The organism is Streptomyces sp. NPDC127177 (assembly GCF_042672475.1).
Classification (GTDB): domain Bacteria; phylum Actinomycetota; class Actinomycetes; order Streptomycetales; family Streptomycetaceae; genus Streptomyces.
Genome location: NZ_JBHXUW010000005.1, coordinates 57,672 through 114,274, shown reverse-complemented (window position 1 = coordinate 114,274; position 56,603 = coordinate 57,672). Strand labels below are relative to the sequence as shown.

General features: G+C 69.6%; 51 protein-coding genes and 2 pseudogenes (2 of these 53 cut by a window edge). 30 read left to right on the top strand and 23 right to left on the bottom strand.

Features of this window, described 5'->3' with window-relative positions:
* Positions 1-643: the 3' end of a trehalase family glycosidase gene (locus tag ACFVJX_RS05865; RefSeq protein ID WP_384126922.1), read on the top strand. 1,565 nt of this gene lie to the left of the window's left edge; 643 of the gene's 2,208 nt are visible here — the last part of the coding sequence; its start codon lies beyond the left edge, outside the window; its stop codon occupies positions 641-643.
* Positions 644-821: 178 nt separating this feature from the next.
* Here ACFVJX_RS05865 and ACFVJX_RS05860 read toward each other — a convergent pair whose 3' ends face one another.
* Positions 822-1,409 (bottom strand): molybdopterin-dependent oxidoreductase, encoded by a 588-nt coding sequence (locus tag ACFVJX_RS05860; RefSeq protein ID WP_384126921.1) that lies wholly within the window; start codon positions 1,407-1,409, stop codon positions 822-824.
* A 414-nt stretch (positions 1,410-1,823) separates the two neighbouring features.
* On the opposite strand from ACFVJX_RS05860, the gene ACFVJX_RS05855 reads away from it, so the two are divergent.
* The gene (locus tag ACFVJX_RS05855; RefSeq protein ID WP_384126919.1) at positions 1,824-3,596 is read left to right on the top strand and encodes a cytochrome c biogenesis protein CcdA; all 1,773 of its coding nucleotides are present in this window, start codon (positions 1,824-1,826) and stop codon (positions 3,594-3,596) included.
* Between the two features lie 73 nt (positions 3,597-3,669).
* Here ACFVJX_RS05855 and ACFVJX_RS05850 read toward each other — a convergent pair whose 3' ends face one another.
* Entirely contained in the window at positions 3,670-4,602 is a 933-nt protein-coding gene (locus ACFVJX_RS05850; RefSeq protein WP_384126918.1) for an alpha/beta fold hydrolase, read from the bottom strand.
* A gap of 323 nt (positions 4,603-4,925) precedes the next feature.
* Here ACFVJX_RS05850 and ACFVJX_RS05845 point away from each other — a divergent pair, with 323 nt between their 5' ends.
* From ACFVJX_RS05845 to ACFVJX_RS05835, 3 genes are all read left to right on the top strand, one after another.
* The gene (locus ACFVJX_RS05845; protein WP_384126917.1) at positions 4,926-5,516 is read left to right on the top strand and encodes a TetR/AcrR family transcriptional regulator; all 591 of its coding nucleotides are present in this window, start codon (positions 4,926-4,928) and stop codon (positions 5,514-5,516) included.
* 209 nt (positions 5,517-5,725) lie between these two features.
* Complete coding sequence (locus tag ACFVJX_RS05840; protein WP_384126915.1) at positions 5,726-8,134, top strand: PQQ-binding-like beta-propeller repeat protein; 2,409 nt, start codon at positions 5,726-5,728, stop codon at positions 8,132-8,134.
* Positions 8,135-8,373: 239 nt separating this feature from the next.
* The gene (locus ACFVJX_RS05835) at positions 8,374-9,927 is read left to right on the top strand and encodes an alpha/beta hydrolase (protein ID WP_384126914.1); all 1,554 of its coding nucleotides are present in this window, start codon (positions 8,374-8,376) and stop codon (positions 9,925-9,927) included.
* 210 nt (positions 9,928-10,137) lie between these two features.
* On the opposite strand, the gene ACFVJX_RS05830 is transcribed toward ACFVJX_RS05835, so the two are convergent.
* Positions 10,138-12,126, bottom strand: coding sequence for an ABC transporter ATP-binding protein (locus tag ACFVJX_RS05830; protein ID WP_384126912.1), 1,989 nt, complete (start codon positions 12,124-12,126; stop codon positions 10,138-10,140).
* A gap of 683 nt (positions 12,127-12,809) precedes the next feature.
* Positions 12,810-13,349 carry a GNAT family N-acetyltransferase gene (locus ACFVJX_RS05825; protein WP_384126910.1) on the bottom strand — a complete coding sequence of 180 codons (540 nt, stop codon included), beginning with the start codon at positions 13,347-13,349 and terminating at the stop codon, positions 12,810-12,812.
* 218 nt (positions 13,350-13,567) lie between these two features.
* Here ACFVJX_RS05825 and ACFVJX_RS05820 point away from each other — a divergent pair, with 218 nt between their 5' ends.
* The 3 genes from ACFVJX_RS05820 to ACFVJX_RS05810 all read left to right on the top strand — a co-directional run bounded on the left by ACFVJX_RS05820 (position 13,568) and on the right by ACFVJX_RS05810 (position 15,624).
* A complete protein-coding gene (locus tag ACFVJX_RS05820) occupies positions 13,568-13,777 on the top strand; it encodes a hypothetical protein (RefSeq protein ID WP_384126908.1) in 210 nt (69 codons plus the stop codon).
* Between the two features lie 21 nt (positions 13,778-13,798).
* A complete protein-coding gene (locus tag ACFVJX_RS05815) occupies positions 13,799-14,530 on the top strand; it encodes a restriction endonuclease (RefSeq protein WP_384126906.1) in 732 nt (243 codons plus the stop codon).
* Between the two features lie 251 nt (positions 14,531-14,781).
* Positions 14,782-15,624 (top strand): IS5 family transposase, encoded by an 843-nt coding sequence (locus ACFVJX_RS05810; protein WP_384126905.1) that lies wholly within the window; start codon positions 14,782-14,784, stop codon positions 15,622-15,624.
* A gap of 34 nt (positions 15,625-15,658) precedes the next feature.
* On the opposite strand, the gene ACFVJX_RS05805 is transcribed toward ACFVJX_RS05810, so the two are convergent.
* Complete coding sequence (locus ACFVJX_RS05805) at positions 15,659-16,555, bottom strand: alpha/beta hydrolase fold domain-containing protein (protein ID WP_384126903.1); 897 nt, start codon at positions 16,553-16,555, stop codon at positions 15,659-15,661.
* Positions 16,556-16,606: 51 nt separating this feature from the next.
* Positions 16,607-17,353 (bottom strand): SDR family oxidoreductase, encoded by a 747-nt coding sequence (locus ACFVJX_RS05800; protein ID WP_384126901.1) that lies wholly within the window; start codon positions 17,351-17,353, stop codon positions 16,607-16,609.
* A 90-nt stretch (positions 17,354-17,443) separates the two neighbouring features.
* Here ACFVJX_RS05800 and ACFVJX_RS05795 point away from each other — a divergent pair, with 90 nt between their 5' ends.
* From ACFVJX_RS05795 to ACFVJX_RS05785, 3 genes are all read left to right on the top strand, one after another.
* A complete protein-coding gene (locus tag ACFVJX_RS05795) occupies positions 17,444-18,043 on the top strand; it encodes a TetR/AcrR family transcriptional regulator C-terminal ligand-binding domain-containing protein (protein WP_384126900.1) in 600 nt (199 codons plus the stop codon).
* 188 nt (positions 18,044-18,231) lie between these two features.
* Positions 18,232-18,687, top strand: a complete 456-nt coding sequence (locus ACFVJX_RS05790) for a hypothetical protein (RefSeq protein WP_384126898.1) — start codon at positions 18,232-18,234, stop codon at positions 18,685-18,687.
* A gap of 260 nt (positions 18,688-18,947) precedes the next feature.
* On the top strand, positions 18,948-19,769 hold the full coding sequence (locus tag ACFVJX_RS05785) for a phosphotransferase (protein ID WP_384126897.1): 822 nt from the start codon (positions 18,948-18,950) through the stop codon (positions 19,767-19,769).
* Between the two features lie 103 nt (positions 19,770-19,872).
* On the opposite strand, the gene ACFVJX_RS05780 is transcribed toward ACFVJX_RS05785, so the two are convergent.
* Positions 19,873-20,286, bottom strand: a complete 414-nt coding sequence (locus ACFVJX_RS05780) for a DUF6069 family protein (RefSeq protein ID WP_384126895.1) — start codon at positions 20,284-20,286, stop codon at positions 19,873-19,875.
* Positions 20,283-20,894 carry a TetR/AcrR family transcriptional regulator gene (locus ACFVJX_RS05775; RefSeq protein WP_384126894.1) on the bottom strand — a complete coding sequence of 204 codons (612 nt, stop codon included), beginning with the start codon at positions 20,892-20,894 and terminating at the stop codon, positions 20,283-20,285. Before ACFVJX_RS05775 ends, ACFVJX_RS05780 begins: the two co-directional genes overlap by 4 nt.
* 454 nt (positions 20,895-21,348) lie before the next feature.
* Between ACFVJX_RS05775 and ACFVJX_RS05770 the strand changes: the two genes are divergently transcribed.
* Together ACFVJX_RS05770 and ACFVJX_RS05765 are read left to right on the top strand one after the other, a co-directional pair.
* Positions 21,349-22,689 (top strand): FG-GAP repeat domain-containing protein, encoded by a 1,341-nt coding sequence (locus tag ACFVJX_RS05770; protein WP_384126893.1) that lies wholly within the window; start codon positions 21,349-21,351, stop codon positions 22,687-22,689.
* A gap of 92 nt (positions 22,690-22,781) precedes the next feature.
* Positions 22,782-23,171 carry a hypothetical protein gene (locus tag ACFVJX_RS05765; protein ID WP_384126892.1) on the top strand — a complete coding sequence of 130 codons (390 nt, stop codon included), beginning with the start codon at positions 22,782-22,784 and terminating at the stop codon, positions 23,169-23,171.
* Positions 23,172-23,299: 128 nt separating this feature from the next.
* On the opposite strand, the gene ACFVJX_RS05760 is transcribed toward ACFVJX_RS05765, so the two are convergent.
* The 7 genes and pseudogenes from ACFVJX_RS05760 to ACFVJX_RS05730 all read right to left on the bottom strand — a co-directional run bounded on the left by ACFVJX_RS05760 (position 23,300) and on the right by ACFVJX_RS05730 (position 32,591).
* Positions 23,300-23,980, bottom strand: coding sequence for a response regulator (locus ACFVJX_RS05760; protein WP_384126890.1), 681 nt, complete (start codon positions 23,978-23,980; stop codon positions 23,300-23,302).
* Positions 23,977-25,245, bottom strand: a complete 1,269-nt coding sequence (locus tag ACFVJX_RS05755) for a sensor histidine kinase (protein ID WP_384126889.1) — start codon at positions 25,243-25,245, stop codon at positions 23,977-23,979. Before ACFVJX_RS05755 ends, ACFVJX_RS05760 begins: the two co-directional genes overlap by 4 nt.
* A gap of 111 nt (positions 25,246-25,356) precedes the next feature.
* A complete protein-coding gene (locus ACFVJX_RS05750; protein ID WP_384126887.1) occupies positions 25,357-27,576 on the bottom strand; it encodes an MMPL family transporter in 2,220 nt (739 codons plus the stop codon).
* A 423-nt stretch (positions 27,577-27,999) separates the two neighbouring features.
* Positions 28,000-29,232: an FAD-dependent monooxygenase gene (locus ACFVJX_RS05745; RefSeq protein ID WP_384126885.1), complete on the bottom strand. Its 1,233-nt coding sequence runs from the start codon at positions 29,230-29,232 to the stop codon at positions 28,000-28,002.
* Positions 29,229-30,626, bottom strand: a complete 1,398-nt coding sequence (locus tag ACFVJX_RS05740; RefSeq protein ID WP_384126884.1) for an MFS transporter — start codon at positions 30,624-30,626, stop codon at positions 29,229-29,231. The genes ACFVJX_RS05745 and ACFVJX_RS05740 overlap by 4 nt, the downstream gene beginning before the upstream one ends.
* A gap of 247 nt (positions 30,627-30,873) precedes the next feature.
* Positions 30,874-31,140 (bottom strand): annotated as a pseudogene (locus ACFVJX_RS05735) (DUF3500 domain-containing protein); the annotation flags it as partial.
* 815 nt (positions 31,141-31,955) lie between these two features.
* Entirely contained in the window at positions 31,956-32,591 is a 636-nt protein-coding gene (locus tag ACFVJX_RS05730; protein WP_384126882.1) for a TetR/AcrR family transcriptional regulator, read from the bottom strand.
* 144 nt (positions 32,592-32,735) lie between these two features.
* Here ACFVJX_RS05730 and ACFVJX_RS05725 point away from each other — a divergent pair, with 144 nt between their 5' ends.
* Entirely contained in the window at positions 32,736-33,494 is a 759-nt protein-coding gene (locus ACFVJX_RS05725; RefSeq protein ID WP_384126961.1) for an SDR family NAD(P)-dependent oxidoreductase, read from the top strand.
* Positions 33,495-33,997: 503 nt separating this feature from the next.
* On the opposite strand, the gene ACFVJX_RS05720 is transcribed toward ACFVJX_RS05725, so the two are convergent.
* Complete coding sequence (locus ACFVJX_RS05720; protein ID WP_384126880.1) at positions 33,998-34,636, bottom strand: TetR/AcrR family transcriptional regulator; 639 nt, start codon at positions 34,634-34,636, stop codon at positions 33,998-34,000.
* A 92-nt stretch (positions 34,637-34,728) separates the two neighbouring features.
* Between ACFVJX_RS05720 and ACFVJX_RS05715 the strand changes: the two genes are divergently transcribed.
* Entirely contained in the window at positions 34,729-35,913 is a 1,185-nt protein-coding gene (locus tag ACFVJX_RS05715) for an FAD-dependent oxidoreductase (RefSeq protein WP_384126879.1), read from the top strand.
* Positions 35,914-36,494: 581 nt separating this feature from the next.
* Here the strand turns inward: ACFVJX_RS05715 and ACFVJX_RS05710 are convergent.
* Together ACFVJX_RS05710 and ACFVJX_RS05705 are read right to left on the bottom strand one after the other, a co-directional pair.
* Positions 36,495-36,629, bottom strand: coding sequence for a hypothetical protein (locus ACFVJX_RS05710; protein WP_384126877.1), 135 nt, complete (start codon positions 36,627-36,629; stop codon positions 36,495-36,497).
* A 20-nt stretch (positions 36,630-36,649) separates the two neighbouring features.
* On the bottom strand, positions 36,650-37,540 hold the full coding sequence (locus tag ACFVJX_RS05705) for an NAD(P)H-binding protein (RefSeq protein ID WP_384126876.1): 891 nt from the start codon (positions 37,538-37,540) through the stop codon (positions 36,650-36,652).
* Between the two features lie 65 nt (positions 37,541-37,605).
* Here ACFVJX_RS05705 and ACFVJX_RS05700 point away from each other — a divergent pair, with 65 nt between their 5' ends.
* The 4 genes and pseudogenes from ACFVJX_RS05700 (at position 37,606) to ACFVJX_RS05685 (ending at position 41,255) form a co-directional block, all read left to right on the top strand.
* Positions 37,606-38,244, top strand: a complete 639-nt coding sequence (locus tag ACFVJX_RS05700) for a TetR/AcrR family transcriptional regulator (protein WP_384126875.1) — start codon at positions 37,606-37,608, stop codon at positions 38,242-38,244.
* Between the two features lie 119 nt (positions 38,245-38,363).
* A complete protein-coding gene (locus ACFVJX_RS05695) occupies positions 38,364-39,362 on the top strand; it encodes a protein kinase (RefSeq protein ID WP_384126873.1) in 999 nt (332 codons plus the stop codon).
* A gap of 635 nt (positions 39,363-39,997) precedes the next feature.
* A complete protein-coding gene (locus tag ACFVJX_RS05690) occupies positions 39,998-40,888 on the top strand; it encodes an aminoglycoside phosphotransferase family protein (protein WP_384126871.1) in 891 nt (296 codons plus the stop codon).
* A pseudogene (locus tag ACFVJX_RS05685) lies at positions 40,888-41,255 on the top strand (GNAT family N-acetyltransferase). The gene ACFVJX_RS05690 and the pseudogene ACFVJX_RS05685 overlap by 1 nt, the downstream one beginning before the upstream one ends.
* A 44-nt stretch (positions 41,256-41,299) precedes the next feature.
* Here the strand turns inward: ACFVJX_RS05685 and ACFVJX_RS05680 are convergent.
* A complete protein-coding gene (locus ACFVJX_RS05680; protein ID WP_384126870.1) occupies positions 41,300-41,605 on the bottom strand; it encodes a hypothetical protein in 306 nt (101 codons plus the stop codon).
* Positions 41,606-42,436: 831 nt separating this feature from the next.
* On the opposite strand from ACFVJX_RS05680, the gene ACFVJX_RS05675 reads away from it, so the two are divergent.
* Positions 42,437-43,048, top strand: coding sequence for a hypothetical protein (locus tag ACFVJX_RS05675; protein ID WP_384126868.1), 612 nt, complete (start codon positions 42,437-42,439; stop codon positions 43,046-43,048).
* 110 nt (positions 43,049-43,158) lie between these two features.
* On the opposite strand, the gene ACFVJX_RS05670 is transcribed toward ACFVJX_RS05675, so the two are convergent.
* Positions 43,159-44,586 (bottom strand): serine hydrolase domain-containing protein, encoded by a 1,428-nt coding sequence (locus ACFVJX_RS05670; protein WP_384126866.1) that lies wholly within the window; start codon positions 44,584-44,586, stop codon positions 43,159-43,161.
* Between the two features lie 355 nt (positions 44,587-44,941).
* Between ACFVJX_RS05670 and ACFVJX_RS05665 the strand changes: the two genes are divergently transcribed.
* The 4 genes from ACFVJX_RS05665 (at position 44,942) to ACFVJX_RS05650 (ending at position 48,491) form a co-directional block, all read left to right on the top strand.
* The gene (locus ACFVJX_RS05665; protein WP_384126864.1) at positions 44,942-45,295 is read left to right on the top strand and encodes a VOC family protein; all 354 of its coding nucleotides are present in this window, start codon (positions 44,942-44,944) and stop codon (positions 45,293-45,295) included.
* Between the two features lie 414 nt (positions 45,296-45,709).
* Positions 45,710-46,987 (top strand): alpha/beta fold hydrolase, encoded by a 1,278-nt coding sequence (locus ACFVJX_RS05660; RefSeq protein WP_384126862.1) that lies wholly within the window; start codon positions 45,710-45,712, stop codon positions 46,985-46,987.
* A gap of 22 nt (positions 46,988-47,009) precedes the next feature.
* Positions 47,010-47,663, top strand: a complete 654-nt coding sequence (locus ACFVJX_RS05655; RefSeq protein WP_384126960.1) for an MBL fold metallo-hydrolase — start codon at positions 47,010-47,012, stop codon at positions 47,661-47,663.
* Positions 47,664-47,711: 48 nt separating this feature from the next.
* Positions 47,712-48,491, top strand: a complete 780-nt coding sequence (locus ACFVJX_RS05650; protein WP_384126860.1) for an exodeoxyribonuclease III — start codon at positions 47,712-47,714, stop codon at positions 48,489-48,491.
* Here ACFVJX_RS05650 and ACFVJX_RS05645 read toward each other — a convergent pair.
* Positions 48,394-49,626 (bottom strand): Cmx/CmrA family chloramphenicol efflux MFS transporter, encoded by a 1,233-nt coding sequence (locus tag ACFVJX_RS05645; RefSeq protein ID WP_384126859.1) that lies wholly within the window; start codon positions 49,624-49,626, stop codon positions 48,394-48,396. The two genes, ACFVJX_RS05650 and ACFVJX_RS05645, sit on opposite strands and share 98 nt — an antisense overlap.
* A gap of 470 nt (positions 49,627-50,096) precedes the next feature.
* On the opposite strand from ACFVJX_RS05645, the gene ACFVJX_RS05640 reads away from it, so the two are divergent.
* The 5 genes from ACFVJX_RS05640 to ACFVJX_RS05620 all read left to right on the top strand — a co-directional run bounded on the left by ACFVJX_RS05640 (position 50,097) and on the right by ACFVJX_RS05620 (position 53,893).
* Complete coding sequence (locus ACFVJX_RS05640) at positions 50,097-50,537, top strand: DUF6278 family protein (protein ID WP_250966753.1); 441 nt, start codon at positions 50,097-50,099, stop codon at positions 50,535-50,537.
* Between the two features lie 156 nt (positions 50,538-50,693).
* The gene (locus ACFVJX_RS05635; RefSeq protein WP_384126857.1) at positions 50,694-51,437 is read left to right on the top strand and encodes an amino acid ABC transporter ATP-binding protein; all 744 of its coding nucleotides are present in this window, start codon (positions 50,694-50,696) and stop codon (positions 51,435-51,437) included.
* Positions 51,438-51,451: 14 nt separating this feature from the next.
* The gene (locus ACFVJX_RS05630; RefSeq protein WP_384126855.1) at positions 51,452-52,363 is read left to right on the top strand and encodes a glutamate ABC transporter substrate-binding protein; all 912 of its coding nucleotides are present in this window, start codon (positions 51,452-51,454) and stop codon (positions 52,361-52,363) included.
* A gap of 16 nt (positions 52,364-52,379) precedes the next feature.
* Positions 52,380-53,024, top strand: a complete 645-nt coding sequence (locus ACFVJX_RS05625; protein ID WP_384126853.1) for an amino acid ABC transporter permease — start codon at positions 52,380-52,382, stop codon at positions 53,022-53,024.
* Complete coding sequence (locus ACFVJX_RS05620) at positions 53,021-53,893, top strand: amino acid ABC transporter permease (RefSeq protein ID WP_384126852.1); 873 nt, start codon at positions 53,021-53,023, stop codon at positions 53,891-53,893. The genes ACFVJX_RS05625 and ACFVJX_RS05620 overlap by 4 nt, the downstream gene beginning before the upstream one ends.
* 58 nt (positions 53,894-53,951) lie before the next feature.
* Here the strand turns inward: ACFVJX_RS05620 and ACFVJX_RS05615 are convergent, their stop codons facing one another.
* A complete protein-coding gene (locus ACFVJX_RS05615) occupies positions 53,952-54,158 on the bottom strand; it encodes a hypothetical protein (RefSeq protein WP_385743844.1) in 207 nt (68 codons plus the stop codon).
* A 211-nt stretch (positions 54,159-54,369) separates the two neighbouring features.
* On the opposite strand from ACFVJX_RS05615, the gene murJ reads away from it, so the two are divergent.
* Positions 54,370-56,061 carry a murein biosynthesis integral membrane protein MurJ gene (gene murJ / locus ACFVJX_RS05610; protein ID WP_384126959.1) on the top strand — a complete coding sequence of 564 codons (1,692 nt, stop codon included), beginning with the start codon at positions 54,370-54,372 and terminating at the stop codon, positions 56,059-56,061.
* A gap of 144 nt (positions 56,062-56,205) precedes the next feature.
* Here murJ and ACFVJX_RS05605 read toward each other — a convergent pair whose 3' ends face one another.
* A protein-coding gene (locus ACFVJX_RS05605; protein ID WP_384126850.1) for an MFS transporter crosses the window boundary here: on the bottom strand, positions 56,206-56,603 show its 3' portion. Its footprint extends 877 nt past the window's final position; only the last 398 of its 1,275 coding nucleotides appear in the window; the start codon falls outside the window, past its right edge — the gene reads right to left on this strand; its stop codon occupies positions 56,206-56,208.

Sequence of the window (56,603 nt, the reverse complement as noted above, 5' to 3'; positions counted from 1 at the left end):
CATCGGCTACAGCCTCACCCAGGCGTCGGTGGACCTCAACTCCTACCTCTACGCGGAGAAGCGCGCCCTGGCCCGGATCTCCGGGGCCCTCGGAAGGCACCGGGAGGCAACTGCCTTCGACCGGGAAGCGGACCGCGTGCGCGAGGACGTCCGCACCCGTATGTACGACCCGGCCACCGGCTGGTTCTACGACCTGGGCCCCGAGGGGCGTCCGGTCACGTCGGCCGGCAAGGGCATAGAGGGCGTGATCCCGCTGTGGACGGGATTGGCCTCGGCCCGCCAGGCGGCCGGAGTACGCGCCGCGCTGACGGACCCGGACCAGTTCGCCACGCCCCTCCCGCTGCCGACGGTGTCACGGCAGAGCCCGGACTTCGACCCCACGGAACCGGCCTACTGGCGCGGCCCGGTCTGGTTCGACCAGTTCCTGTTCGCGGTCAGCGGGCTGCGGGCCTACGGCTACCACCGGGACGCCGCAGCACTCACGGAGACCGCGCTGGAGCACGCCGAGGGGCTGCTCGGGGACGCCCCGATCCGGGAGAACTACAACCCACTGACCGGAGCCGGTCAGAAGACCACCAACTTCACGTGGTCCGCGACGGCCCTGCTCGAACTGTTGCGGGGCGGCATCACCCGTAACGACTGACCGGGACGACGGGCCCGCCGTCTCCGCGGCCGGGCCCGTGCGGCTCGGCCGTGCCCGGGTCGGGCGCGGCACCCCGGCTTCTGATGTGCCGGGTCAGCGGGGGTGCTCTCCGTGCGAGCGGAAGGGAGTCGTACGAGGTGCCGGGGGCGATGCCCGGAATGACGTGTTCTCCGCCCGGTCACCGACTGTCGGCCTCCTGATACGAGTGCCGTCGGCCTGTGCTGGGGTCGGCGATGTTGTGGAAGCCGCGCTCCTCCCAGAAGCCGCGCCGGTCCTGGGTCATGTATTCAATCGCCCGAAGCCATTTGGGCCCCTTGTAGCCGTAGAGGTGCGGAACGACCAGGCGCAGCGGAAAGCCGTGTTCGGCGGTGAGGGGCTCGCCGTTGTGGTGGGTAGCCATGAGGGTCGAGTCGGAAGTGAAGTCGGCCAGGCGGAGATTCGCGCTGTATCCGTATTCGGCCCACGCCATGACATGCGATACGTCGGCCGCGGGCGGGGCGAGGTCCAGGAGTACGGATGCGGGCACGCCGAAGAACTCGTGGCCGATGGTGCTGGTTCCCGAGGCGCAGTGCAGGTCCGCGAGCACGGTGACTCTCGGCAGGGCAGCGAGATCTTCGTAGGTCCAGGAGTACTTCTCTCCGCTCCTGGTGGCGCCGAAGACCTGGAGTGTCCAACGGTCCGGGCGGAAGCGGGGTACGGGCCCGTAGTGCGAGACGGGCCAGCCCTTCGCCAGACGCTGGCCCGGCGGCAGCATGCCTTGCTCCATCACGCAGCTCTCTATCTCGCTATATGCAGATGCAAGGCGAAACTCTACGACAGGCTCATAGAAGGGCCTCGAACCAGCGGTGCGGGCTCGCATGCACCATCGCCGGGCGGCCTCTGCCGCCCTTCCCCGCGTCCCCGCGTCCCACCGACCGGTGCCGTTCGCACACCTCCTCGGGGCCGGAGCCCGGAGGCCGGAGGCCGCTCCGGCCCCGGGCCGGCCTTCGACGTCATGACGCACCCGGCGTCGTCCTGATGCGCCACGGACCAGCGGGAGGCGCAGAAGCAAGCCGAGCGGCGTCAATGGCCTGGCAGAAGTGAAGGTTCTTCACCGAGGAGACCAATCCCGCAAGCCCGCTCCAACGAATCACCTGCATGGAGAGCGGGTGGCCCGGTCTCCTCACCGGAAGGCGTCCCCATGCTCACCTTGACTCTGATCGGCCTGCTCGGAGGGCTGATCACGGCTGTCTCGCCGTGCATCCTGCCCGTCCTGCCGGTCGTGTTCCTGGCCGGCGGGCCGGGCACCGAGAGGCAGCCGCAGCCGACCGCGGAGTCCCGGCGGCAGGAGGCGCCGACTTCCGGCGACGTCCTCACCGCGCCCGCTCCTGCCGGTACTCCGCCGAGCCGCAACAGGCGACCGTACGCCGTGGTGGCCGGTCTGGTCCTGAGCTTCAGCTTCTTCACGCTCCTGGGCGTGACACTGCTGACCGCGCTGGGGCTTCCGCAGGACATCCTGCGGTACATCGGTCTGACCCTGCTGGTGCTGATCGGCCTAGGCCTGATCTTCCCGCCGATCGAACGGCTGCTGGAAAAGCCCTTCGCAGGGATCCCGCAGCGGCAGGTCAACAAGGAAGGTGGCGCCTTCGTCCTGGGTCTGGGACTGGGGCTGCTGTACGTGCCGTGTGCGGGCCCGGTCCTCGCCGCGATCACGGTGGCCGGCGCACGCGGGCACATCAACGCCGACATCGTCGCCCTGACGGTGTCCTTCGCCGTCGGCACCGCGATCCCGCTGCTGATCTTCGCGCTGGCCGGACGCCGGGTGGCCGAGCGGGTGGCGGCGTTCCGCACCCGGGCACGCAAGCTGCGCATCGCCGCCGGGCTGCTGATGGTCGTCCTGGCCTTCGCACTGGCCTTCAACATCACCGACACCATCCAGCGGGCCCTGCCCGACTACACATCGGCGGCCCAGAAGAAGATCGAGGACAGCGACACCGCCCGCCAGCAACTGTCGGGCCTCTACGACAACTCCAACAAGGAACTCTCGCGCTGCGAGGACGGCGTGGACGAACTGCGCTCCTGCGGCAGGGCCCCCGCCATCGACGGCATCGCCAAGTGGCTCAACACCCCCGGCGGCGCACCCGTCGACCTGGCACAGCAGCACGGGAAGGTCGTGCTGATCGATTTCTGGACGTACTCCTGTATCAACTGCCAGCGGAGTCTGCCGCACATCGAGACGTGGAACGCCGCGTACAAGGCGGCGGGACTCGAAGTGATCGGCGTGCACTCGCCGGAGTTCCCCTTCGAGAAGAACGCGGGAAACGTGGCCGACCAGGCGAAGAAGCTCGGCGTGAGCTATCCGGTCGCCCTGGACAACGATCTGACGACCTGGGACAACTACCGCAACCGGTTCTGGCCCGCCAAGTACCTCATCGACGCACACGGCACGGTGCGGTACTTCAAGTTCGGCGAGGGGCAGTACGACCGGACCGAGGACCTCATCCGGACCCTCCTCAAGCAGGCGAACCCGAAGGTCGAGCTCCCGCCCAGGACCGGTCAGAAGGCCGATGACCTGACCGCTGACCGCACCCCGGAGACCTACCTCAGCAATCTCCGCATCCGTAACTACGTGGGCACCCCCCTCGTCGACGACAAGGCGACCGACTACCGTTTCCCGGCGGACATCCCTCGCAACTCCCTCTCGCTGGAAGGTACCTGGACCGCGGGCTACGACCACTTCACCGCTGGCGAGGACGCCAGGCTGGCCTTCACCTACCACGCGAAGAACGTCAACCTCGTCCTGTCCGGGGAGGGACCCGTAACGGTCCTGGTCAACGGCAGGGTCACCAAGACCGTCCAGGTGCACGGCACACCCTCCCTCTACTCCCTGGTCGACACCCCGAAGGCCGCTGACGCGAAACTCGAACTCCGCGTCGCTCCCGGGATCGAGGGCTATTCCTTCACCTTCGGATAGGTGGATCACCGGCGGGGGAGGGGAAGGACCCGGTCGACCATGCCCGGGTCACGACACGTGCTCCCGCCCGCTCTCAACCGTCTTCCGAGATGAAGCCGGCCAGCGCGGCGGCGACGGCATCGGGCTGTTCATCGGGGATGAAGTGTCCTGCATCCGGCACGACGATCCCCGTGGCGTGGGCGGCCCAAGGCCTGATGGAAGCTGCCATGTCGGGGATGGAGCCGTGACTGCTGGAGATCCCGAGGACCGGGACCGTCAGGTGCTGCTGCTCCAGCGCCTCGTGGTTCTTCCGCGCCGACTCGGCGGCGTCCCGGTAGTAGGCCAGGGAGGCACGCAGACCGCCTCCGGCGGCCACGGACGCGGCGTAATACTCGATTTCGGCGTCGTCGAAGGTGTCGGAGGAGAGGGTCTTGACCTTCAGGAACCAGCCGACGTACTCCCGTTCGCGGCCGGTGAGCAGTGTCTCGGGCAGACCGGGCACGAGATGGAAGGCGAAGTGCCAGGTCTTCCACGCCTGTTCGGGGTCGGTCGGGACGGCGTCAGGGAGTGTGATGCCCGGGATGCCCGCGTCGAGCAGTGCCAGGCCACGCAACTGGCTCCGGTACTTCAGGGCGAGGGAGAAGGCGACCCACGCGCCGATGTCGTGGGCGACCAGCCAGTACGTCGGGACTCCGAGCGCCTTGACCGCGGCGTGGACGTGCCCGGCGACCGTGTGCGTGTCGTAGCTGATGTCAGGGCGTTCGGAGTGTCCCTGGCCCGGCAGGTCGATCGCGATGACTCGGAACCGGTCGGCCAGGGTCGGCATCACCCTGCGCCATGCCCACCAGGTCTGCGGGAACCCGGCGAGCAGCACGACGGCTGGACCGTCGGGCCGGCCGCCCTCGACCGCGTGAAGCCGGACGCCGCCCGCGTCGGTCCATCGGTGGGTGAATCCGGTCAGGTCGGGCAGCGGCAGGTCGCGGACCGGGTTGCCCGGGACGCGGGGGGCGCTTGCGAGGTCATTCATGGTTCCCCTCCACTGGTGTGCGGTGTGTCGACGGTCCGCTGAAGGCCGTCCCGGTGGGTGATCGGCGCCGTGAGAGCACGTATGCGGGATCGTCGGTGCTCCGCCGGCCATGGCGACGACGGAGACGGCGACGACGACGGCGAGGGCGGCGTGGGTGAACGCCATGGCGCCGACGCGAGCACGCGGTGTGCGTGGCGTTGCGCGGTGAGGTCTGCGAGGTATCCGGCCATGACCACGTCTTCACCCTAACCCATCTTGAACTGATTGGTTCATGATGAGATGATGGCCTTCACGGCGAAGGCGGAGCAGGAGGGAGGTGCGGTATGGCGGGCAGGAAGCAGTTCGACATCGCCACGGCGCTCGATGCCGCGATGATCCAGTTCTGGCGGGCCGGCTACGCGGACACCTCGGTGGACGACCTGTCCCGGGCCACCGGGCTCAACCGCAGCTCCATCTACTCCTCCTTCGGCGACAAGGACAGGCTCTTCCTGCGCTGTCTGGAGCGCTACACCACGCGCTACGGAGACAAGTACGACGCCGCGTTGTCCTGCGCGGCCGACCGGCCCCTGGCAGCCGCGCGGGCGTTCTTCGACGTCACCCTGGAACGCATCGCGGACCCAGGTCTGCCCGACGGGTGCCTGGTCGCCCAAACCGTCATGGCGACCCCGGTGCTGAGCGCGAGCGTCGCCTCGCGTGCACGCGAGGCGATCGGGTTCCAGCACACCCGGCTACGCGCCGCGCTGAAGGCCGGCCGACTGCACGACGAGGCGGCCGAGTCCTTCGCCACCCACCTTGCGGCCGTGAACCAGTCCCTCGCCGTCATGAGCAGAGCCGGAACGGACGCGGTGCAACTGCGCGCCATCGTCGACGTGACCCTCGACGCACTTGCGCGGACTCTCGGCGCGAACGACTGAACGGGGCGTTCCACCGGTACGACGGACGCCGGCGAAGTTGCCGGTCCCGCCGTCGCCGGATTCATGTCCCGCCTTGCTCCTCATCTCGTCGAAGTGGAGTGGAGCGGAGGGGGAGCGGGGTGGGGCCGGCGCAATCGGATTTTGACGGCCGCGCCCGCCACCCACTAGTTTCCGCCCGGAACACCAGGGGGAATCGGGGGATGCCACACATGGCACGTCTTACGCGTACGCGCATTCAAGCGGCCACCGCGACGGCTGTGCTCTGCACGCTGTTCGCGGGGAGCGCCTGTACCAACGGGGGCGCCCAGGACGACGGCAGGTCGCGTCCGGCCGGGCAGCCGGCGAAACTGACGAAGGTCTGGGAGGCGCCCTCCCTGCTGGGCCCGGACGGCAGCGGGACCGTCTGGACCGGCCAAGGCGTCCTTGTCCTGCGGGACGGGAGCGACCTGCGCGGATATGACGCGCGCTCGGGCAGGAAGCGGTGGACGCTGAAGGCGCCGAAGGGAACGAGCGGCGTCTGCGGAATGTCGGACCGGCCCAACGCGGCCGGGCTCGGCGGGCTGTTCTTCACCGCCGGGACGAAGGGCGGCTGCACGTACGCGGGCGCGGTGAACCTCGCGGACGGCGAGGTCAGGTGGGCCGAGCCCGTCGGCAAGCCGCAGGGCACGTCCGGATCGAACGACCTCAGTATCGGGGACGAGGCGCTCACCGTCACGCTCCACTGCTACGAGGTGAAGCAGTTCCGTCCGAGCGACGGCAAGCCGCTGGGGACACGGCTCAGGAGCGACGAGGCGTGCGCGCACGACGTGGACCACAACGGCACCCATCTCGCCGTTCGAGAGGCCCCGGCGGGGACCGCGAAGGAGCGAGTGCCGGGCTGGGTACCCGCCGACGACGGTGCCCCTGCCCACTTCGCGCTGTACCAGGGAGCGGACAGCAAGCCGGTATGGCGCACGAAGGCGGAGCGCGTCGGCGACCAGCTGAACGGGATCGTCTCCGACGACCCGCTGGCTCTGGATGTCACCCGGGAGGGTCATGACCTCATCCAGACGTACGACTCCGACGGCACGCCCGTGCACACCATCGGCAAGCAGTTCAAGCCCACCGCCTCTGACGGCCGGGCGAAGGTCGGCCCGTTCACCCAGGGGGACACACTGGTCGTGGGCTACGGGCGGGATCCCGCGCTGTACGCGTACGACCTGAGCACCGGAAAGGTGCGATGGAAGAAGCGCCAGGACGAGGCGGACGTCCTCGGCGTCTGGAAGGACAAGCTGCTGGCCGTACGGCAGATGCCCGACTCCGCAGGGCACAGTGTCCAGTGGCTCGTGACGTACGGGATGCGGGACGGCAAGGAGCGCACGATCGGCCGGATCGCGGAGGCCGGTGTGGAGACGCAGACGTTCGCGGCCTGGGACGACGAACGGATATATCTGAGCCGCCCGGACCGGTCGGGCAAGGCCGGCATCATCGCGTATCCGCTGCCGAGCTCGGGCGGTGACACCCGGCAGTACGCTCCCGAGCCGGAGGCGGGCGACACCGCCGGCCACGGCTGGCGCGAGGGCGACCTGCGTCCCGACGAGGTCGTGAACGCGTGCGAGGCCGTGTCGCCCACGGCGCGGAAGGCGATGCGCGTGTACCGCGAGGGCATGCCGCCTCCCGTCGACTGCGCCTGGGAGGAACGGGACGCACCCCGGCACGCGAACCGGGAACTGGAGGTGGCGGTTACCGCGTACGAGCCGGACCGGGGCGGAGCGTCCGGCTCCGATTCGTCGTCCGGGAGTTCGCACGAGCCGACGCCCGCGGTCACGGTGGCCGCCAAGGCGTACCGCGAGGCCGGACAAGGGAAAACCAGGAACGAGGACGACGACGACAAGGTTCTCGCCGCGGGCCACCCGCTGAAGGGCCTGGGCGACGAGGCGAAGTCGAGCGCGTCCGGCTCGGTGCGGGGCAGCGCGTCCAGCGCCGACATCCTGGTCCGCTACCGCAACGTGACCGTGCGGGTGAAGGCCCGGACGGAGGCGCTGTCGCCCGCCTTGAGCGGTGAGGTGCCGCCGCGACACGAGGTGGAGACAGCGGCGCGGGTGGCGGCCGCCGATGTGCTGGAGCGGCTCGGCGCCGATGTGCCCGCGTCCGTGAGGCGTCCCGCGAAACCCGCCGGGGGCGGGACCACCGTGGTCAAGCCGGTCTGTGCCCGGCTGGGTTCCGAGGCGGCCGGGCTGGTACCCGGCGCCGTCGCGCTGGACACCACACCCGGGGGCGGGGCCGACGGTCGCGTCACCGGCTGCGACTGGGAGCCGCGGGAGGACCTGTCGCCGAGCCTGACCGTACGGGTCGAGGCAGTGCCCGAATCCCCGCTGACCGGGGACGGTGCGACGGAACTGGCCCGAGCGGAGATCGCATCGGTGGACGGCGCCGAGGTTTCCGGCATCGGGGACGAGGCCCGCATCGAGCGGGACACCTACCGGAGCCGGGACGCGATGAACCGCGATCACACGTTGACCGTCCGCAAGGGCAACCTGGTGGTGTTCGTCGACTACCAGCGCTGGCAGGAACAGTCCGGTTCCCGGCTCGACGCGGACGTCCAGCGGGTGGCGCGGCGGGTGCTGAGCGAGTACTGACCAAGTGCCCTCATCCGGAAGCCCCGGAAGACGCGGTGGCCTGCCCCCTCTCCACCCGGACGTCCGACTGCGTGAGCGGGCAGGGTGCGGGAGCGGGCCGGTGCCACCGGCCACAGCCCGCCGTGACGGCCCGCTGTCGGAGGCGGCTTGTACCCTGCACTCATTCGACGATCGGACGATCACGGGTACGGGCGTGCGGGCACGGGGCAGGCGTCCAGGGGCGGGAACGCGGGGCTTCGATGAGTGACACACGTCCGATACGCAGCCGCAGACCGGGCCTCCCGGCCGGTGTGTACGTCATCGTCGGGATCGTCCTCGCCGCGATCGGGGCCGTCGGCGCCTGGCTCCAGCACGACGCTCCCGGCCGGAGCGCGGAGCCGCGCACGGAGTTCACCGCGAACAACCCGCCCGTCGGCCTGCCCACCGCGCTCACCACCGGCCAGCACCTCCACTGGTCCCGCTGCACCGCGCCGCCCACCGCGCGCACGGGCTACGACTGCGCCACCATGAAGGTCCCCCTCAACTACCGGAAAGCGGACGGCAGAACGATCGACGTCGCTCTGATCCGCCGCAAGGCCACCGGCCCGAACGCCCGGCGCATCGGCTCGCTCGTCCTCAACTTCGGCGGCCCCGGCGTCTCCGGCGTGAGCGGACTGCCCGGACTCCTCAACCAGTACAAGCCGCTCCTCGACCGCTACGACCTGGTCTCCTTCGACCCGCGCGGCGTTGGCGCGACCATCCCCGTGCGCTGCGGGAAGACTGCCGACGACACCGGCTACGACGGGGCCGACGCCTGCGCCGAGCACTCCGGGGCACTCCTGCCGTACATCGGCACCTCGCACACCGCCCGCGACCTTGAGCTGATGCGCTACCTCCTCGGCGACGAGCGGCTGCACTACTTCGGCGTGTCGTACGGAACGGCGCTCGGCGCGGCCTACGCCCACCTGTACCCGTCGCACGTCGGACGGCTCGTCCTCGAAGCGTCCGTCGACCCGACCGAGGACCGCGACGAGAAGCAGGTGTCGCAGGTCAAGGCGGTCCAGGCGGCGTTCGACCGGTTCGCTGTGCACTGCGCGGCCCGTATCCGCCACTGCCCGACCGGCGACGGGCCGGAGGAGGCCGCGCGACGCATGGCGCGGCTGGCCGACCGCCTGGAGAAGAAGCCCGCCCCGGCAGGCGGCGGGCGGAACCTCGACGCCGACGACCTCGCGTACGCCGTCAGTGACCATCTCGACCTCGGCACGGACGGCTGGTCGCCGCTCGCCAAGGCCCTCACCGCGCTGATCGACCACAACGACGCCCGTCCCCTGAGCAAGGTCGCCGACGACAGCGGCTCCGCCGACCGCGAGGCGCCCCCGCGAGACAGCAGCCGCGCCGCCCTGGTCGCGATCACCTGCGCGGACTCCAGCCTGCGCCCCGGCTTCGGACGCCTCGACAGGGACGAGGCCCGCATCAAAGCCGCCTCACCCGTCTTCGGTGCGGCCTGGTCCATCGGCGTCTACCTCTGCTACGACTGGCCGTTCGACGGCGAGCGCGCCACGCCCCAGGTGGACGCCGACGGCGCGGCGCCCGTTCTGGTGGTCGGCGGCACCGGCGACCCGACCACCCCTTACCCAGGCGCCCGCCACATGGCCCGAGCCCTGGGCGACGGTGTCGGCGTGCTCCTGACGGCCGAGGAGGAGGGCCACGGCACATACCCGCAGAACCGCTGCGTCATGGAGACGGTCGACCGATACCTCCGCACGGGCCGTACCCCGGCCCCGGGGACGGTGTGCCGGGGCAGCATGTCCTGAGGCCGTACGGATCCGCCGGCCGGACCGTCAGCACACCGGTTCGTCCGCAGGGGCCCGCCGTGCATGGTCCCGGCGCACCTCCACACCGCATGACGGGTTGCGACGTACCGCGCTGCCGACGGCGCGGACGGGCCGGGGCAGCCCGTGCCGTCGGAGGGCGAGAGGAGGACGACGAGCGCATCGACACGGCCCTGGCCTTCGCCGGGGCGGTCACGCCTTGTCAACGACCTTGGGCGGAGAGGGCTTCGGGACGATGGGGGCCGGGGCGTACTGGGCGGCCTGTGTGTCGAACATGGCCGCATACCGGCCACGTGCGGCCATGAGGGCGTCGTGCGTGCCGTGTTCGGCGAGGCGCCCTTGGCTGAGGACGTAGATGTGGTCGGCGTGCCGGACGCCGGACATGCGGTGGGTGACCAGGACGACGGCACGATGCGGGGCGGCGAGTCGGCGGATGCGGTCGAAGGCGGCGATCTCCGCTTCGGGGTCCAGGGCGGAGGTCGGTTCGTCGACGATGAGGACGCTGTCCTCCGACGATGTCGAGCTACGCCAGTGCGTGCGGGCCAGACCCACCTTCTGCCACTCCCCGCCGGAGAGTTCGATGGCTCCGCGGAACATGCGGCCGAGCATGCTGTCCAGGCCGTTGGGGAGTCTGGCGGTGACGGAACCGGCCCCGGCGTAGTCGACGGAGGCCTGCAGGTCGTGGACCGAGGCGTCGTGGCCGGGACGGCCGATGCGGACGTTCATCGCGGCCGTGACGGGCCAGCGCTGGAAGTCCTGGGTGAGAAGCGAGACCCGGTCGAAGACCTGGGAGCGCTCCAGCCCGGAGACATCGGCCTCACCCCACTTCACCGAGCCGTCGTGCGGCATCAGCAGACCGGAGAGGATCTTCATCAAGGTGCTCTTGCCGGAGCCGTTCTCGCCCACGACGGCGGTGACCGACCCCATCGGGAAGGTGAGCGTCACATCGTCCAGGGCCGGTGCGTCGCGGTCGGGATAGCGGTAGGTGACGTGTTCCAGAGAGACCTTCCCGACCTGTTCGGGGACGGGGCCGCCGGTCTGCGGGATGGCCCGTTGGGCGGCTTCGACGAGGAACTGTCCGTGGTCCCGGACGTAGAGCGACTCTTCGTGCAGCTGGTTGATGTTCATCACCAGGGCGCCCAGGCTCGCCGACCCGGTCCGTACCGCGATCACGGCAGTGCCGGCGACGGCGAGGCTCATGTGCCCGGCCATGACCAGCCAGATCATGCTGCCGTAGGTGGCGGCCATCGCCAGCCCGGACAGCGCGGATGCGACCCATTCGGTGATGGCCTTGCTCGATGCCAGACGTTCCTGTTCCGACTCCGCGCTCGCGGCCATGCGCCGGTACCGGTCGAGGAGGAAGGGACCGACGGCGTGGATACGTACCTCCTGGGCAGCCGTTCGCTCGGTGAGAAGGCTCCCGATGAGACGACTGGCCCGCACGTGCTCGATCCAGCTCATCATCGACACGTAGCGCTCCTGCGCCACCCGCATGGCGCCCCAGGCACGGGGAGCGGCGATGACCAGCAGCATCGGCAGCAGCGCCGGATGCAGGACGGTGAGGACACCCGCCGTCGCGATCAGCGAGATGCTGCTGTTCAGCGCGGAGACACAGGCACCGATCATGCGGCGCGCAGCGGCGGGCCCGTACTGGGCAATGTCGATCAGGCGGCGGAAGTCCGGATCGTCGATGGCTTCGAGTTCGACCGAGGTCGCGGCGGCCAGATACTGCGTGGTGGCGATCCGTTCCACCACCGGTTCGAGACGTCCCGCCCGCGATGTCGACCAACCGGCCAAGCCGGAGTTCACCACGGCGACGCCGGCGGCGGCGAGCAGGCCCGGTAACAGGGCGTGCAGCCGCTCGACAGCACCTCCGGCGCCCAGAAGGGCGTGCATGACCGCGTTGACGGCGAGCAGGCCGACGGCTGCGGCGATGCCCTGGCCGATTTCGCTGACCGCCACGGCCACGAGCGCGCGGCGATCCGCGTTCCAGGCCATCCGCAGGGTGGCCATGATGAGTCCGGGCATCTGGCGCAGCGCGGAGCGCATGGTCAGGTCCAGCCCCGCATGCTCGTGCTGGGACCAGCCCATGTCATAGCGCAGAGGCCCGCCGAAGAGTTCCTGTTCGGCGTCGGACACCTGCGGCTCCGCCATTTTCACCGGGCCGAAGAACCTTTTCACAGGGTGCCTCCTGAACCCGGCCGGTCCAGTGCTCCGTACGAGGGGCCTTCGGCGAGCAGCTGGAGGACGTCGGCGGTATGAGGGCGACAGCCGGACGAAGCGTGATGGTGGACGAAGCCGCAGGATTCCTGGCGACGTTGACGTGGTTGATGCGTCAGGTACCTCGTATCCGGTCGGGACCGGGTGGTGAGGAATCCGGCGCAGCCATCGACGCGGCGGGCGCACGCACCCGAGGACGCGGCGGAGCCTTCGAACACAGGATGAACAAGTGTGGGATGGGGCAGACGATGCATGGGCGCTCCCCTGGGCGTGATGCGGACAGGTGATCGGTTAACGGGGTCTTTCCTGTCGCCGTCACGGGTACGCAGGGGCGAAATCTAGAACCTGATTTCGAATAGCCGGTCGATCCTTGATGTGGCTTGGAGCGCTGTGTCGTGATCCTGCGTTCGACCACTCCTGTGGGTGTGGGTACCGCTTATGGGGGATTGCGGAGCACGGCCGGCCGCCAAGACCGCTCTCCAGGACGGCGAGTTCATCCGGGCCGGCTGAGGGAGTGGCAGGGGGAGCCGTGCCCGACCCACGGCCGGCTCTCCGCCCCCGCGGTGAGCGACCGATCCCGTGCTCAGGCATCCGAGGCCGACAGGCTTTCCTCCTCGGCCCGGCGAGCGACCGAATGGAGAGCGTCAGACCCTCGCACCACGCGCGATTCGGAACAGGACGTTCGGACGTAGTGGCCCTTCGGGCGCGGTGGGGTCATCGAAATCACCGGCCGCGTCACGGGTCATACCGATGCGGCGCATCACCGCTTGGGAACGGATGTTGGTAGCAGTCGTCACCGCAAGGATCTCTGGGAGTTCAAGAGTTTCGAAGCCGAAGGCCAAGCAGGCCATGGCGGCCTCGGTGGCGTAACCCCGGCCCCAGGCCGAACGCGCGAGCCTCCAACCGACCTCGACCCCCGTGAACGGCATGTCGTCATCCACCGGGTCCAAGCCCGCGAAGCCGATGAACTCGCCCGAGGCCTGCGATTGAACTGCCCACCATCCGTAGCCTCGCTCATCGAACTCGGCCTCGAACCGTGCCACGGAGGCATCGCTCTGTTCACGGGTGAGCAAGTCGCCCAGATGCTCCCGAACCTCGGGATCAGCATTCATCACCGCCCACGGTTCAAGGTCGGAGTCCTGCCATCGACGGAGCACCAGACGATCGGTGTGCAGTTCAGCCATGCTGCCCAGCCAACGAGAGCGCCGCCCCCGAGGCAATCCGTTTTCCTGGGGGAACCGCTACCGCCTCTCGTGAGGAGAGCGCGCGGCCGGCTCCGAGAGTGGATCCGGCCAACCGGTCACTTCGCGTCATCATCCGGTAACTGCCAGGCGCGACCGTGCGGGTTACGGATACATAGGAGGTCGGAACGGGGCCGAGTGTGATCCGGGGGCGGGGCGGGATGCTGACGATCAATGTGGGAGTGCTGCTCGCCGTCATCGTCCTGCTGCGGCTGCGCCGCCGCACGCATTCCCGGAGCCGGAACGACGAGAAGCTCACCGTGATCATCGTGCTCGCCCTCGGCGTAGTCATCGCCCCGACCCCGGTGGGTGAGGGCATCCTCGACTTCCTGCGCCAACTCACCTCCGGCATCACCGACTCCACCCGCTGAAACCCTCCCGGAGTGCGCCCGATGGCCAACCGCCGCCCACCGTCCCGCCGCAGGCCCGCGGTACGCCGCCCCGCACGCCGCAGCGCGCCGCCGCGTCGCCGTCGCTCACGCAGGCAGCAGCGCCGCGACACCCGGATGCTCCTGCTCGGATTCGGCGCCGTCGCAGGCCTCGCCCTGGTCTGGGCGGTGATCTCCTGGCTGCTGGTGAACTGGTGGGCGCTGATCGTGCTCGGGGCCCTCGCAGCCATCGGCGGGACGGTGTGGGTCCACCGGTACCGTCAGCAGCAGACCTGGGACCAGGTGCGGCAGCAGGCCCTTCGATACGGACTCCCGCAGCTGGACACCCTGCACCACCGCGACTTCGAGTACGCCGTGCGTGATCTGATGCGCCGCGACGGATGCGCCGACGCCCGACAGATCGGCGGGGCCGGCGACAACGGAGCCGACGTCCTGGCCACCGATCCTCTCGGCCGTAGCTGGGTCATCCAGTGCAAACACCGCAAGGACGGTGACCGGGGCTCGGCCGTCGGCACCCCCGACCTCCAGCGGGTCAACGGCACCGCCCGTCAGCTCTACGGTGCGGACGTCGTTTTGGTCGTCACCAACGGCCGCTTCTCCACACGCTGTCCACCGCTCGCCGCACAACTGCACATGCACCTGGTCGACCGACGGACCCTCGCAGCCTGGGCCGGCGGAAGCCGTCCCCTGTGGGAGCTGCTGCCGAAGATCCCCGCACCCCGCAAGGGCCGGTAACCGCACAACGTGCGGGCGCCCGGACCGAACCGGCCAACCCACGCTCCATGTGCCCCTGTTGGCAGGGCTTCGTGGATTGGTTCGACGCGGAGGCGTCGGGTCATCGTGAATGGTGCCCACCCCTCTGCAAGGAATGGGTACTTAGAGGACGCACAGATAGGCGTGGGCGTGGTGGGGGATCCCGGCAACAGAACGGGTGCAGGCCTTGGTGATCATGGAGTTGCGACGCTCTGTGATCACTGAGGAGACCTGTGCCCGCGCTGCCATCATGGCTCACCGAACCGCTCTGGGACCACTTCGCGACCCTGCTGCCCGAGCGGCCGGTGTACCACCCGGACCATCCACTCGGCTGCCACCGCCCGCGGATCAGCGACCGGATCATCTTCGACAAGCTCCTGCAACTGCTGCGCTTCGGCCGTTCATACGAGGCGATATCCGACACGACGTGCTCGGCTACCACGATCCGCAACCGTCGCGACGAATGGATCCGACTCGGAGTCCTCGCCCGGCTCAAGCAGATCGCGTTGGAGTCCTACGACCGGATCGTCGGCCTCGTGCTCGACCAGATCGCTGTCGATGGCTCCATCACCAAGGCTCCCGGAGGTGGCGAGGTTGCAGGACGCTCACCGGTCGACCGCGGCAAACAGGGCCTGAAACGCTCGGGCATGACGGATGGATACGGCATTCCGCTGGGTCGTGTCCTGGCCGGCGCCAACCGCCACGACTCCCCACTGCTCGCTCCGACCTTGGACCGCCTGGACGACCTGGGACCGTTACCCGAAGACATGACCGTGCACCTGGACGCCGGCTACGACTCGGACAAAACCCGTGCCCTGCTCGGCGAACGGGGCCTGCACGGTCGGATAGCGCACAAGGGCGAGAAGGCCCCGATCCAGGCGAGCCGGCGCTGGCATGTGGAGCGAACCCACGCTTGGCAGAACGACTTTCACTGCCTCGCCCGCTGCTACGAACGCCGTGCCACCGTGATCGACGCCTTCTTCGACCTCGCGGACACGATCATCACCGTCCGCAGCCTCATCCGGCAGTCCTGGACCACCCACCGCTGGGACAACCGCCCGAAGCGACGCCCGTGACCCAATGAGGGGTCTGCGGCCTGTGGCATCGTCGCTACTTCACTGCGAGGTGACTGCGCAGGAAGGTGCCGATGCGGGTGAGCGCGGCGTCCGCGTCATCGAGGATCCCGGCGAATCCCTGGAAGACGTGGGGAACGCCCGGTGTCACGTCGAGGGTTACAGGGACGTGGGCGGCAGCGGCGCGGGCCGCGAGCCTGGTGGCGTCGTCGAGGAGGATCTCGTGGGAGCCGGCCTGGATCAGCAGCGGCGCCAGGCCGGTCAGGTCGGCGAAGACCGGGCTGGCCAGTGGGTCGGCCGCGTCTGCGGTGGCGAGGTAGTCGGCGGCCCGCAGTCGCAGCCCGTCGGGTGTGAGGGCCGGGTCGAGGGCGGCCTTGTCCGCCACGCTTGCACCGGACAGGGTCAGATCGATCCACGGGGACATCAGGACAGCGGCGCAGGGCTGGGGCAGTCCGGCGCCCTTCAAGGCGACGAGCGTCGCCGCGGCCAGGCCCGCTCCGGCGGACTCGCCGGCCAGGGCGGTGCGGGAGGCGGGGATGCCGCCGTCCAGCAGTCCTCGATAGGTGGCCACGGCGTCGTCGAGCGCGGCGGGGTAGGGGTTCTCCGGGGCAAGGCGGTAGTCGACCGATACCGCCCGGGTGCCGGCCCGGCGAGCCAGTTCGGAGGCGAGTCCCGCGGCGGCCGCCGCGGTGCCCAGTGCGTACCCGCCGCCGTGGAAGTACAAGATGACGCCGTCGGATTCGAGGTCGCTGAGCTCGATGGTGACGACGGGGATGCCGCCGAGGACGCCCGTGGTGGAGGTGACGTCGTCCGGCAGCGGATGCGACGTCATCAATGCATCGAGCAGTGGCCGTTGCTCGTGGACGTCGCCGCCGATGTCCAGCGGCCCGTTCCGCAGCAACTGGTCGAGTGCCGCGCGCTGTTCTTCGCTCATGTTCGTCCTTTTCAACCGCTGTGGTCGGGGGTCGGTTTGCTGGTGTCGGGTTCAGGCGATACCGCCGTTGGCGTAGAGCACCTGGCCGTTGATCCAGCGGCCCGGCCCGGCCAGGAACGCGACGGCTTCAGCGATGTCGGCCGGGGTGCCGAGGCGTTCCATCGGAGCCTGGGCTGCGATGCGGTCGATGACATGCTGCGGCTTGCCGTCCAGGAACAGCGGTGTGGCAGTTGGGCCGGGCGCGACGGCGTTCACCGTCACGTCGCGGCCGTGCAGCTCGCGGGCCAGGACCAACGTCATCGCCTCGACGGCGCCTTTGGTGGCGGCGTAGGCGGCGTAGGCGGGCTGTTGCAGCCGGGTGATGGACGTGGAGAAGTTGACCAGTGCGCCGCCGGGGCGCAGTGTGCGGGCAGCCAGTTGGGACACGACGAACGTTCCGCGCACGTTGGTGCGGTGCATGCGGTCGAAGTCGGCAAGGTCGAACTCTGCGATCGGTGCCAGCAGCATGATGCCGGCCGTGTTCACGACCACGTCGACACCGCCGTACATCTGCTCGGTCGTCTCGAAGAGCGCGGTCATCTCGTGTTCGGCGGCGACATCGCCGCCGAACGCGGTCGCCACCCCGCCGGCTGCCGTGACAGCAGCCACGACCTCATGGGCACGGGACTTGTCGCTGCCGTAATGCACGACCACGGCGAGACCGTCGGCGGCCAGGCGTTCGGCGACGGCGCGGCCGATGCCTCCGGAGGCGCCGGTGACGATCGCGACGCGCGTTATGGGTCCGGTGGTGCCTTTCAAGGTGTTCAGCCTCCCGCTCGTTTATGGACTGTTCGTCCATTAAAAATGTAGACTGACCGTCCATATACTGCAAGCCCGAGAGGAGGACAGGTGGAGGAGTCGAAGGAGCCCATCAGGCGCGGCCGCGGCCGTCGGCCGGCCGCGCAGGTGCGCCAGGCGGTGCTGGAGGCCGCCGGCGCGACGCTATTCGAGGCGGGACTGGCCGAGATCACCTTCGAGAAGGTGGCCGCTCGCGCCGGCGTGAGCAAAATGACGTTGTACAAGTGGTGGCCCTCACCGGGGGCCCTGGCCTTCGAGGCCTACTTCACAGCCGTCGAGGACACCCTCGCGTTCGCTGACACCGGCGACATCGAGCGCGACCTCACCGCCCAGCTCCACGCCTTCGTCGGCCTGCTCACAGAACCACCCGCCGGACCCGTGATCGCCCAACTCGTCGGCGCGGCGCAAACCGACGCCGCCCTGGCCGCAGCTCTCGCGACGCACTACACCCACCCACGCCGCCGGCTCGCGGTCGAAAGACTTACCCGAGCGCAGCGCCTCGGCCAGATCTGCGCCGAAGTCGACCCCCAGGTGGTCGTGGACCAGCTCTGGGGCGCCTGCTACCACCGCCTCTTGCTGCCGGGCGAGGTGCTCGACACCGCCTTCGCCGACGCCCTGATCCGCAACCTCCTGCGCGGCATCCGGGGGTGAGGCGAGTGTGCGTCAAGCCGCTACGTACGACGAGAAGTCGTGACCGAGGCATTCTTCGACCTCACTGACGCGATCGTCGCTCTCCGTAGCCTCATTCGCCAAGCATGGACCACTCACCGATGGGACACACGGCACCAGCGCCGACCGCCAAGACCTACCTATCTGCGCGAGCTCTTAAGGGTGATCTCGTGAAGCTTGAGCTGCGGAAACAGTGGGGCGGACTGCCGTTGTGGGCGAGGTGGGCCCTCGCGGCGTACCTGATCGGTTTTCTCGTGGGCACTCGCACCCACGTTCTTGATGTGGCCCGCGGCGGGATCCACGCCTATTCGGTGTTCCCACAAGTGCCCTTGCAGGTGCTCTTCGTCAGCCTGGTGGTCATCGACCCCCTGGTCATCGTGCTGGTGGGGCTCGTGCGGCGGGAGGGGATCTGGCTGGCGGGCGCCGTGATGGTGCTGGACGTCTGCGGCAACTGGTGGGGCAACTGGCAATGGCTGCGCGACGATCCCTCGCAGGTGCTGCGTCTGCTGCCCCTCACGCTCTTCGGAGTGTTCATCGTGGCATCCCTACCGCCCCTGCACCGCCTGGTCGCTCGCACATCGATCGCGTCTTCTCCGAGCAGAGGCTCGCGGGGCTGGCAGGGCTGACAGAGCTGAGAGTGCCCGACTCGTCTTGTCAGTCGGTTGGGTGGGGTTGGGTTGGAAGGACCCGTACCCGCGCCTTTGGGCTGGTGAGTTCAGTCCGCAGCTGTCGGTTCGCCACCGGTGATCGCTCAAACCGCCTCGATTCCCGCAGGACGGCGTCGATATGCGTGTGCATGGCGGCAGTTCGGGATGCAAGCTGCCGGGATGGACATGGAAGAGGTCGGCGCGGTGTTGGTAGGTCGATTCGGCCCTGAAGCCGAGGATTGGCTCGCCGAGGTCCGAACCTCGCTTCACGGCTGGCCGCCCAGTGGGGGTTCGTGCTGGGGGAGCTGTTCGGGAGCGGAGCCTCCTCGGTAGTTCTGCGCTGTCTATGGACCGACGGGCGGCCAGCGGTTCTCAAACTCAGCCCGGACCGGACACTGTTGACCAAACAGGTGGAGATGCTGAGCGTGTTCGCACCGTCGGGCCGGGTGCCGACCGTCTTGTCTGCCGACGCGGAGGCGGGGGCCGTGGTGTTGGAGGAGGTCTTGCCCGGCACCGTGGCCGACGACATGCCGCAGACGTCATTGCCGCAGCAGCGGGGAGAGTTGCTTTCCGCATTGCACGCCGTGGCGCCACCCGCGCATTGGCCACTGGATCTGCGCGGTCGGTTCGACGAGGCCTTCGTTCGAATCGGCCGGCGGCTGTCAGAGCCGGCCATCGGCGCACGGATCGACCAGGTCGCGTGGAAGCGGGCGATACGGCGCTGTGAGAGGTTGCTGGACAGTCAGGCCGGGCTCGTGTTTCTGCACGGCGATCTGCACCTCGGCAATGTCCTGGACGGCGGCCCGTCACGCGGTCTGGTCGCCGTCGACCCCAAGGCATGTGTAGGCGACCCCTGCTTCGACGCCGTCGACTACGTGGTGGCCGGCGCCGGACAAGAGGGTGTCGAGGCCCGTTGCCAGCGGGTGGCGACCGCGTGCGGGCTCGACGGAGACCGGCTTTACGCCTGGAGTCGGGTCATCGCTCCGATGGCGGCCATCGCACACCTCACCCATGGCGGGCCGGAGCCCGTGATCGACGAACTGCTCACTCTGTCCCGCTGATCCCACGCGAGTAGCGGTTCCGGCCGGCGAGGGAGCGTGGCAGGCCGAGACAGCGGGCTTCCTCGCCGTGTTCGCGGGCCGGACGATACGAGGGCTGCGGCGGTCACGCCCTGGCGGCACCGGCTCCCGTTCCAGGGGGCCGCCCTCCGCCCAGCCCCGGGATCAGCACCGCCGCCACGGCCAGGTGCATCAGAGCGAGGGAGACCCGGGTGCCGCCGTCCACGCCGTCGCCGATGAACGGCAGGAAGGACGCGGCCAGTACGGCACCGGCCACCCCGGTCCAGATGGCGCGAGCGCGCCGTACAGCGAACCGCTCCAGGGCGGCCAGCAGCCCCCAGCCGGAGAGCGACGCGAGCACTGCGACGACCGCCACGGGCGCAGCGCCGATGTCGAGCGTCTGCTCACCGTCGGAGATCCGTGGCCGGTGCCCCAGCAGTGGGTCCGTGACCAGCCACACCAGGACGGGAGCCAGGGCTGCCAGGGCCGTAACCCCAAGGCGTCTTCTCCGTGCGCTCACTCGGCGCCCCCCGAGAACGCCCCGTGCAGGAAGACCTCCACCAGCTCCTGCGGGGTCAGGTCGGGCTCGTCCTCCGTACGCGGCTGGGTGAAGAGCAGCCCGAAGAAGAGGGCCGCGATCTGCTCCGGCGGCCGCCGCAGGGCGGTCCTGTCCGGCTCCAGCAACTCCGCGAGGGCCACGCGGATCGGGGTGGTCGACTCGTTGCGGCCCGCGCCGCGCACCGTGCCGGGGTGCTTGCCGCCACGATGCCCCAGCGAGCCGAGGATCGCGCCCATCCTGGACATGTGTGCCTGCAGCGCCTCGGCGGCCTCCGCGAGCCGGTCGGGCAGCGGCTGGGACACGTCGATCGCGTCGAGTTCGCGGACCGCGTGCTCGGGGGAGAGCGCCTCGGCGATGCACGCCTGCAGCAGCTCGTCCTTGTCGGCGAAGACCCGGAAGATCGTGCCCTCGCCGATGCCCGCGGCGCGGGCGATCTTCGCGGTCGTCACCGCGGCCCCGTACTCGGCGATCAGCGGGATCGCGGTCTGGATGATCATCGAGCGGCGTTCCTCCGGCGTCATGGCGGGTGCGCGGCGGCGGGTGGGCTGGTTGTCCTTGGGTGCTGTCATGCCCGCCAGGCTACGGAGTGAGTCCTCACTCCGTCAATGAGTGAGGACTCACTCCGTTCATTCTCGCTCGCCCGGCTACTTGTTCTCGCCCGGCTGCTTGTCGGTGACGGCCCACCAAGAGCCACGACTACGGCAGGAGTGCTCGGCGGCAAGGCCCTCGGGCCGGCGTGCTGTGACGGCCGACTCGATCAGGATCTGTCTCGGGGACGTCGCTCCGGATGGTGGTGACCGGGTGTTCACGTCCACTGGAGGGGGAACCGGGGGGAACGGCTTCAGACTTCAGGACTCTCGAGGAGTGGGGCCGGGGTCGAATTCGAGATCGGGCAGGGGCGGCGCGCCCCGAAGGTTCGGGCGTTCGCGCAGGCTGAGGGGGGTAGGGCCGCCGTGCATCACCCCCGTAACAAAATGGCCTGCTTCCTTGTCCGGGCCGCGATCACTCCCGTGAAGTGGGCTGATGTACTTTCCGAAAGCAGGCGGTCGGTCCTTCCGTCACCTGCGCGTGTGGCACGCCGTGCCGGCCTCCCTCGTCGTGGTGGCGGTAGTGGCGTACCTCATGCTCCGCCCGTCCGACGGTGTGCGCTCGGTGCCCAACAGCCCCTGCCGACCGGCTGGTTCGGCGCGATCAGACACGCCCGCGACCCCCGACCTCGACGGGGACGGCCTCGTCGATCTGGTGTACGAGAACGCCGACACGGAGAACTTCGAAGTGATCGTCGTGCCCGGCTCCGAGCACGGTCCGGACCACGAGCACACGACCGTCCTCACGCGCCACGACCTCGGTGTGCCGGACCGCATCCAGACGAGCGATGATCCGTGGCAGCCCACGGTCGCCGACCTGGACGAGGACGGCCACGCCGATCTCGTCGTCAGCGGCGCCGCCAGTGTCCTGTGGGGTGGCCCCAAGGGCCCGCAGGCCGGCGGAGCGCGCGGGCGCATCCCACTGCCGGGCAGCGGTTACCACACCGCGCCGGTCGCCGGCGACTTCGACGGGGACGGCCACACCGATCTCGTGGCCTTCAGGGATTCGAATGAGGATCGGAAACTGGTCGTCCTCAAGGGGCCGTTCAAGCGGTCCGGTGCCCCGGCCCGGATCGTGGAGATTCCCAGCCCGGTCCACGAGGGTGCGACACCCGTACTGGTCGCCGGGGACGCGAACGACGACCGCGCCACAGATCTCGCGCTCTATGACTCCCCGTGGGATCCGCCCCTGTTGTTCGCCGGCGGTGCCCGTACCGCCGGCGGCCTGAGCAAGGACCCCGAGCGGCTGCCGGAGGGCGAGAACGTCGTCTTCGGTGACTTCGACGGCGACGGGCGCCAGGACGTCGCCGTAGGACGGAGCTTCGTCGACAGCTACGACGAGGTCGACACACCTCACCGGCGCGGCCAAGTCGGCGTCCGCTACGGGAAGGAGCCGGGGAAGTGGGTCACCATGGATGGCGGCGACTTCGAGGAGGGCTTCGGTACCACGCTCGCCGCCGCGGATCTCAACGGCGACGGCTGCGACGACCTGGCCGTACAGCTCACCAAGAAGAAGGAGGCGGGGGACGCGCGGATCGAGGTGTTGCGGGGCGGCTCCGAGCACGGGCTCGGGTCGAAGCCCTGGCGCGCCACCAAGCGTTCCGTGCCGGGTGACGACGGCCCCGTCGACGGCACCCTCTTCGCCGTCCACGACTGGGACGGCGACGGCCAGGCGGAAATGGCCCTTATCGGCGCGGACAGATGGTGGATCACCGGCGGCACGGAACGCGACGAGTCATCCTTCCCGGTCGCCCCCAGCAAGGGCCAAGGTTCGTAGGCACTCGCGTGTCGTCCCGGGCCATGTGCCCGGGCTCGCAGCGTGGTGGACGCCACCCCGCACCCCTTGGACCACACCACCAGGAGGAACCAGTGCCACACCCGCAAAGGCTCACCCCCGAGGAGACGCTCGCCGACGCGAAGAAGCTGTTGAGCCTCCCGAACATCGTCGTCATCTGCGGCTCCACCCGTTTCATGACCGAGATGAACGAGGCCGATCTGCGGGAGACCAGAGCCGGAGGAATCGTCGTCAGACCGGGCTGTGACCTGAAGACGCCGCACGCACTGTGGTCCGATCCGGTCGAGGCCGAGGCGCTGAAGGTTCGACTCGATGATCTGCACCGGGCGAAGATCCGGCTCGCCGACGAGGTGCTCGTAGTCGGTGACTACATCGGAGACAGCACCCGAGCCGAAATCGCCTACGCCCGGGCGCTGGGCAAGCCCGTGCGGTTCACGCACCCCGAAGTCGACCCGGAGGCCTGACCGCCCGCTGCCACCTCGACAACCACGGCCGCCGGCCCGCCGTCTGACCGCCCCTCGGTGTCATCGGCCGCCGCCCACCCCGACACCCTCCACGGGCATCCCCTGGAATTGATCAGAGGAACCTGCGGTCAGGGCGCGGGGGGAGTGACCCGTGCCAGGCCCGTCTGGTAGGCGATGACGACGAGTTGGGCGCGGTCACGGGCACCGAGTTTCGTCATCGCACGGTGGATATGGGTGCGTACGGTCAGCGGGCTGAGCGTGAGGTCCTGGGCGATCTCGGTGTTGGACTTTCCCTCGGCGGCAAGGCCCATGACCTCGCGTTCACGGGCGGTGAGTTCCGTGAGGCCCTGCTGGGGCGCCAGGCGGGTGCCGGGGGACGGGGTCAGGAGGAAGTTCGTGATGAGGGTGCGGGTCGCGATGGGCGACAGGAGCGCGTCGCCCGAGGCGACGGTGCGCAGGGCTGCCAGTAGGGCGTCGGTGGTGACGTCCTTGCCGAGGAAGCCGCTGGCGCCGGCCCGTAGCGCCTGGGCGACGTACTCCTCCGTCTCGAAGGTCGTCAGGATGAGGACGCGGGTGTCTCTCAGTTCCGGGTCGGCGCAGATGGCGGAGGTGGCGGCGAGGCCGTCGGTGCCGGGCATGCGGATGTCCATCAGGACGATGTCGGGGTGATGAGTGCGGGTCAGTTGCAGTGCCTCGGCCCCGTTCGCGGCTTCGCCGACCACGGTCAGGTCTTCGCAGGAGTCGATCAGGATACGGAAGGTGGCCCGGAGCAGGGCCTGGTCGTCGGCGAGGAGCACCCTGATCGTCATGCCTGTTCTCTTCCTGCTGGGGTGTCGGTGTCGTCTGCTGTGGGAGTGCCGGGGGGCTGGAGCGGCAGTGTGGTGGTGACTTCGAAGCCGCCGTCCGCTCGGGGCTCCGCGCGGAGTTCGCCGCCGATGGTGTGGGCGCGTTCGCGCATGCCGATGATGCCGAAGCCCCGGCCCGGCGCAGGTGCGGTGCCACCGGCGGTCACGGTGCCCGGTCCGTCGTTGCTGATGGTGATGGCCACGCGTGATCCCAGGTAGGCCAGATGTACCTGCGCGGACGAAGCGGCGGCGTGTTTGGCGACGTTGGTGAGGGCCTCCTGCACGATCCGGAACGCGGTCAGGTCCACCCCGGAGGAGAGCGGGCGGTGCTCGCCCGTCGTGGTGAGCGTGACGGTGAGCCCTGCGGTGGCGCACGCCGAGATCAGTTCGGGCAGTCGGGCGAGGCCGGGGGCGGGCTCCAGCGACGGGGAGGCCGGGGCGTCGTCTTGGCGCAGCAGCCCCAGGGTGGCTTTGAGGTCGCGCAGGGCCGAGGAGGTGGTACCGGTCAGGTCGGTGAGGATCTTCTTCGTCTGCTGCGGGTCGGTGAGTGCGAGGTGGGCGGCCGTACCGGCTTGGGCGTTGGCCAGGGCCAGGTGGTGGGCCACGACGTCGTGCAGATCGCGGGCGATGCGCATCCGCTCCTCGGTGACGCGCAGCCGTGCCTCCTCCTCCCGAGTGCGCTCGGCGTACTCCGCGCGGGCCTGTACGGATGCCAGGTTGGCGCGGCGCAGGAGGGTCATGTTGCCGAACGCGAACGACAGCAGCAGCCAGAAGCAGAAGCCGATGGCTCTGAGCACCAGCGAGAGGGCGTCCGACGGGTCGGAGGCTGCTGACGTGACGGTCAGCGCGACCAGCGTGAGGACGATGTACCGGCGGGCGGTCCTGGAGCCGGCCAAGGTGGTCAGCCAGTACAGCGCCGCCATGACCGGGGCCAGCAGCAAGGGGGTGATCTCGTATCCCAGTGCGGTGACGATCACTGTGCAGGCCGCCGCGACGAGGGTCACGGCACGTGGGTGGGTTCGGTGCTTGAGCAGGGCGAGACAGGCCACTCCCATCGGAAGGATGGCGGTGGTGCGCTGGAAGGGCGGGTCCGTGCCGGGCCGGGTGAACGCGCTGCCGATGATCGTGCAGGCCAGGAGTGCCAGGACCAGCAGCCCGTCGACGACGCGGGGGTGACGGTCCGCGTACCGCTCGAAGCGGTCGCTGTAACGCTCGGCGCTGGTGCTCATCGGTGCTCCGGTCCTCGTCCTGGCTCTATCGTGACCGGTCCGCCGCGGGAACGGCGGCCGGGCGCCGTGCGAGGCATACGCCACGGACCGCGCCCGGCGGGCCCGGGCGTCTCAGGCGCGGGCTGTCTCCCTGTCCTGCGCGATACCGGACCGCCCCTGGTCTGTCTCCTCCGGGCGGCGGATGAGCGCTTCGCCCTCCACGTCGACGTGCGGCAGCATCCGTCCCAGCCACTTCGGCAGCCACCACGCCCTGTCACCGAGCAGGGCCAGGGCGGCGGGCACGATCGCCATCCGCACGACGAAGGCGTCGAACAGGACGGCGGAGGCGAGACCGGAACCGATCATCTTGATCATGGGGTCACTCTCACCGATGAAGCCCGCGAACACCGCGATCATGATCAGCGCGGCGGCCACCACGACGCGGGCGCTGTGTCGGAAACCCGACGTGATCGCCTGGCCGGACTCCTCACCGTGCACGTACGCCTCCCTCATCCGCGAGACGAGGAACACCTCGTAGTCCATGGCCAGGCCGAAGACGATGCCCGCCAGGAAGATCGGCATCAGGCTCATGATCGGGCCGGTGTGCTCCGCTCCCAGGAGCCCGGCGCCGTGGCCCTGCTGGAAGACGAGCACGATCACGCCGAGAGAGGCCAGCACCGAGAGCAGGTAGCCGAGAGCGGCCTTCAGCGGGACGAGCAGGGACCGGAAGACCACCATCAGGAGCACGATTGCCAGGCCCACCACGACGGCCAGGTAGGGGAACAGGGCGGATTGGACCTTGTCGGCGATATCGATGTTGACCGCGGTGGTGCCGGTGACCTCGAACGTCGCCCCGGTCTCTCGCTCGACCGCGGGCCGCTCGCCCCGGATGGTCGTGACCAGGTCCTTGGTCTTCTCATCGGTCGGCGCCGTGGACGGCACGACCTGGAGGACGGCCGTCTCACCGACCCGGTCGAAGCGGGCAGGGGAGACGGAAACAACCCCGTCGGTGGCGCCGATCTGCCGCGCGACCGCCTTGGCGGCCCCCTTGGCGTCGGCGTTGCCCTTGCCGTCCACGACGATCGTCAGCGGGCCGTTGAAGCCCGGTCCGAACGCTTCGGCGAGTGCGTCGTAGGCGCGGCGTTCGGTGGTGGAGGTCGGTTTGGCCTCGTCCCCGGGCATGCCGAGCTGCAGGCCCGCCGCCGGCATCGCCAGGGCCCCGAGACCCACCACGCCGAGGAGCAGCACGAACAGCGGACGGCGTAGCACGAACCGCGCCCAGCGGCTGCCCGCGTTGTCCCGGGTGCTCTTCTCGGTGATCCGTCCGCTCTTGCGGGTTTTCCTCCCGAGCACGGCGTTCGGCCAGAAACCGAGGAACGCGGGGACCAGCGTCAGGGCGACCAGTACGGCGATGACGACCGCGCCGGCCGCGGCCAGGCCCATCTTCGTCAGCATCGGGATGCCGACCACCGCCAGCCCGGCCAGCGCGATGACCACGGTGAGCCCGGCGAACACCACCGCGGAACCGGCCGTGCCCACGGCCAGGCCGACCGCTTCCTGCGGGGCGTGGCCCTTGGCGCGCTCCTCGCGGTAGCGGGAGACGACGAACAGGGCGTAGTCGATGCCGACCGCGAGGCCCAGCATCATGGCCAGAATCCCGGTCGTCGTGGACAGGCCGAGCGCGTGGGCGAGGGCCAGGATGGTGGCCATGCTCACGCCGACGCCGATGAGTGCGGTCAGCAGCGGCAGCCCGGCGGCGGCCAGTGAGCCGAAGGTGATCAGCAGCACGACGGCGGCGACGGCGACGCCGATCAGTTCGGCCGAACCGCCGGGCCCGGTCCCCGTGTCCATCGCGCTCCCGCCGGCCTCGACGGTCAGACCGGAGTCCCGCGCTGTGCGCAGGGCCCGATCCAGCTGGGTCCTGCTGGCGTCGGTGAGTTCTTTGGCGCCGACTTTGTAGGTGACGGTCGCGTACGCGGTCCCGCCGTCATCGCTCACCGTCCTCCCCTCGAAGGGATCCGGCACGCCGGCGACCTGGGTGCCGACTGCCAGATCGGCCACTGTCTTCTCGATGACCCGCCGGTTCCCGTCGGCGGTCACCTTCTCGCCGCTCGGCGCGACGAACACGACCCGGGCGGTAGCACCGTCGGCGGTGGCGCCGGGAAAGCGCTGTTCCAGGAGGTCGAACGCCTTCTGGGACTCGATCCCCGGCATGGAGAACCCGTCGTCCGAGGCCCCCGGTGCCTTGAGGGCACCGAGCCCGGCGACAGCGAGGACCGCTGCCCAGACAAGAGCGACGTACCAACGTTTCCGGAAGGCCAGACGACCCACTCGGCAGAGGAATGTAGCCACGGCAGACGATCTCCATATCTGTGCTGACTGTCCTGCCAAGGTTCCTGGAGGACGGCCGCCCCGTCGTCGTACGCCTGCCGACACTTCGTCTACTGAGACTGCCGTAGTCACCGCCCGAACCGGCCTCCACCGGTAAGACGAAACGCGTGGGTAATCGGGCGTATGGTCCCGGCCGTGCGTGTCGCGGGGGTGGTGGAATCGGGGTCCGGCAGCTGCGGCTGCCCTCCTCCGCGCGACGGGCCCAGCGCGCCTGGAGCTGGGCCCGTCGCCGCCGTCGGGGGCAGGTTGCTGTCTCCGGTCCGCCGGGCGCTGCGGGTCATGGCTGCCGAGGCGATGCCGAGGGACACCGCCGCCTGGCTCGAGCTCGGCCACGACCGTGGATGAGGGGAGCGCCTCCATCCCGGCGGTGCGGCACCGAGCTGCTCACGGCAGGGGCGCGAAGGCGGGCAGGGCGAGGGCCGAATGGGCGGGTCGTCCTGCCGGGGCGGGGATGGCGCTGAGGCCGCGCAGTCTGGCGTTGCGCTGCTCCAGGTCCCGGGCGGTGGTCGGGAAGAGCGTGGCGCCGCCCTGGCGGACCAGATTCTGGTTCGCGGTCACGAACTCCCGGGTGTCGCGTTCGTAGGCGGCGAAGCCCTTGACGTGGCCCTGGTCCGCGAGGGAACCGGCGAGCATGTACGCGCCGACGAGGCCGAGGCTGGTGCCCTGTCCGGTGAGGAACGAGGGTGCGTATGCCGCGTCGCCGACCAGCGCCACCCTGCCGCTGGACCAGCCGGGCATACGGATCTGACTGACCCCGTCGAAGAACAGGTCGTCCGTGTCGCGCAAAGCTGCCAGCATGCCCGGGACCTCCCACCCGGCGTCGGCGAAGACCTTGGCGACCAGGTCACGTTGGGCGTCCGGGTCCCGGAACGCGTCCATGGGCGGCTCCGGCCGGGCGAAGTTCAGGAACGCGTGCACCTCGTCGTCGTCCCCGACGGCATAGAGTGCCGCGGCCCTGCCCGGGGTGTTCCACATCACGGTCTCGTGGGAGAGCCCGAAGGTGTTGCGCATGGTGAACACGGCGAAGCAGTAGCCGAGGTAGCGGTGGAACTGCTCCTCGGGGCCGAACAGCATCTCCCGGGTACGTGAGTGCATGCCGTCCGCGCCGAACACCACGTCGAACGTACGGCTGCGGCCCTCGCGGAAGGTCACGTCGACCCCGTGGCCGGTCTGGTCGAGGGTGTCGACGGAGTCGTTGAACACGAACTCCACGTCGTCCCGGACCGCCGCGTGGAGGGCGTCGGTCAGATCACCGCGCCGCACCTCAAGGTCCCGGCCCGTGACGCCGCCGGTGACGGCATGGGGGTGCAGCGATGTCACCTCGGTTCCGTCCCCGTCGAGGAAGGTCAGCCGGCGCAGGTCGATGTGCGCGTCCCGCAGGAGCGGCAGGATCCCCATCTTCTCCACGACGTCGAGTGCGGTGCCGCGTACGTCGATGGGGTAGCCGCCGCTGCGGAGCGTGCCGGCCTTCTCCACCACGGTGACCTCAAATCCGTGGCGGTTGAGCCAGAAGGCCAGGGCGGGACCGGCGATGCTGGCCCCGGATATCAGGGCCTTGCGCCTCGGCCTGGTGCGGTTACCGGTGGGCGTGGCCGTCGGCCGGTCGGTGCGGGTCATGCTTTGACTCCTTTGCTCATGGTGCGGGTGACGAACAGGGCCAGCGACACGACGACGCCGGCTATGAGGAAGCCGGTGACGTAGGCCGATTCGGCGGCGACCTCCGACCCGGAAGGGGTTCCGGCGGTGAGCAGCGCACCCCCGAGCTGTCCGCCCACGGCGGAGCCGACCACACGGCTCACCAGGATCAGGCTGGTGGCGATGCCGGTGTCGTCCTTGTCGACGGCGGTGGCGGTGCTGGTCATCATCGCCGTGATGCACAGGCCGTTGGCCAGCGCGATCAGCACCTTGCCGACGACCAGGTGCCAGATCTCGGTGTGCACGGCTGCCACGGCGAGCAGGCCGACGGTCATCATGACGACGCCGGTGTTGACCACGGCACGCGAGCCGAAACGGCGGTCCCCGATCCCGCCGAGCGGCCCGGCCAGCGTCGCGGCGATCGCGCCGGGCAGCAGGAAGAAGCCGATCCGGGTGGCGCTGGCACTGAATCCGTACCCGTCGCCGCGCTCGTCGAGCAGCTGCGGAATCAGATAGACCGCCATCGTGCTGCCGAGGCAGATGACGAACGTGAGCACGCACGCCTTCCATATCGCGGGCCGTGCCAGCATGCGCAGGTCGATCATCGGCGAGGCCGCACGCCGTTCGACCTTGACCCATCCGGTGACGAGGACGGCCAGCAGAGCGACGAGGGCGACGAGCACGAGCGGTTGCGAACCGGCTTCGGGTGCCACTGCCAGGACGAGCATGAGCGTGACCAGCATCCCGCTCAGAAGCAACAGGCCGGGCCAGTCCATCCCGGAGTCGTCCGACCGGCCCGGCGCATCGGCCGGCATCAGCCTGTTCACGAGCAGCGTGGCCCCGATGACCCCCATCGTCGGCAGCGCGAACATCCAGTGCCGGGAGAGCTGTTCCGCCACCGGCCCGGCCGACAGCATGCCGACCATCGACCCGCCGACGAAGAGCCCGCTGACCACGCCGATGGCCACCTTGGACTCTCCGGCCGGGAGGTGTTTGCGGACCACGATGAACGACAGGGGCAGTGCGCCGATCATCGCGCCCTGCAACACCTGGCCGACCAGCAGCACGGGCAGGTTCGGGGCCAGGGCGGACACCGTGCCGCCGGCCGAGACCACCGCCATCAGCCGGATCAGGATCTTCTTCCCGCCGTAGCGGTCGCCGAACTTGCCCGCCAACGGCGTGATGAGCGCGCCGGTGATGAGGAGGACGATACTGAGCAGCGCCCCTTCGGACTGGCTCATGTCCAGTTCGCGTTCCAGCAGCGGGATGGTCGGTGACACCACCGACTCCAGTGCGCCGGTGGACAGTGCCAGCAGGCCGAGGGCTCCGACAGCGGTCTTTCCGATGGGGACCGGGGGAGCCAGGGTCGTGGCCATGATTGTCCTTTCCGTCATTGCGAATGAGGCGGTCGATAAAACGTCGTGGTGGATCCGGTGGTGGGATCTGGCGGTGCATCCGGTAGCGGGTCCGGTGGTGGTCGAACCGGTCGAGACTGCCGCCGGGGCGTTGGTGCGGGCGGACGCGTGGCCGAGGGCGGTCCGCTCCCGGCCGGCAGTCCGCGGCGATTTCTGTTTCGTTGGCACGCGGTGGCTGACGGCTGTTCCGGCTGATGGCGCGGGTGGCTCACGGTGTGTGGTGGGCCGCGTGCTGGTCCGCGTGTTGAGTTGCCAGGACGTCGCTGCCGAAGTCGGTTTCCGGATCCCGCCACACGGCGTGGGCGTGCTTGGCGCCGCGGTGGGCGTTGGCCCACTCGATCCGCAGCCGCGGGCCTTGCAGGCGGTAGTAGTGCGATGCGCCCGCCGCGGCGGGCGTGAAGTACTCGTCGTGCTCCGGGACGTCGTCGGCGGGCAGGACACTCGCGCCGAAGCCGGGTGAGGTGGGGTCCGCGCCAACTGAGCCGTGGCCGCGGCAGAAGAAGGCGGGGTCGGACGGCTCCCGGCCGGGGGAGGCGTCCGCCAGCCAGGCGGGCGTGCCGGGGAGCGGACCGCTCGGTGCGCTCTCACTGCTCGCCGACGCCCAACCCGCCGTGCCGGCGACCAGCAGCGTGGTCGGTACGGCGGTGGTCGGCAAGGTCCTGAAGCGGCGCATACACCCGTCTCCCTCTGTCTCGTCCGTGGTGACGAGGAGAAAGTAGGGAGACGGTGGGCGACGGCGCGTCACACCGGGGAGCCAAGCCGGCACTGATACCCGGGTAGGGGGTGGACCAAGCCAGAAGGTCACGCGGCCCCGACCTCGTCACTTTCTCCGGACGGCGCGTTTTGTCGGAGCCGGCGAAAGTGGTGCGGAACGGCTGTCGCGGCGACCGGGCGCGGCAGTTGAGGCTGGGGGTCGGTTTCACGGGCGCGTACGGGCCCGTGACTCATGATTGCCACCGGGACCAGCCCACCGCTTCGCCGGCGACTGGTGCGCCAGGACACCTGGACGCGGGCTGTGTTCGCCGTGCCCCCGCCGTCGTGACCCCGCCGCCGTGCCCCCGCGGTCGTGACCCCGCCCGCCGCGGCCTCTTGCTTCGCCCGAGCCGGCCCGCGCGGTTCGCTCTGGGACCAGCCCGGCCGAGATCCGTACGCCGGTCGGTGCGGAGCCGAGTCGGCCCTCGGCGGCACGTCTGGTCAGACGGTCGCTCGACGACCGCGACGGGCCGCACGGTCACGGCTCCGCGAGCCCCTCCAGTGCTGGGGCGGCGGCATACGAATTACTGCTTCGGGTCAGGCCGGTCCGCTGAGGGCGTAGCGGGCGAGCGTGGTCTCTACCGCCTGCTCGACGGCGTAACGGATGTCAGAGGCTGCGGGGTCCCAGTCGGTCAGCAGCATGCGGGGCCACAGCACGTAGTTGGCGATCATCCCGAGGAACTGGTTGGCCGCGCTCTCGGCGTCCGGGACGTCGGCGTTACCGGCCTCGTGCTCCGACTCCAGATAGTGCTGGACCGAGGTGAAGTAGGGCAGCTTGCCGAGCTGGAACTGCATCCGTCCCAGTTCGGGGAAGCGGGGCAGTTCGGCGATGACGATGCGGAACAGGGCTGTCATACCGGGCCGGCCGATCAGGTCGGCGTAACGGTGGCCGATGGAGGTCAGGCCGGAACGCAGGTCCCCGGCCCGAGGCCGCGCCACGGCGCCTGCGGCGTCACGCTCCCAGGACTCGGTGACGATGGCCTCGAAGAGGGCTGCCTTGGTGGGGAACTGCTTGAACAACGTGGACTTCGAGACTGCCGCCTTTTCGGCGATGCGGGCGAGGGAGGTCCTGTCATAGCCGTGGTCCAGGAAGAGGTCCGTGGCCGCGGAGATGATCGCCTCACGCTTCTGCTGGGCGAGACGGCGGTGATGTGCGGAGAGCTCTGCTGCCATGCGTGCAGTATGCCCCAGAACCGAGGCGAGTCACTTGACTCGCCTCTTCTCGCCTGCCTACGCTGCAATGGAAAGGCGAGCTAACTGACTCGCATCCGACGGCGGTGCCCTCTCTGCAGGTGCCGTGCGATGAGGGAGCTGCTGATGGCAGGCGACAGGATCGCTTTGGTGACCGGTGCCAACCGTGGTCTGGGCCGGAGTACGGCTCTTGCGCTGGCGGCGCGCGGGCTGCGGATCGTGGTCACTCATCGGGGTGACGTGGCTGGGGCCGAGGAGACGGCGCGGCAAGTGCACGCTGCGGGTGGGACCGCCGCTGTCCTGCGTCTTGATATCAGCGACATCTCCTCTTTCGGAGCCTTCACTTCCGAGCTGAGCGCACTGCTTGAGCGCTGGACGGCCTCACGGCTCGATGTTGTGGTCAACAACGCTGGGGTGGGTGTCTTCGGCCTGCTGGAAGCTGTCACGGCCGACGACTTCGACACGGTGTTCGGCACCAACGTGCGGGGCACGTTCTTCCTCATCCAGTCGCTTGTGCCGCTGCTGGGGCAGGGCGCCCGGGTCATCAACGTCTCGTCGTCGTTGACTCGTCACACCAGTCCCGCGACCTCGGTCTACTCCGCCTCGAAGGCCGCCGTCGAGGCTCTGAGCCGCACTCTGGCCGCGGAGCTCGGCCCCCGAGGCATCCGGGTCAACTCCATCGCCCCGGGGCCGACCGCCACCGACTTCAACGGCGGTGCCATGCGGGATGACGCCGGTATGCGCCAGGGTCTGGCCGGGCAGACCGCGCTCGGCCGCGTCGGCGAACCCGAGGAGATCGGCGACGCCATCGCCACGCTGGCGTCCGATGGCCTGCGATGGATGACCGCCCAGCGCATCGAGGTCTCCGGCGGCGCCCTCCTCTGACCGGTCGGGGTGAGCCTGTTCAAGGGGTCGGCCCCGGCTCATCCCGCGCCACTGTCGTCTTCATCAGGTTCCGGTGCGTCCGTGTCGCGCAGCGGACGCGGGGCGCCTGTGATCGGGACGCGCCGGCCATCCGCCACCTGCCCGGCACCCGGGACGCGTCACGAGCGTGAGGGGCGGCTGGAGACAACGGCTGTGCTCGACACCGACCCCCACGCCACGTCAGCGGGTCCGTCAAAAGGGCGGTGCAGCCCGGGGTGTTGAGGGCAACTGGCTACTGCGGAGACGCCGGCCTTCTCGGCTGTCGCGGGCCGTCCTCGACTCCGCCCGGGACGAGGCCGAAAAGAGGGGCGAACTCACAGCTCCGAGCTCCGAGCTCCGAGCCCCGTGGACCGGGGCAAGCCGGGTTCCAAGATGCAGGACGCCGTCGATGGGTCGTCGAACGGACCATGTCCTGGCCGGCTGACGGCTACCGCATCGTCCGACTCGCCACACAGGACACGGTCTTAAGCCTCGTCCGCCGAATGTGGCGCCGGTCCGGCCAGCCCGTGCAGCAGCAGATCCGTGACGGTGTCGATGACGCGCTGGTCGTCTTCGCCGCCGGGGGGCGTGAGCACGGCGTAGTTGAGGGTGACGAGCATCGCACCCATCGCCGTCGCGATGAACTCGGGGTCGCCGGGCAGCTTGTGCCCGCGCTCGACCAGGTACTCCAGATGCTCCCGAATGGTTTCCGTCTGCTCGCGCAGGTCGCGCCAGGCCCGGCCCGTGCCGGGGTCGTCGGCCACCATCGCCTGGAACAGCGCGAGCGTGACCGGGCGGTTCTCCCGCATCACCGTCCACGCGGCACCGAGGTGGTCGTGCAGCTGGTCGCGGTCGGTCAGGTCGTGGTCGCGGGGGTGCTCCAGGCCGACCATGCGCTCGTCGATCGCATCCTCCATCTCGGCGAGGAGCGCCTGGAGCAACTCGTCCTTGCCGGCGAAGTGTTCGTAGAACGAGCCCGTCGAGCGTCCGGCGGCGGCGGTGATGTCGGTGATCTTCGTATTGAGGTAGCCGCGATCGTTGAACAGCCCCCGCGCCGCGTCCAGCAGTGCGGCACGAGTCCGAGCCGCCCGGACTTTTCGACTGGCGGTACTCGCCTGCGGCATGTCGCCCTCCATCGGCTGTTGACAGATGCCAGCGTATCGGAACACACTCACGCTGAATCAATATTCAGTGAATCCAAATTCAGGGAGACATCGTGCGAACGATCGTGATCGGTGGCGGGATAGCCGGGCCTGCCATCGCCCTTGCACTGCGGCGGATCGGTCACGACGTGACCGTCTACGAGGCGTACGACGTTCCGCCCGAGGACGTCGGCGCCCACTTCAGCCTGGCTGTCAACGGCCTGCGTGCGCTGGAGAAGCTGGGCTGCCTGCGCGACGTACAGGCGGCCGGACACCCCATCGAACGGATGCGGTTCTACACGGAGGGCGGCCACCTCCTGGGCGACGTGCCACGCCTCCGGCGCGAAGCCGACTCGATGCGCAGCATCGCGCTCCGGCGCGGACGGCTCGTGGCAATCCTGCGGCGCGCGGCCCTCGACGCCGGCGCGCAGATCGTCACCGGCGAACGCCTGGTGGGCGGGACGGAGTTGGCGGACGGCGTGGTGGCCGAATTCGCCTCCGGCCGACGCGACACCGCGGAGCTGCTCGTGGGCGCCGACGGCGTCTGGTCGACCGTGCGCGGGCTGATCGACTCGTCCGCGCCGCGCGCGGAGTACGCGGGGCTCTACGGGGTCGCCGGAACCGCCACCATGACGGGTCTAGAGCCCGGCGTATGGAACCTCGCCTACACGCGCAACGGTGCCTTCGTGCACACCAGCATCGACGAGAAGACCCAGTGGTGGACGGCTCAGATCGGGGATCCGGTCAAGCCCGACCTGCGAGGCATCGACGACGCGCAATGGCTGCGGCGCGTCACCGAGCTGTTTCCGGAGGCAGTGCCTAGGGCCATCGTCGGAGCCGCGACATCGATCGTCGCGGCCGGCCACCTGAACGTCTGCGATCCGGTCCGGACGTGGCACAGCGGGCGCATGGTCCTGGTCGGCGACGCCGCCCACCCTGTCGGCGTCGGGCACGGCGCCTCGATGTGCATCGAGGACGCCTTGGAACTCGCGGCGGCGCTGAGCGGCGCCCCGACCGTCCCAGCGGCACTCAGGGCCTACGACACGACGCGTCGCCCGCGCATCGACAAGCTGCTCAAGCACGGGCACAACGCCCGTGAGAGCAAGCGGCCCGGTGCCGTGAAGCGACAGGTCAACGCGGCGAAGATGCGCGTGCTCCTCCCGTTCTTCGAGCGGGCGCAGGGATATCTGTACGACTATGAGCCGCCTTCCCTGCCCGCCCTGGGCGGATCACAGTCCGTCACGGGTCAACACAGCTAGACGGCCTCCGGGTCCGGCGCCCCGACCGCATTGCGGTGGCCCTGCGTAGTACGCCCGCTGGACCTGGGGGACCGGGGCGAGCGGGTGCACGTAGAGCGGCACCCGCAGGTCGGACGTCCGGGCCAGGGCCGGAGGAACCGTGGCGAACGGGTGCACACACAGCGGCACCCGCAGCTCGGCCATCCGGGCCAGGACCGTCCGGTGCACGGGGTCGTCGAGGAACCACTCGCCCGGCCGCCCGAGGGCCAGGCCCCCCGCATGCCGAGCCCGGAGATGGCCCGGTCCCGGTCCAGCTCGGCGACGGCGGCGGCCGGGTCCTGCCACGGCAGGGCCGCGAACCCATGCAGCCGGTCAGGGCGGGCGGCCACCGCTGCCGCGCGGCGGGCGTTGGCCGCGCGGGCACAACGCGATGCCGGGATCGGCGGGCACCATCTGGACCGGGCTCGTCCGGGACGCGATCCGCACGTCGACGCCGTGCCTGCCCATCCGCCGGATCCGGTCCTCGCCTGGATCGGCGCCGAGTCGGAACGCGGTCGCCCGGTCGACTGCGGGGACCGTCCGGGACCTGGTCGCACGGGCGCCTAGCCGGTGCTCCGGAAGCGCAGACGGGGCGCCTCGCCGGCGAGCATCGGGCCGGCGGCCTCCATGATCGCCAGGTCGATCGCGTGTTCCTCGATGCAGATGATCGCGTGCTCCTCGATGTGGACGGGAGTCATCTCGTCCTCGTGCGGTGCGGTCAGGAGCGGGCGTCGTCGACGGCGGGTCGCAGGACCTCCGCGCACCACTGGCGGAAGGTGGTCGGCGTGCTGTTTCCGGCGGTGCGGACGACGCCCTCGTCGAGGCCGTCGATCTTGGCCGCCGCCATGTCGGCCATCGCCCGAGCCATGCCGGGCGACGCGCCGAAGGAGAGCATGGTGGTCTCCAGTGACGCGACCTCGATCCGCGCATAGCGCACCGGGATGCCGATCGCGTCGGTGATGGCGGCGGCCATGTCGTTGCCCGACAGGTCCTCCGGGCCGAGCAGCGGAACGTCGGCGAATCCGGTCCAGTCGCGGTCGAGCAGCAGGCGAGCGGCGGCGGCGCCGATGTCTCGGGTGGCCACCATGGGCAGCTTGCGGTCCGGCGCGAAGGGCCCGGAGATCACGCCCTCGCCCAGGATCGTGCGGACGTCGCGCAGCGTGTTGTCCATGAAGCTCGGGTTGGCGAGCGAGCGGTAGTTGGTGACCGTGGCGAACAGGTCGTCCATGGCCAGCGAGGCGGTGACGTTGCCGGCCCGGCCGGAGACGGTGGTGCCCCGGCCCAGCGCCGAGACCCCGACCACGTGGCGGACACCGTGCGCGGCGACGGCCTCGACGCCCGGCCTGCTGGCCTCGACGTAGGAGGTTATCACGTCGGGGGCGCGGAGGTCGCTGGGCATCAGCCAGAACACCGCGTCAGCGCCGACGAAGGCCTGGTCGACCACCGCGGCGTCGCGGTGCGAGCCCTCCACGATCTCGACACGGTCGCGGATGGCAGGAGGGAGTCGCCGCGGATCGCGGGTGACGACCCGGACGCGTTCGCCGGCGGCGAGCAGCTGCTCGACGACGTGGCGGCCAATCTTGGCGGTGGGGGCAGTGACGACGATCATGGGCATTCCCTTACGGTCGGAGCATGTAAACTCAACCGTACCGTTTACTTCGAGAAGGAGCCACCATGGCGGCGCGACGAGGCGAGAAGCTGCGCGAGCACATCCTGTGGACCGCAAAGGACGTGTTTCTCGAGGCCGGCTTCGAGCGCACCTCGATGGACGTCGTCGCCCAGCGGGCCGAGACCTCCAAGCGATCGCTGTACGCACACTTCCCCAGCAAGGACGCCCTCTTCTCCGGGGTGGTCGCCCTCGTGCGCGAGCTGTACCTCGACCGCATGGGCTCGCCGGAGCACTACGTCACCGCCGAGCGGGCCGATCCGGCCGACGCCCTCGTGCGCTACTGCGGGCGGTTGCTGCAGATGCTCCTGTGGTCCTCGTCCCTCCGCACGCTCCGGATGGGGATCGCCGAGGCCGAGCGGGTACCCGAGATCGCGTCGGGCTACTACGAAGCGGTCTTCGAGGCTCCCACGGCGCGTATCAGCGCGTACATCTCCCGGACCTGGGGCCTGGCGCACGAGGAGGCGTGGGAGGTGGCCGAGATCCTCGTCGGCCGCACTGTCTACCCCGGACTGGTGCAGGGCCTGCTCGGTGTGCGGGAGCCGATCGCCGAGCGTCCCGACGAGTCCACCCTCGCCGCCGACGTCGACCTCGACCGGATCGCCGCGAGCGTCCGGCCACTCCTCCCAGGCGGACCGGCGTCCTGAGAGGGCGGTTCGTGGGTTGATGTCCGTGTCGGGATGAAGTCGGAGCAGAACAGCCGGTCGTGCGGGCTCTCACCTAACAGATCTCGTCCTGGACAGGGTCTCCTGGGCGACCTAGCAGAGTGCGTACGCTGAATCAGCCATGTCGTCGGCATCAAGTGGGGGGAACCGTGGGGCAATGTCGGCAAGTGGGCCGGGTGATCGGGGGCCGCTACCGGATTGAATCTCTACTTGGATCTGGTGGGTTCGGGCGTGTTTGGAGGGCGCGCGACGAGAGGCTGAATGTCGACGTGGCGGTCAAGGAGGTCGAGTTTCCTTTGGGGCTGTCAGCCCCGGAGCGGGCGACACGGCTGCATCGCGCTGAGCGCGAAGCGCGTCACGCCGCTGCGTTGCGCGACCATCCGAACATCGTCACCGTCCACGACGTGATCATTGATGCTGGTCAGCCCTGGACTGTGATGCAACTGATCGAGGGTGGCTCGCTGGCGGATCGTCTGAAAAGCGGTCCGCTGCCGGTGTCGGCTGCTGTCCAAGTTGCCGCTGCTTTGTTCAATGCCCTCCGCGCGGCGCATGCAGCCGGGATCGTGCATCGCGACGTCAAGCCCGGCAACGTCATGATGGCGGCCACCGGCGAGATCCTGCTCGCCGACTTCGGAATCGCTGTGCGAAGTGACGACACAGCGCTGACTTCCGGCGGGTTCATCGGCTCGCTGCCGTACACGGCCCCCGAGCGACTACGCGGCGTCAGTGACCTTCCGGCCAGCGACCTGTTCTCGCTCGGAGTGACGCTGTACGAGGCCGTGGACGGCATCTCCCCGTTCCGACGAGACAGCGATGTCGCCACATTGGCCGCCGTCCAACGTGGGCAAGCCCCGCCGCCCCAACACGCCGGCACGCTGACACTACTGATCACAGCGCTAATGGACATGGAGCCGCAAAGGCGCCCGACGGAACTCAGTGCGATGCCGAATCCGCCGTCCGCCGCCTACGTCACCCCTCTGGTGAAGCGGCTGGCGGAGGAGACTGGCGTGGACCTCGTCACCGTGCGGGGCACCGGCATCGGCGGTCGCATCCGTGTGCAGGACGTCCGCGCCGCCGCCTCCCGCCCCGAGTTCCAGTGAGCACGCCGCGGTTACGACCGCACCGCGTCCGAGGAGAGCCGCGCATACGCGAGACCGCTTTTCGGCGTCAGTCTGTTCCCTCGCGGCTACGAACGCGCCGAAGTCGACGCGTACCTCGCATTGCCAGCCGACCAACGGGGGCCAGTGCCCGATTTCATATTGGTCCGTCTCGGCTACGACCGCGGCCAGGTCGACGGTATCTCGGCACATAGGTACGCCGGGCAAAGGGATCAAGGCCTCGCAGATGTCGCGGGCCCGGAGGGGGCCGGCGGCCGCGTTGAAGACGGCGGTGATGTGGGTGTAATCGTAATCCGGGTGCTCGGGCAGGTCTGGCGTGATGGCCTGGGTGGGGATCCGGTCAGCGAGGACGGTTGGTGTTCGTAGTCACGGACCAGGCGCCGGTGCAGTATGAGGACCCCACCCACACCATCAGGCGATGCCCGCCGAGGCTGTCCCGTCCCAACTGATCCGGTCCGAAGTTGCGGCTGTGACCTGGGGCGACCAGAACGGTTGAGACACCTGGGTGGTCGAAAATCTCAGTTGATCTGGACTCCGGCGACTGAATACTGGCTGTCGTCCCAGTTGATCTGGTCTGCTTCCGGAGTTTCGAGTTGGACTGCTTGCGAGAGGTGACCATGCACGATGACCAAGTGGACGTGACCACCGAGATCGTTGCGGCCTTGATCCAGGAACAGTTCCCTCAGTGGAGCGGCAAGGCGATCCGACTCCTGTCGTCGACCGGGACGGTCAACGCCATCTTCCGCATCGGAAACGACCTCTCAGCGCGTTTCCCACTGCGCCTGGCCGATGCTGCCGAGGCGCTGGCGGTTCTGGAACGGGAAGCCCGGGCCAGCGCGGAGCTGGCACAGGTGTCGCGGTTCCCCGCTCCGGAACCCGTCGCCTTGGGAAAGCCTGGAGCGGGTTACCCCATGCCGTGGTCGGTCCAGACGTGGCTGCCGGGAACGGTCGCCTTTGATGCCGACCCGAGTGGGTCGGACACCTTTGCCGAGGACCTTGCGGCCTTCATCGCAGCCCTCCGGGAGGCCGAGACGCGGGGGCGGCTCTTCAGCGGCGAGGGTCGTGGCGGCGTTCTCGCTCACCACGACGATTGGATGGCGAAGTGCTTCGAGGAGAGCAAGGGGCTGCTCGACGTGCCCCGGCTGCGCCAGGTCTGGAGCAACTTTCGGGTGTTGCCACGGACGGGTGCCGACGTGATGAGCCATGGTGACTTGATTCCGGGCAATGTACTGGTCGCGGGGGACCGGCTCAGCGGTGTACTCGACACCGGCGGCTTCGGTCCTGCCGACCCCGCGCTGGATCTGGTCAGTGCCTGGCACCTGTTGCAGCCCGGCCCGCGGGACGTTCTCCGGCGGACACTGGTCTGTGACGATCTGGAGTGGGAGCGCGGCAGGGCATGGGCGTTCCAACAGGCGATGGGTGTTGTCTGGTACTACGTCGAGAGCAATCCGACGATGAGCAAAATGGGGCGCCGGACACTCGACCGCGTTCTGGAGTCGATGGAATGATGTCGCCCCGATCCGGACCCGTCGACTGGCCCCCTGCGCCGATCAGAGCCGAGAGGCTCGTACTCCGTGAGCCCGAGGCGGTCGCCCGGCCGCTGCGGGGAAGGTCGATCTCGGCTACATGTTCCTGCCTCGGGCGTGGGGATTCGGATACGCCACCGAGGCGTGCGCGGCGGCACTCGACTGGTTCGAGAGCGTGCTTCCCGGCGAGCCGGTGGTGCTCCACACCCAGACCGCCAACGTCGGCTCGATGCGCCTCGCGGCGAAGCTGGGATTCACAGAGGTGGAGCGGTTCCATGCCTGGGACGCAGAGCAATGGCTCGGCATGCGCTCTCCCACCGTGCGCCCTCCCGTCACGTGCTCTGATTGAGCTCGTGCTCGCGGGGCAACTGGCCTGGTTGGCCCCGCTGATGCTCAGGAGCCAGAGGGTGCGTTGATCGACGTGGCGTTCTTGAAGTCGGTCAACGTGACCGTCGCTTCGATGTCGGGGTTGGACGCGAAGTGGATGTTCTGGCGTACGCGTACGACTCGGCCCTCGCTGTCGATCCAGGCATCTGCCTCGATCGTGGTGGCGGGTCGCAGGTTGTTCCCGACGGTCCTGTCCACCGATTCGATGTTTTTCGGGGTGAGGCGGGCCGATACGCGCATAGGGTCGGTGTCCTGGTGCACGGTGGCGCTGTGATCGAGCATGAGCCGCACGTACTGCGGGAGCCGGTCCATGGGTATACCCCCCTTTGCCGCCGACGTGGGGAACTCCTGCCATGGCCCGTGGGTTCCGGTCGCGCGTCTGTACACCTTCTGCTGGGTGATCACGACGTCTTCCGTGTACTGGTCGGTTGTGTCCGTCGTGCGTCCTGTGAGCGGCGCGTTGAGGTTGACCCGCCCTTCCATGAGCTGGAGTTGTCTGGTCCCTGACCGTGTGATGGCTCTGAGCGCGGCCGAGTATGGGACGTCGCCGGCTGCAGCCAGCCGATCGCGGACTACGTGCGGGCCGTTCTTCGGTGGTGCGGGCCGGCTCGAGGAGCATGCGGAGAGCATCAGCCCCAAGAGGACGATAGCCAGGGGTGCGGTCCGGTGATGAAACACAGGTGGGTCCTCCGGGTGCCGAGCCCGGGCAGGAAACGCCCGGGGCCGCAGGTGGATGGTGGACTCATCCTGTCCAACCTCGGATATCAGGCGGGGCTCAGGGGCAGGTGGTGTGATCAAGAGTGCGTCAGACAGTTACGCAATTGCTTTCCCTGCCCGCACAACCCTCCGGCCGATGTAGGCCACAGGCGAGTGCCCGGCCGGCGGTTGACCTGTGGTCGGGCGGGCCGGCAAACACGCTCCAACGGGGCCGCTATCAGCCTAAGTCGCAGAGGAGTGATGCGCCGGGGGTGCCCCCTGCGAGCACTGCGTGGCCCTCGTCTGCGTTCGGCCCGGCCAGTTGGACAGCCCGGCCAGTCGGCCACTTCCTGCGTGCCGGGCCCTCTGTGATCCAGCACTGGTGACTGGGATGATCATCCCGGCCGGTGTGAGCACGCTGGCATCGCGAATCTGGGGTGGACTCGAATGGATAAGTGGCGGGAGCTTTCCGCGCTGGTGGAGGAGCGGCTGAAGGTCTCGCCGTCCGGCGAGCGTGGTGTGTTCGCCGCCGGTGTCGCGGAACGCCTGATGAGTTGGCACGAGGCACTGCCCGAGGACGAGCAGGCGCCGTTCACCGTGAGCCTGCGCCCTCTGCTGAATTCCGTATGGGAGGGCGTCCTCGGCGACTCGACGGCCTTCGCGTCCGTCAAGCGCGGTGTCGGTGAGTACATGCTCAGCGAGTACTGCCACAACGACGGTCAGGACGGGCCGGATGACGCGGACGAGTCGGCTGCGGCGGCGGCGTTGTACGCCGCCCACGCCTACCTGTTCGGCTGCCAGGAATTCGCCCTGTGGACCAGCAGCCGGGCCGTTGAGGCGATCGACCAGCACCTTGAGTACCTGGTCGATCAGGAAGAAGGCGAACTCCCCGTTGACGCGGACGAGGCACTCGCCTCCGAGCTCCAGCGGCAACTACGGGATCTGGAGCTCATCGCACGCCACTCGAAGGATCTTCGCTACGCCGGCTCGGGACTGCCCATCGACACATCCGTCCGACTGCGCGTCGAACTTCGCGCTCCTCTCTCCAGCTGGGAGTGAACTCCGCGGCGGCCACGGGCCGGCAGGCCGCAGGACGGTTCGGGCAGGCCCTGGTGAAGATCAGTGCGTCGCTCGTAGCGGCATACGGCCCCTCGCTCGGCCGCTACCTCTTACCCGACGTCAGGTCGTGTCATCAGTGGCGAACGCACGTGCAATTCCAGGTTGGGGCCGGTCAGGGGCACGGTGCTCCAGGTCGCCGTCGCGGTCCCCGCCTCGGCATCGACGGCCAGCCGAACGCGGTGCGGGGTGGTGACGACGTAGAGATCGGCAACGAAAGTGCTGCCCTGCCAGGCACCGGCCGCGACGACGGGCCGGCCGAGCGGGGAGCTTTCCCGCCAGTCGCCGTGGCCGACTTCAACGTCGAGGAGCGACCCGAGCCGCACCCTCCATCCGCCGTCGGTGGGATCGATGATCACCGTTGTTCCGTCGGGCAGGGCCGAGTCCTCAGCGGAGGCGTCGAGTGTCGCGGTGGCCGAACGCCTCGGGTCGGCGGAACCCGCCACCGGCAGCAATGACAGCTGCCGCAGCCTCTCGGCGAGGGCCTCATCCTCCCGGGCACTTTCCGCCCGGCCCACGCCGGGCAGCAGGCACTCCCACAGGGCGTCGAGCACCTCCTGGGACTCCCCTTGGGCGGTCACGGCGACCACCAGATCGTGCGACGGGATCACCACACACTGCTGTCCGAAGGCGCCATGACCGTGGTACCCGTGACGCGACATCCAGAACTGGTAGCCGTAGCCGCAGGAGAAGTCGGCGTCGTAAGCCCCGTCCTTGAACTTCACACAGTCGATGTGCCGCCCGGTCGCGAGCTCCACCCACTCGCGCGGAACGAGTTGCCGGTCCCCGAAGCGGCCGCCGCGCAGCAGCAGTTCACCGAAGACGGCAATGGCCTCGGTCGTGAGGTGCAGCCCGTGGAACCCGAAGGCGGCACCGCTCTTCACCCGGTCCCAATCGGCGTGGTCGACGCCCATCGGCTTGAAGAGGCGCTCGTCGAGGAACTCCGGGAGACCGAGACCCGTGACCCGTTCCACCATCCGGGCCAGGATGAAGGTGGTCGAGTTGTCGTAGGTGTGCAGCGTTCCCTCGGCCGTGGCGAACGGCAGCTTCAGGAAGCCCTGCACCAGGTCGTCGGGTTCCAGTTGCCAGGCCTCGTCGAGGCTGTCCGTGGGGTGCCCGGCGGTCATGGACAGCAGGTGGTGAACGGTGATGCGGCTTCCCTGCTCCGAGATGTCGGCCGGGACGTGGTCGGGCAACACCTGCACCACCCGATCGTCCAGCGAGAGGAGCCCGTCGGCGACCGCGAGCCCCACGGCGATCGACGTGAACGACTTGGTCAGCGAGTAGAGCAGATGGGGACGTTCGGCCGAGTACGGCGCCCACCAGCCTTCGGCGACGACGTGACCATGGTGCACGACCATGATGGAGTGGCACTCCACCGATCGCGCTTCGAGCCGGTCCAGCAGCGTTGAGATCGAACGGGACGAGATTCCCGAGGCAGCCGGTGCCGAGCGTGGAAGCAGGGCGCGGTGAGTGGGCAATGTGACTCCCTGACAGGTGCACGCGGAGCTGGGTTCGACCTTTGGGCTGAAGGTGGATCGATGACAGCGATGGCATGGAGCACGGGCTGCCGGCCTGGGCATGTTATGGCCGGGCCGAGTCACGGTTCCACGAGGTTTCTTCCTGGGCGGATGGCGGTGTTCGACAACGCTGCGGGCTCATGCCTCACCGGCCCACAGCGCACCGACCCAGCTGGGTCACCCGGTCAACGCACCAGTCGGCGGCGCTTTCTTGCCAGTGAACTCAGCGGTGCGAGGCAAACGTGCTGGGGGTGGCCGGGGTGGGATGAGTAACGGCTCTACGGGGTGGATCGCCCGTCTGCCTATGCTCAGGCCCATGGCACTGGAATGGGAACAGATCATCGTCGACTCCGCCGACCCCGTCGCTCTCGGGCGCTGGTGGGCCGGTGCTCTCGGCTGGGTCGTGGTCGACGAATCCGAGGAGATCATCGAGATCCGGCCTGAGCCGGACCGGATGCCGGGCCTGCTCTTCGTGCCGGTTCCCGAGGGCAAGGTGTCGAAGAACAGGCTCCACCCCGACTTCCGCCCCGACGACCAGGCGACCGAGGTCGCCCGGCTGCTCTCCCTGGGCGCCCGGCGCGTCGACACCGTGCAGGACGGGCAGCACTGGGTGACCCTCCTCGACCCTGAGGGCAACGAGTTCTGCGTCCTGAGTGAGCGCAAGAGCTGAGCGGGGGCCGGGCAGTTGTCCGGGCCTCGACGTTCACCCCGTTGACACGCAAGTCGGTTCGTCCGGGTCAGGTAAGCCTGGCCGACTGCTCGTTGCGAATCGGTATGACTCGACACGCGGCCAATGCGGCGCTGGACTCTCTTCATGATCTCCCCGTGATCTGTCTGCGATCTCGGGGTCCGATCGGCCGGGGCGGCACGTTTTTCGGCCCAGTGGGCTGATGATCAGCATCCACTCGGGGAATGGTGACCCATTCCCGTCCGGTTCCGGAGCCGGAGGCTTCTCCCAGGGCGATTTGTCGGTGAAGTCGGGGTCGTCGATGCCGGCTCCGGTCACCTTCACGGTCGAGGCGGGCCACCGGGCGTCCATACCTCGTGTTCGTGAGAGATTGTGAGATATGAGAGCGTGAGGCGGATGAGCGAGACGACGCAGCAGACCCTCCAATACCGCTTTGACGGGCCAGAAGACGCTCCTGTCCTGGTGATCGGCCCCTCGCTCGGTACCACATGGCATATGTGGGACCGCCAGATATCCGAGCTCAGCCAGCACTGGAGAGTCTTCCGCTTCGACCTCCCGGGCCACGGCGGCGCGCCAGCCCACCCGGCCACCGCCGTGAGTGAGCTCGCCGACCGGCTCCTCGCCACGCTCGACAGCCTCGGCGTCCAGCGCTTCGGGTACGTGGGGTGCTCCATCAGCGGGGCGATCGGCGCCGACCTCGCGCTGCGGCACCCGCAGCGGGTCGCCTCGCTCGCGCTGGTGGCCTCCTCGGCCCGGTTCGGCAGCGCCGACGAGTTCCGCCAGCGCGGGGTGATCGTGCGTACGAACGGTCTGGAGCCGATGGCGCGCACCGCGCCGGAGCGGTGGTTCACCCCGGGGTTCGCCGCCGCCCAGCCCGCCATCGTCGAGTGGGCCGTCCAGATGGTCCGCACCACCGACCCGGGCTGTTACATCGCCGCCTGCGAAGCCCTCGCCGCGTTCGACGTCCGTACGGAACTGGGCCGCGTCGGCGTCCCCACGCTCGTCCTGGTCGGTGCCGAGGACCAGGTCACCGGCCCCGGTGACGCCCGCACCCTGGTCGCCGGCATACCCGACGCACGGCTCGCGCTGGTGCCGGGCGCCTCCCACCTGGCCCCGGTCGAGCAGCCCGGTGCCGTCACCGATCTCCTGCTCACCCACTTCTCCGCGGCCTGGCAGGACACCCAGGCGGCCATCCCGGCGCTCTCCTCCACCCCGCTGCTCTCCACCCCCGTGCTGCCCGTCGCGGAGATCACCGCGGCCACCGCGCGGCCGGCGGAGGCGTCCGAGGTGCGTGCCGATCCGCATTCGCAGGGCATGAGGATCCGCCGGGAGGTGCTCGGGGACGCCCACGTGGACGGTGTGATGGCCGCGTCCGACGACTTCACGGACGACTTCCAGCAGCTCGTCACCCGCTACGCCTGGGGCGAGGTATGGGGCCGGGAGGGGCTGGACCGGCGCCTGCGCAGCAGTGTCACGCTCACCGCGCTGGTCACCTCCGGACATCTGGAGGGGCTCGCCGCACACGTCAGGGCGGCCCTGCGCAACGGGCTCACCCCGGCCGAGATCCGGGAGGTCCTGCTCCAGACGGCCGTGTACTGCGGGATTCCGGCCGCCGGTGCGGCTTTCACGATCGCGCAGTCGGTGATTCAGGCGGAAACGACACCGCCCGCGTAGCAGGATGGAACACATGAACGCTGTGAACCCCGAGCCGTTCGCGCTCACGCTGACCAAGAAGGTCCATTCCTGCATCCGCCTGGAGAAGGCCGGGCGCACGCTCGTCATCGATCCGGGCGGCTTCGCGGAGCAGGACGCCACGGTCGGTGCCGAAGCGATCCTGGTGACGCACGAGCATCCCGACCACTTCAACGAGGAGCGGCTGCGGGCCGGACTCGAGGCCAATCCGGCCGCCGAGGTCTGGACCCTGCGAAGCGTGGCGGACCAGGTCGGCGCGGCCTTCCCGGGGCGTGTCCACACGGTCGGCCACGGCGACACCTTCACCGCCGCCGGTTTCGACGTCCAGGTGCACGGCGAGCTTCACGCGGTGATCCATCCGGACATTCCCCGGATCACCAACATCGGCTTCCTGGTGGACGAATCGCTGTTCCACCCCGGTGACGCGTTCACGGTGCCCGACCGGCCGGTCGATACCCTGATGCTTCCGGTGATGGCCCCCTGGAACAAGATCTCCGAGGTCATCGACTACGTCCGCGAGGTCGCGCCGCGCCGCGCCATCGACATCCACGACGCGCTGCTCACCGATCTCGCCCGCCCGATCTACGACGCCCAGATCGGCGGCCTCGGCGGCACCGACCACGGGCGGCTTGCTCCGGGGGACTCGACGAGCCTGTGAGGGACGGCGCTCCGGCGGCTGTCAGTGGGAGCCGCTAGGTTTACGTACATGCGCATCGCCACCTGGAACGTCAACTCGATCACCGCCCGTCTGCCCCGGCTGCTCGCCTGGCTGGAGAGCTCCGGCACGGACGTGCTGTGCATCCAGGAGACCAAGTGCACCGCCGAGCAGTTCCCCACCGAGGCGCTCCGCGAGCTCGGCTACGAGTCCGCGGTCCACGCCACCGGCCGGTGGAACGGGGTGGCGATCGTCTCCCGGGCCGGTCTGTCCGACGTCGTGACGGGGCTGCCGGACGGCCCCGCGTACGAGACCGTGCAGGAGCCCCGTGCGATGAGCGCGACGTGCGGCCCGGTCCGGGTGTGGTCGGTGTACGTGCCCAACGGCCGCGAGGTCGAGCACGAGCACTACGCGTACAAGCTGCGCTGGTTCGAGGCGCTGCGGAAGGCCGTGGCGGCCGACGCCGCGGGGTCGCTGCCGTTCGCCGTCCTCGGAGACTTCAACGTGGCACCGACCGATGAGGACGTCTGGGACCCGGCGCTCTTCGAGGGCGCCACACACGTCACCCCCGCCGAGCGGGCCGCCCTGGCCGCCCTGCGCGAGGAGGGCCTCTCCGACGTCATGCCGCGCCCCCTGAAGTACGACCGCCCGTACACCTTCTGGGACTACCGCCAGCTGCGCTTCCCGAAGAACAAGGGCATGCGGATCGACCTCGTCTACGGCAACGCCCCGTTCACCGCGGCCGTCGAGGACAGCTATGTGGACCGCGAGGAGCGCAAGGGCAAGGGCGCCTCCGACCACGCCCCCGTGGTCGTCGATCTCGACCTCTGAGCCCTCCCCGCGACGCGCCCGCGGTCCCGAGCGCGAGCAGCATCAGCAGCGCGCTCACCCACAGCGGCGACCGGAAACCGAGGCCCGCGCCGATGGCGAGCCCGCCGAGCCAGGGTCCGAGCGCCCCGCCCACATTGAAGGCCGAGGTGGCGAAGGACCCCGCCAGGGTCGGCGCGTCCTCCGCCAGGCGGAACACGTGCGAGATCAGTGCCGTGCCGGTGCCGAACGCCAGCATTCCCAGGACGAGGACGAGCGCGATCACCGCCACACGGCTGTCGGCCGCCGCAGCGAACAGGGCCCAGCCGGCGGTGAGCGCGACCAGACCGGCCGAGGTCAGCGCGACCGGCCGGGAGTCGATGACCCGGCCGCAGACGGTGACCCCGACGAACGAGCCGACGCCGAACAGGGCGAGCAGGACCGGCACCCACGCGGGCCCGAACCGGGTGACGTGGACGGCGATCGGTTCGAGGTAGGAGAACGCGCAGAAGGTCGCGCCCTGGACGAGCGCGCTCGTCAGCAGCGTCAGCCGCAGCCGGCGCCCCGCCAGGCTTCGCAGCTCGGCGCGTGCGCTCGGCAGGGCGGCCGGGGGCCGTCCCGCCGGAATCGTCGCCGCGATCACGGCGATCGCCGGCAGCGAGACCAGTGCGACGGCCCAGAACGCCGCCCGCCACCCCCACTGCCCGCCCAGCCACGCCCCGGCGGGCACCCCCGCCACGCACGCGACGGTGACACCCCCGACCACCACGGAGGTGGCGCGGGCCCGGGCCCCGGGCCCGGCCAGGGCGACGGCGGTCACCAGGGCGACCGCCCAGAAGCCCGCGTTCGCCAGCGCGGCGACGACCCGGGTCGCGAGCAGCAGCCCGTAGCTGGAGGTGGCCGCGCCGACGGCGTGGACGGCGGCGAAGACGCAGAGGAAGAACAACAGGGCGCGCCGGCGCTGCCAGTTGCGCCCCAGGAGCGCCATGAGCGGCGCCCCGATGACCATCCCGACGGCGAACGCCGAGGTCAGCAGAGCCGCGGCGGGGATGGAGACGCGCAGATCGTCGGAGATGCCCGAAAGCAGACCGGACAGCATGAATTCGGAAGTGCCCTGGGCGAAGACGGCAAGCCCGAGCGCGTAGACGGAAAACGGCATGAAGGAACCCCATGGACGGCTGATGGACAGAACCGGTCAGGGATGCGGGCCGCACCCGCTCGTACGCACGAGCGGCAACGCGGCGGAACGGTCATCGCGATCGTGACCGTGACACGGCACATCGGCGGAACCGTGACAGGAAGGGGAGTCCTCACCCGTGTGCATGCGCCGAGGCGCAGCCCGCACCGCATGGGTCCGGGGCGGCAGCCGTACGTGACCGGGGCGGACGGGGTCCGGCCGGTCCGGAGGCCACCGGGGGACCGGTGGCTAGCTTCTGTCCGACTCGGGGCTGCACATGAGCGTGAACGTATCAGTACCCGGCGGTACGCCACCACACCGTTTCGCGGGCCGTTCCCGGGGGACCGGGAGTGTCCGGGTGAACACGGGAGGTACGTCTGGTGTTCAGCAGTCGAACGACAGACCGCGCGCCCTGTGGTGCGGATCCGGGCCGGGATGCGACCCTGAGTGGTATGAACATCCCTTTCTTGGACAACTGGCGTAAGCGTCATGACGGAACGCGGGAGGCGGGGCTCGCTGCCGCCGTCGACGCCGATCCGGAAGGCGTGGCCCAGCTCCTCGCCGAATGTGACCTGCTCCGTGTCCGGGCCGGGGAACGCGGGCTCGAACTCGACGACAGCCCGGCCTCGTTGGCCGCGCTCGACCAGCTGCCGCCGCGCTGGCGCGACGACCCGGAGGAGCTGCCCTGGCTGGGCAACGACGCGGGGCTCTACCTCGGCACGGTCCTGGTGCGCAACGTGCCCGGTGCGCTCTGGCACATCTGGCCGAGCGGCCAGCCCGTGGTGCGGCTCGCCTCCGGCCGTGAGATCGATGTGGTCGAGGCCGGTCTGGACTGGGCGATGTCGGGCAGCCCGGAGCTGTCCCAGGTGTACTCGGAGTCGGCCGAGGGATGAGTCCGCCGTCCCGATCGGGACGGCCCGCGCCCCGCTGAGCGATGCGGCGCGATAAAACGCCTTATGCCCCATTTACGCGTGTCGGGTGTGAAGTCCCTTGCCGGGATGGATAGTTTGCGCTGACCTCGACAAAGCGATAAGTGGGTAGGGCAGTGTATGGCCGTCGATCCGTTGATCGAGCTGCGTGACGTCAATAAGTTCTACGGAGAGTTGCACGTACTGCAGGACATCAATCTCACCGTCGGCCGCGGGGAGGTGGTGGTGGTCATCGGCCCCTCCGGCTCCGGAAAGTCGACGCTCTGCCGGACCATCAACCGGCTGGAGACGATCGAGTCGGGCCACATCACCCTGGACGGCAGACCCCTTCCCGAGGAGGGCAAGGGACTGGCGCAGCTGAGGGCCGAAGTCGGCATGGTCTTCCAGTCGTTCAACCTGTTCGCGCACAAGACCGTCCTGGCGAACGTCTCGCTCGCCCAGCTCAAGGTGCGCAGGCGGAAGAAGGACGAGGCCGACCGACGCTCCCGCGAGCTGCTGGAACGGGTGGGACTCGCCTCGCAGGCCGACAAGTTCCCGGCCCAGCTCTCCGGCGGTCAGCAGCAGCGCGTGGCCATCGCCCGCGCCCTCGCGATGGACCCCAAGGCGCTCCTCTTCGACGAGCCCACCTCCGCGCTCGACCCGGAGATGATCAACGAGGTGCTGGAAGTGATGCAGCAGCTCGCCCAGGAGGGCATGACCATGGTCGTCGTCACGCACGAGATGGGGTTCGCCCGGTCCGCCGCGAACCGGGTCGTCTTCATGGCCGACGGCCGCATCGTCGAGGACCGCGTCCCGGAGGACTTCTTCACCGCGCCGGAGAGCGACCGCGCCAAGGACTTCCTGTCCAAGATCCTCAAGCACTGACGGGGGGCCCTGTGTTGCGTACGAGAAAAGTGCTGGCCGCCTGTGCCGGGCTCCTGCTGGCCCTCCTCGCCGCCGGCTGCGGCAAGGACGGCAGTCCGCCCGCGAAGGGGCCGAAAGCCGGTGCACTGCCGGTCTACAAGGTCGACACCGGATTCCGGCTGCCGGACTCCAGGACCTGGAGGCAGGCCAAGAAGCGCGGCTACCTGCGGGTGGGCGCCAAGGAGGACCAGCCCTATCTGGGCGAGAAGGACCCGGCCACCGGGGTCTACTCCGGCTTCGACATCGAGATCGCCCGGATGATGTCGGCCTCGCTGGGCTTCGATCCGAAGACGATCCGGTTCAGGACGATCGCCTCGGCCAACCGCGAGACGGCGCTGCAGAACGGACAGATCGACTACTACGTCGGCACCTACACGATCAATGACATGCGCAAGAAGCTCGTCGGTTTCGCCGGCCCCTACTACATGGCCGGGCAGGGGCTGCTGGTCCGCACGGACGAGAACGACATCCACGGCCCGCAGGACCTGGCGGGCAAGACGGTCTGCTCGGCGGCGGGTTCGACCCCCTACCAGCGCATCGCCGCCGACTACCCGAAGGCGCATCTGGTCTCCTACGACACGTACTCGATCTGTGTCGACAACCTGCTGACCTTCCAGGTCGACGTCGTCACGACCGACGACGCGATCCTGCTGGGCTTCGCCGCCAAGGCGCCCGACGAGATGAAGGTCGTCGGCAAGCCCTTCTCCGAGGAGCCGTACGGCATCGGCGTGCCGCGCGGCGACAACGCCCTGCGGTCGGCGCTGAACGACGCGCTGGAGACCAACGAGAAGAACGGCAACTGGAAGAAGGCATTCGAGGCCACGCTCGGCCTCTCCGGGGCCCCCGCGCCGAAGCCGCCGCCCATCGACCGCTACCCGGCGACCTGAGAGGACGACCAGAACCATGGACGTACTCACCGACAACTTCTCGCTCTACGGCAAGGGCTTCCTCGGCACCGTCGAACTGACCGTCTACGCCTCGGTCCTGGCCCTGGTCCTCGGTTTCCTGATGGCCTCCTTCCGGGTCGCGCCGGTCGGCTCGTTCCGGGTGATCGGCACCGTCTGGGTCACGGTGCTGCGCAACACCCCGCTGACCCTGCTCTTCTTCGCCGTCCTGCTCGGCCTGCCGCGCTTCGGCCTGGTGCTGCCGTTCAAGGTCTTCGCGGTCATCGCACTCGGCTGCTACACCTCCGCGTTCATCTGCGAGGTGCTGCGCTCCGGGATCAACACCGTGCCCACAGGTCAGGGCGAGGCCGCCCGCAGCCTCGGAATGACGTTCGGCCAGACACTCGGCACCGTGGTGCTGCCGCAGGCGTTCCGCTCGGTGATCCCACCGGTCGGCTCGACACTCATCGCGCTGGCCAAGAACTCGGCGATCGCCGGGGCGTTCAGCGTCACCGAACTGCTCGGCACCTACAAGACCCTCAACGAGCTGGGGTTCAGCATCATCTGGACCTTCGTCTGGATCGCCGTCGGGTACCTGATCATCACTCTGACCATCAGTGCGATCTTCAACGTGCTGGAGAAGCGCTGGGGAGTCGCCCGATGACCACCCACTCCGCGCCCTCCGCCAGCGCGCTCTACGACATCCCGGGGCCGGTGGCCCGCAGACGGCATCTCGTCTACGGGATCGTCTCGACGGTCCTGATCCTCGCCCTGGTCGGCTGGGTCATCTACCTGCTCTTCGACACCGACCAGTTCACCAGCGCCAAATGGTCGCCCTTCGAGTACAAGGGCATCCAGGAACTGCTGCTGCGCGGGCTCGGTAACACCCTCAAGGCGTTCGCGTACGCCGCTGTCCTGTCGCTGGCGCTCGGGGCCGTCCTGGCCGTCGGGCGGCTCTCCGACCACCGGCCGGTGCGCTGGATCGCCACGGTGCTCGTCGAGTTCTTCCGCGCCATGCCGGTGCTGGTGATGATCTTCTTCATCTTCGTCGCGCTGAAGGTCCAGCCGCTCCCCGCACTGGTCGCCGGGCTGACGCTCTACAACGGCTCGGTGCTCGCCGAGGTGTTCCGTTCCGGCATCAACTCGGTCGAACGCGGCCAGCACGAGGCGGCGTTCGCCCTGGGCATGCGCAAGACACAGGTCACGACCTTCGTCCTGGCACCGCAGGCGATCCGCGCGATGCTGCCCACCATCATCAGCCAACTGGTGGTGGCGCTGAAGGACACCTCGCTCGGCTATCTGATCACGTACGAGGAATTCCTCCATGCCGGGAAGCTCATCGCCTCCAACCTCGACTACGATCTTCCCTTCATCCCTGTGGTGATGGTGATCTCACCGATCTACATCGGGATGTGCATGCTGCTCTCCTGGTTCGCGACCTGGATGGCGAAGCGGCAGCGGCGCAATCCGAGGACGGAGGCGGTGGGCGTCGCACCCGCCGAACCAGGAACGCTCCAGCCGGGAGCGCAGTAGCCGGGCACTGCCGTGAGGCGGTACCCGGGAGCGGTGCCCGCCCGGTAGCAGCCGGTGATCACTTCTCGTGCAACGGCACGGACCCGACAACGGTCCGCGCCGACGAGGGGAAGGTCAGCTGTGAGCCGGCCGGGCTGTGCTCGGTGCGCAACGGGCCGACGGTGTCGGCCATCAGGGCGCGTCGGTGACCGGCCGGGACGCCGTGGGATTCGGAGAGCCACTCCGGACCCACGGGGAACGGCCGGCCCGGCGTCCGCCCGGACACCGCCCCGCGCCCCTGAACCGCCCGCGCACACCGCTCAGGAACGGCGCCCCCGCGTCCGGTATTCTCCACGCTCGACCCCCTGACCACCCCTCGCACGGCACGCCGCTGTCCGGCACCGGCCGAGGAGGCGGCGGCGGACCCTCGGAGAGTGGGAGACATCGGTGCGCCGAGCATCCGGCAACACCCAGAACCGGACGCCCCGGGCCCGCCGGTGACGGCCGCGGACGCGGCCACCGGCACGGTCGCCGCGCAGGAAGGCGGACAGCGGGGTTCCGGATCGGTGCTGCGCAGCGGCGCCGTCATGGCCGCCGGGTCCGTCGTCTCGCGGGCGACGGGATTCATACGCTCGGCGGTCGTCGTCGCCGCACTCGGCACCGGACTGCGGGCGGATGGCTACACGGTCGCCAACACCGTCCCCAACATCCTCTACATGCTGCTGATCGGCGGCGCCCTCAACGCCGTCTTCGTACCCGAACTGGTCCGGGCCGCCAGGGAACACGCCGACGGCGGAGCCGCCTACACCGACCGGCTCCTCACGCTCTGCACGGCCGGTCTGCTCGCCCTCACCGCGCTCGCCGTCATCGGTGCCCCGCTCATCATCTCCGTGTACGCCCCCACCTACGACGGGGACCAGGCAGAACTCACCATCGCCCTGGCCCGCTACTGCCTGCCCCAGATCCTCTTCTACGGGCTCTTCACCCTCCTGGGGCAGGTGCTCAACGCCCGGAACAGATTCGGGGCGATGATGTGGACCCCGGTCCTCAACAACGTCGTGATCATCGCGGTGTTCGGGCTCTACCTCGGGACCGCGGCCGCCTCGGACGGCAGTCTGACCTCCGCGCAGGCACAGTGGCTCGGCTGGGGGACCACGGCCGGGATCGTCGTGCAGACCCTGGCGCTCGTACCCGCCCTGCGTGCCGCGAGGTTCCGCTGGCGGCCGAGGTTCGACTGGCGTGGCAGCGGACTCACCCGCCCGCTGCGCGCGGCCGGCTGGCTCGTGATGCTCGTCCTGACCAACCAGGCCGCGTACTGGGTGGTGACCCGGCTCTCCACCGCGACCGGCCAGCACGCCGTCGACCAGCATGTGGCGGGCGGCGCCGGCTATACCGCGTACAGCTACGCCTACCAGTTGTGGGTGGTGCCGCAGGGCATCGTGACCGTCAGCCTCGTGACCGCGCTGATGCCGCGGATGAGCAGGGCGGCCGCCGAGGGTGATCTGCCGGGGGTGCGGCGGGACGTCTCCTACGCGTTGCGGACCTCGGCCGCCGTGGTGATCCCGGCCGCCGCCGCCCTGCTCGCGCTCGCACCGTGGGTGATGGGGTCGGTGTTCGGGTACGGACGCACCGGACCGGCGGACATCACCGTGATGGCGGGCATGATGGCGGCCTTCGCGCCGGGGCTCATCGCGTTCTCCGGGCAGTACGTGCTCTCCCGCGGGTTCTACGCGATGAGCGACACCCGTACGCCGTTCCTCCTGAACCTGATCATCGCCGCGCTCCAGGCGGGCCTCGCGGTCGTCGCCTATCTGCTGCTGCCTGCGCGATGGGCGGTCACGGGCATGGCAGGGGCCTACTCCGTGGCGCTGTTCGCGGGCTTCGCCGCCACCGCGTACGTACTGCACCGGAAGGTCTCCGTGCCAGGTGCCCAGCGGCCCTCCCTGGTGCGCTCGCCCGGAGTGCGGGCGCACGCCCGGCTGGTGGCCGCGTGTGTGCCCGCGGGGCTCCTGGCGTACGCGGCGGCCCGTGCCGTCGACGTCGAGGGGTCAGGCGTCGGGGACCTCGGCGCGGCGGGCGCGGGGGCCGCGGTCCTCCTCCTCGTGGTGGCGCTGCTGGCCCGTCCGCTGCGGCTGACCGAGGTCAGCACCGCGCTGGCGGCCGTCCGGAGCGGGCTGCGACGGAACTGACGGCCGCGCCGCCGGATCCACCGGCGGTCGGCCGGCGCTTGCAGGGGGCTGGAAACGGCGGGGTGGACTCCGGTACGTCCGCGGCCGCTGCGGCCGAGGCGATTGCCGCCGGAGGCGGTGCTGTTCCGTCCGGCCGGGGCTCCGTCAGCCGGCCAGTGGCTGTCCGGTCTTCGCCGCACCGCCGTGCGGGCTCGGGTCGTTCCGGCGGGCGGTCCTGAACAGGCCGGTCAGGAGGGCGCCGAGGAGGGCGGGGACGACGAAGGCGTAGAACCCGGCCTTGGGGGAGGTGATCAGGACGGTGGCGGCGGCGAGGTAGCTGGGGCCGACGATCGCGCCGAGACGTCCGACGCCGAGACTGAAACCGAGGCCGGTGCCGCGCAGATGGGCGGGGTAGTAGCGGGCCACGAAGATGTTGACGAGGTTCTGGGTGCCGAGCGCGCCCAGGCCCGCCACGGCCGAGGCCACCAGGAGCACCGGCCGGGGCTGGGGTGTGCTCAGGACGACCATGGCCACAGCGGCGAGGACGAAGCTGGTCACGGTGG

What these genes read in the sequence shown, in the direction of transcription:
- ACFVJX_RS05860 (WP_384126921.1), bottom strand. Translation starts at nt 1,409, where the DNA reads ATGGAGCAAGGCATGCTGCCGCCGGGCCAGCGTCTGGCGAAGGGCTGG.
- ACFVJX_RS05855 (WP_384126919.1), top strand. Translation starts at nt 1,824, where the DNA reads ATGCTCACCTTGACTCTGATCGGCCTGCTCGGAGGGCTGATCACGGCT.
- ACFVJX_RS05850 (WP_384126918.1), bottom strand. Translation starts at nt 4,602, where the DNA reads ATGAATGACCTCGCAAGCGCCCCCCGCGTCCCGGGCAACCCGGTCCGC.
- ACFVJX_RS05845 (WP_384126917.1), top strand. Translation starts at nt 4,926, where the DNA reads ATGGCGGGCAGGAAGCAGTTCGACATCGCCACGGCGCTCGATGCCGCG.
- ACFVJX_RS05840 (WP_384126915.1), top strand. Translation starts at nt 5,726, where the DNA reads ATGGCACGTCTTACGCGTACGCGCATTCAAGCGGCCACCGCGACGGCT.
- ACFVJX_RS05835 (WP_384126914.1), top strand. Translation starts at nt 8,374, where the DNA reads ATGAGTGACACACGTCCGATACGCAGCCGCAGACCGGGCCTCCCGGCC.
- ACFVJX_RS05825 (WP_384126910.1), bottom strand. Translation starts at nt 13,349, where the DNA reads ATGGCTGAACTGCACACCGATCGTCTGGTGCTCCGTCGATGGCAGGAC.
- ACFVJX_RS05820 (WP_384126908.1), top strand. Translation starts at nt 13,568, where the DNA reads ATGCTGACGATCAATGTGGGAGTGCTGCTCGCCGTCATCGTCCTGCTG.
- ACFVJX_RS05815 (WP_384126906.1), top strand. Translation starts at nt 13,799, where the DNA reads ATGGCCAACCGCCGCCCACCGTCCCGCCGCAGGCCCGCGGTACGCCGC.
- ACFVJX_RS05805 (WP_384126903.1), bottom strand. Translation starts at nt 16,555, where the DNA reads ATGAGCGAAGAACAGCGCGCGGCACTCGACCAGTTGCTGCGGAACGGG.
- ACFVJX_RS05775 (WP_384126894.1), bottom strand. Translation starts at nt 20,894, where the DNA reads ATGACAGCACCCAAGGACAACCAGCCCACCCGCCGCCGCGCACCCGCC.
- ACFVJX_RS05770 (WP_384126893.1), top strand. Translation starts at nt 21,349, where the DNA reads ATGTACTTTCCGAAAGCAGGCGGTCGGTCCTTCCGTCACCTGCGCGTG.
- ACFVJX_RS05760 (WP_384126890.1), bottom strand. Translation starts at nt 23,980, where the DNA reads ATGACGATCAGGGTGCTCCTCGCCGACGACCAGGCCCTGCTCCGGGCC.
- ACFVJX_RS05755 (WP_384126889.1), bottom strand. Translation starts at nt 25,245, where the DNA reads ATGAGCACCAGCGCCGAGCGTTACAGCGACCGCTTCGAGCGGTACGCG.
- ACFVJX_RS05745 (WP_384126885.1), bottom strand. Translation starts at nt 29,232, where the DNA reads ATGACCCGCACCGACCGGCCGACGGCCACGCCCACCGGTAACCGCACC.
- ACFVJX_RS05740 (WP_384126884.1), bottom strand. Translation starts at nt 30,626, where the DNA reads ATGGCCACGACCCTGGCTCCCCCGGTCCCCATCGGAAAGACCGCTGTC.
- ACFVJX_RS05730 (WP_384126882.1), bottom strand. Translation starts at nt 32,591, where the DNA reads ATGGCAGCAGAGCTCTCCGCACATCACCGCCGTCTCGCCCAGCAGAAG.
- ACFVJX_RS05725 (WP_384126961.1), top strand. Translation starts at nt 32,736, where the DNA reads ATGGCAGGCGACAGGATCGCTTTGGTGACCGGTGCCAACCGTGGTCTG.
- ACFVJX_RS05720 (WP_384126880.1), bottom strand. Translation starts at nt 34,636, where the DNA reads ATGCCGCAGGCGAGTACCGCCAGTCGAAAAGTCCGGGCGGCTCGGACT.
- ACFVJX_RS05710 (WP_384126877.1), bottom strand. Translation starts at nt 36,629, where the DNA reads ATGACTCCCGTCCACATCGAGGAGCACGCGATCATCTGCATCGAGGAA.
- ACFVJX_RS05705 (WP_384126876.1), bottom strand. Translation starts at nt 37,540, where the DNA reads ATGATCGTCGTCACTGCCCCCACCGCCAAGATTGGCCGCCACGTCGTC.
- ACFVJX_RS05700 (WP_384126875.1), top strand. Translation starts at nt 37,606, where the DNA reads ATGGCGGCGCGACGAGGCGAGAAGCTGCGCGAGCACATCCTGTGGACC.
- ACFVJX_RS05690 (WP_384126871.1), top strand. Translation starts at nt 39,998, where the DNA reads ATGCACGATGACCAAGTGGACGTGACCACCGAGATCGTTGCGGCCTTG.
- ACFVJX_RS05680 (WP_384126870.1), bottom strand. Translation starts at nt 41,605, where the DNA reads ATGGACCGGCTCCCGCAGTACGTGCGGCTCATGCTCGATCACAGCGCC.
- ACFVJX_RS05675 (WP_384126868.1), top strand. Translation starts at nt 42,437, where the DNA reads ATGGATAAGTGGCGGGAGCTTTCCGCGCTGGTGGAGGAGCGGCTGAAG.
- ACFVJX_RS05665 (WP_384126864.1), top strand. Translation starts at nt 44,942, where the DNA reads ATGGCACTGGAATGGGAACAGATCATCGTCGACTCCGCCGACCCCGTC.
- ACFVJX_RS05660 (WP_384126862.1), top strand. Translation starts at nt 45,710, where the DNA reads ATGAGCGAGACGACGCAGCAGACCCTCCAATACCGCTTTGACGGGCCA.
- ACFVJX_RS05650 (WP_384126860.1), top strand. Translation starts at nt 47,712, where the DNA reads ATGCGCATCGCCACCTGGAACGTCAACTCGATCACCGCCCGTCTGCCC.
- ACFVJX_RS05645 (WP_384126859.1), bottom strand. Translation starts at nt 49,626, where the DNA reads ATGCCGTTTTCCGTCTACGCGCTCGGGCTTGCCGTCTTCGCCCAGGGC.
- ACFVJX_RS05640 (WP_250966753.1), top strand. Translation starts at nt 50,097, where the DNA reads ATGAACATCCCTTTCTTGGACAACTGGCGTAAGCGTCATGACGGAACG.
- ACFVJX_RS05635 (WP_384126857.1), top strand. Translation starts at nt 50,694, where the DNA reads ATGGCCGTCGATCCGTTGATCGAGCTGCGTGACGTCAATAAGTTCTAC.
- ACFVJX_RS05625 (WP_384126853.1), top strand. Translation starts at nt 52,380, where the DNA reads ATGGACGTACTCACCGACAACTTCTCGCTCTACGGCAAGGGCTTCCTC.
- ACFVJX_RS05620 (WP_384126852.1), top strand. Translation starts at nt 53,021, where the DNA reads ATGACCACCCACTCCGCGCCCTCCGCCAGCGCGCTCTACGACATCCCG.